The 55,193-nt window shown below is 38.2% G+C and carries 44 protein-coding genes and 2 pseudogenes; 15 read left to right on the forward strand and 31 right to left on the reverse strand.

Annotation, left to right across the window (positions count from 1 at the left end):
• Nucleotides 1–278: 278 nt before the first annotated feature.
• Both ADS77_RS01635 and ADS77_RS01640 read right to left on the reverse strand, forming a co-directional pair.
• Nucleotides 279–1,241, reverse strand: a complete 963-nt coding sequence (locus ADS77_RS01635) for a transcriptional regulator (RefSeq protein ID WP_054203908.1) — start codon at nt 1,239–1,241, stop codon at nt 279–281.
• 14 nt (nt 1,242–1,255) lie between these two features.
• The gene (locus ADS77_RS01640; RefSeq protein ID WP_054203907.1) at nt 1,256–2,494 is read right to left on the reverse strand and encodes an AAA family ATPase; all 1,239 of its coding nucleotides are present in this window, start codon (nt 2,492–2,494) and stop codon (nt 1,256–1,258) included.
• A gap of 774 nt (nt 2,495–3,268) precedes the next feature.
• On the opposite strand from ADS77_RS01640, the gene ADS77_RS01645 reads away from it, so the two are divergent.
• Complete coding sequence (locus tag ADS77_RS01645) at nt 3,269–4,483, forward strand: hypothetical protein (protein ID WP_054203906.1); 1,215 nt, start codon at nt 3,269–3,271, stop codon at nt 4,481–4,483.
• Nucleotides 4,484–4,541: 58 nt separating this feature from the next.
• On the opposite strand, the gene ADS77_RS01650 is transcribed toward ADS77_RS01645, so the two are convergent.
• Nucleotides 4,542–5,417: a DNA replication terminus site-binding protein gene (locus tag ADS77_RS01650; protein WP_054452628.1), complete on the reverse strand. Its 876-nt coding sequence runs from the start codon at nt 5,415–5,417 to the stop codon at nt 4,542–4,544.
• Between the two features lie 377 nt (nt 5,418–5,794).
• Between ADS77_RS01650 and tnpA the strand changes: the two are divergent.
• Together tnpA and ADS77_RS01655 are read left to right on the forward strand one after the other, a co-directional pair.
• Nucleotides 5,795–6,094, forward strand: a pseudogene (gene tnpA, locus ADS77_RS22940) (IS200/IS605 family transposase); the annotation flags it as partial.
• A 1,017-nt stretch (nt 6,095–7,111) separates the two neighbouring features.
• Nucleotides 7,112–8,461: a class II 3-deoxy-7-phosphoheptulonate synthase gene (locus ADS77_RS01655; protein ID WP_054203904.1), complete on the forward strand. Its 1,350-nt coding sequence runs from the start codon at nt 7,112–7,114 to the stop codon at nt 8,459–8,461.
• Between the two features lie 87 nt (nt 8,462–8,548).
• Here ADS77_RS01655 and ADS77_RS01660 read toward each other — a convergent pair whose 3' ends face one another.
• Nucleotides 8,549–9,358: a pyruvate, water dikinase regulatory protein gene (locus ADS77_RS01660; RefSeq protein WP_054203903.1), complete on the reverse strand. Its 810-nt coding sequence runs from the start codon at nt 9,356–9,358 to the stop codon at nt 8,549–8,551.
• Nucleotides 9,359–9,511: 153 nt separating this feature from the next.
• On the opposite strand from ADS77_RS01660, the gene ppsA reads away from it, so the two are divergent.
• Nucleotides 9,512–11,887 carry a phosphoenolpyruvate synthase gene (gene ppsA / locus ADS77_RS01665; RefSeq protein WP_054203902.1) on the forward strand — a complete coding sequence of 792 codons (2,376 nt, stop codon included), beginning with the start codon at nt 9,512–9,514 and terminating at the stop codon, nt 11,885–11,887.
• A 67-nt stretch (nt 11,888–11,954) separates the two neighbouring features.
• On the opposite strand, the gene ADS77_RS01670 is transcribed toward ppsA, so the two are convergent.
• Nucleotides 11,955–12,164, reverse strand: coding sequence for a PGPGW domain-containing protein (locus ADS77_RS01670; protein WP_054203901.1), 210 nt, complete (start codon nt 12,162–12,164; stop codon nt 11,955–11,957).
• Between the two features lie 150 nt (nt 12,165–12,314).
• On the opposite strand from ADS77_RS01670, the pseudogene ADS77_RS01675 reads away from it, so the two are divergent.
• A pseudogene (locus ADS77_RS01675) lies at nt 12,315–15,501 on the forward strand (FAD-binding and (Fe-S)-binding domain-containing protein).
• A gap of 95 nt (nt 15,502–15,596) precedes the next feature.
• Here ADS77_RS01675 and ADS77_RS01685 read toward each other — a convergent pair.
• Complete coding sequence (locus ADS77_RS01685) at nt 15,597–16,787, reverse strand: cation:proton antiporter (RefSeq protein ID WP_054452632.1); 1,191 nt, start codon at nt 16,785–16,787, stop codon at nt 15,597–15,599.
• Nucleotides 16,788–17,999 (reverse strand): tyrosine-type recombinase/integrase, encoded by a 1,212-nt coding sequence (locus tag ADS77_RS01690; RefSeq protein ID WP_054203688.1) that lies wholly within the window; start codon nt 17,997–17,999, stop codon nt 16,788–16,790.
• A 116-nt stretch (nt 18,000–18,115) separates the two neighbouring features.
• Here ADS77_RS01690 and ADS77_RS01695 point away from each other — a divergent pair, with 116 nt between their 5' ends.
• The gene (locus tag ADS77_RS01695; protein ID WP_054203689.1) at nt 18,116–18,679 is read left to right on the forward strand and encodes a YSC84-related protein; all 564 of its coding nucleotides are present in this window, start codon (nt 18,116–18,118) and stop codon (nt 18,677–18,679) included.
• Between the two features lie 288 nt (nt 18,680–18,967).
• On the forward strand, nt 18,968–19,375 hold the full coding sequence (locus ADS77_RS01700) for a hypothetical protein (RefSeq protein ID WP_152960575.1): 408 nt from the start codon (nt 18,968–18,970) through the stop codon (nt 19,373–19,375).
• 112 nt (nt 19,376–19,487) lie between these two features.
• On the opposite strand, the gene ADS77_RS01705 is transcribed toward ADS77_RS01700, so the two are convergent.
• The gene (locus tag ADS77_RS01705; protein ID WP_054452637.1) at nt 19,488–20,531 is read right to left on the reverse strand and encodes a patatin-like phospholipase family protein; all 1,044 of its coding nucleotides are present in this window, start codon (nt 20,529–20,531) and stop codon (nt 19,488–19,490) included.
• A gap of 74 nt (nt 20,532–20,605) precedes the next feature.
• Nucleotides 20,606–22,012, reverse strand: a complete 1,407-nt coding sequence (locus ADS77_RS01710; protein ID WP_054452639.1) for an alanine/glycine:cation symporter family protein — start codon at nt 22,010–22,012, stop codon at nt 20,606–20,608.
• Between the two features lie 427 nt (nt 22,013–22,439).
• On the opposite strand from ADS77_RS01710, the gene ADS77_RS01715 reads away from it, so the two are divergent.
• Both ADS77_RS01715 and ADS77_RS01720 read left to right on the forward strand, forming a co-directional pair.
• Nucleotides 22,440–22,853, forward strand: coding sequence for a LexA family protein (locus tag ADS77_RS01715; RefSeq protein WP_054203695.1), 414 nt, complete (start codon nt 22,440–22,442; stop codon nt 22,851–22,853).
• Nucleotides 22,841–24,103, forward strand: a complete 1,263-nt coding sequence (locus tag ADS77_RS01720) for a Y-family DNA polymerase (RefSeq protein ID WP_054452640.1) — start codon at nt 22,841–22,843, stop codon at nt 24,101–24,103. Before ADS77_RS01715 ends, ADS77_RS01720 begins: the two co-directional genes overlap by 13 nt.
• Before the next feature lie 114 nt (nt 24,104–24,217).
• On the opposite strand, the gene ADS77_RS01725 is transcribed toward ADS77_RS01720, so the two are convergent.
• From ADS77_RS01725 to ADS77_RS01750, 6 genes are all read right to left on the reverse strand, one after another.
• Nucleotides 24,218–24,682: a hypothetical protein gene (locus tag ADS77_RS01725; protein WP_054203697.1), complete on the reverse strand. Its 465-nt coding sequence runs from the start codon at nt 24,680–24,682 to the stop codon at nt 24,218–24,220.
• 104 nt (nt 24,683–24,786) lie between these two features.
• Nucleotides 24,787–25,305, reverse strand: a complete 519-nt coding sequence (locus tag ADS77_RS01730; protein WP_054452641.1) for a DUF4240 domain-containing protein — start codon at nt 25,303–25,305, stop codon at nt 24,787–24,789.
• Nucleotides 25,302–25,496 carry a YwbE family protein gene (locus tag ADS77_RS01735; protein WP_054452644.1) on the reverse strand — a complete coding sequence of 65 codons (195 nt, stop codon included), beginning with the start codon at nt 25,494–25,496 and terminating at the stop codon, nt 25,302–25,304. Before ADS77_RS01735 ends, ADS77_RS01730 begins: the two co-directional genes overlap by 4 nt.
• A gap of 57 nt (nt 25,497–25,553) precedes the next feature.
• Nucleotides 25,554–26,000, reverse strand: coding sequence for a hypothetical protein (locus tag ADS77_RS01740; RefSeq protein WP_054452647.1), 447 nt, complete (start codon nt 25,998–26,000; stop codon nt 25,554–25,556).
• A 7-nt stretch (nt 26,001–26,007) separates the two neighbouring features.
• Nucleotides 26,008–26,295: a hypothetical protein gene (locus ADS77_RS01745; protein ID WP_054203701.1), complete on the reverse strand. Its 288-nt coding sequence runs from the start codon at nt 26,293–26,295 to the stop codon at nt 26,008–26,010.
• Entirely contained in the window at nt 26,288–26,509 is a 222-nt protein-coding gene (locus ADS77_RS01750; protein ID WP_054203702.1) for a hypothetical protein, read from the reverse strand. The genes ADS77_RS01745 and ADS77_RS01750 overlap by 8 nt, the downstream gene beginning before the upstream one ends.
• A gap of 101 nt (nt 26,510–26,610) precedes the next feature.
• Between ADS77_RS01750 and ADS77_RS01755 the strand changes: the two genes are divergently transcribed.
• Together ADS77_RS01755 and ADS77_RS01760 are read left to right on the forward strand one after the other, a co-directional pair.
• The gene (locus tag ADS77_RS01755) at nt 26,611–27,420 is read left to right on the forward strand and encodes an ion transporter (RefSeq protein ID WP_170172978.1); all 810 of its coding nucleotides are present in this window, start codon (nt 26,611–26,613) and stop codon (nt 27,418–27,420) included.
• A gap of 160 nt (nt 27,421–27,580) precedes the next feature.
• The gene (locus ADS77_RS01760; protein ID WP_054452650.1) at nt 27,581–29,695 is read left to right on the forward strand and encodes a TonB-dependent receptor; all 2,115 of its coding nucleotides are present in this window, start codon (nt 27,581–27,583) and stop codon (nt 29,693–29,695) included.
• A 68-nt stretch (nt 29,696–29,763) separates the two neighbouring features.
• Here ADS77_RS01760 and asd read toward each other — a convergent pair whose 3' ends face one another.
• On the reverse strand, nt 29,764–30,909 hold the full coding sequence (gene asd / locus ADS77_RS01765; protein ID WP_054203705.1) for an aspartate-semialdehyde dehydrogenase: 1,146 nt from the start codon (nt 30,907–30,909) through the stop codon (nt 29,764–29,766).
• 533 nt (nt 30,910–31,442) lie between these two features.
• Here asd and ADS77_RS01770 point away from each other — a divergent pair.
• Nucleotides 31,443–31,850 (forward strand): hypothetical protein, encoded by a 408-nt coding sequence (locus ADS77_RS01770; RefSeq protein ID WP_054203706.1) that lies wholly within the window; start codon nt 31,443–31,445, stop codon nt 31,848–31,850.
• Between the two features lie 219 nt (nt 31,851–32,069).
• Here the strand turns inward: ADS77_RS01770 and ADS77_RS01775 are convergent, their stop codons facing one another.
• The 15 genes from ADS77_RS01775 to ADS77_RS01840 form a co-directional block, all read right to left on the reverse strand.
• Nucleotides 32,070–34,793 carry a TonB-dependent receptor domain-containing protein gene (locus tag ADS77_RS01775; protein ID WP_054203707.1) on the reverse strand — a complete coding sequence of 908 codons (2,724 nt, stop codon included), beginning with the start codon at nt 34,791–34,793 and terminating at the stop codon, nt 32,070–32,072.
• Nucleotides 34,794–34,865: 72 nt separating this feature from the next.
• Nucleotides 34,866–36,476 carry a hypothetical protein gene (locus tag ADS77_RS01780; RefSeq protein ID WP_054203708.1) on the reverse strand — a complete coding sequence of 537 codons (1,611 nt, stop codon included), beginning with the start codon at nt 36,474–36,476 and terminating at the stop codon, nt 34,866–34,868.
• A 320-nt stretch (nt 36,477–36,796) separates the two neighbouring features.
• Nucleotides 36,797–38,104: a tetratricopeptide repeat protein gene (locus ADS77_RS01785; RefSeq protein WP_054452652.1), complete on the reverse strand. Its 1,308-nt coding sequence runs from the start codon at nt 38,102–38,104 to the stop codon at nt 36,797–36,799.
• Between the two features lie 33 nt (nt 38,105–38,137).
• Nucleotides 38,138–38,743, reverse strand: a complete 606-nt coding sequence (locus tag ADS77_RS01790; protein WP_054203710.1) for an energy transducer TonB — start codon at nt 38,741–38,743, stop codon at nt 38,138–38,140.
• 9 nt (nt 38,744–38,752) lie between these two features.
• Nucleotides 38,753–39,163, reverse strand: a complete 411-nt coding sequence (locus ADS77_RS01795; RefSeq protein ID WP_054203711.1) for an ExbD/TolR family protein — start codon at nt 39,161–39,163, stop codon at nt 38,753–38,755.
• Between the two features lie 51 nt (nt 39,164–39,214).
• Nucleotides 39,215–39,742 carry a MotA/TolQ/ExbB proton channel family protein gene (locus tag ADS77_RS01800; protein WP_054203712.1) on the reverse strand — a complete coding sequence of 176 codons (528 nt, stop codon included), beginning with the start codon at nt 39,740–39,742 and terminating at the stop codon, nt 39,215–39,217.
• A 3-nt stretch (nt 39,743–39,745) separates the two neighbouring features.
• Entirely contained in the window at nt 39,746–41,113 is a 1,368-nt protein-coding gene (locus ADS77_RS01805) for a MotA/TolQ/ExbB proton channel family protein (protein ID WP_054203713.1), read from the reverse strand.
• A gap of 10 nt (nt 41,114–41,123) precedes the next feature.
• Nucleotides 41,124–41,876, reverse strand: a complete 753-nt coding sequence (locus ADS77_RS01810; protein ID WP_054203714.1) for a DUF3450 domain-containing protein — start codon at nt 41,874–41,876, stop codon at nt 41,124–41,126.
• Between the two features lie 220 nt (nt 41,877–42,096).
• Nucleotides 42,097–42,519, reverse strand: a complete 423-nt coding sequence (locus ADS77_RS01815; RefSeq protein ID WP_316244661.1) for a DsbA family protein — start codon at nt 42,517–42,519, stop codon at nt 42,097–42,099.
• Nucleotides 42,520–42,534: 15 nt separating this feature from the next.
• Nucleotides 42,535–42,681, reverse strand: a complete 147-nt coding sequence (locus ADS77_RS22915) for a hypothetical protein (RefSeq protein ID WP_316244659.1) — start codon at nt 42,679–42,681, stop codon at nt 42,535–42,537.
• A gap of 30 nt (nt 42,682–42,711) precedes the next feature.
• Complete coding sequence (locus ADS77_RS01820; RefSeq protein WP_054452655.1) at nt 42,712–43,803, reverse strand: GGDEF domain-containing protein; 1,092 nt, start codon at nt 43,801–43,803, stop codon at nt 42,712–42,714.
• Between the two features lie 32 nt (nt 43,804–43,835).
• Entirely contained in the window at nt 43,836–45,725 is a 1,890-nt protein-coding gene (locus tag ADS77_RS01825) for a methyl-accepting chemotaxis protein (RefSeq protein WP_054452659.1), read from the reverse strand.
• 240 nt (nt 45,726–45,965) lie between these two features.
• Nucleotides 45,966–46,733: a basic secretory family protein gene (locus ADS77_RS01830; RefSeq protein ID WP_235575685.1), complete on the reverse strand. Its 768-nt coding sequence runs from the start codon at nt 46,731–46,733 to the stop codon at nt 45,966–45,968.
• A gap of 3 nt (nt 46,734–46,736) precedes the next feature.
• Complete coding sequence (locus ADS77_RS01835; RefSeq protein WP_054452662.1) at nt 46,737–49,094, reverse strand: GH92 family glycosyl hydrolase; 2,358 nt, start codon at nt 49,092–49,094, stop codon at nt 46,737–46,739.
• Nucleotides 49,095–49,295: 201 nt separating this feature from the next.
• Entirely contained in the window at nt 49,296–50,567 is a 1,272-nt protein-coding gene (locus ADS77_RS01840) for a sugar MFS transporter (protein ID WP_054203718.1), read from the reverse strand.
• Between the two features lie 142 nt (nt 50,568–50,709).
• On the opposite strand from ADS77_RS01840, the gene ADS77_RS01845 reads away from it, so the two are divergent.
• From ADS77_RS01845 to ADS77_RS01855, 3 genes are all read left to right on the forward strand, one after another.
• Nucleotides 50,710–51,927, forward strand: coding sequence for an AGE family epimerase/isomerase (locus ADS77_RS01845; RefSeq protein WP_054452664.1), 1,218 nt, complete (start codon nt 50,710–50,712; stop codon nt 51,925–51,927).
• Nucleotides 51,924–52,883: a carbohydrate kinase family protein gene (locus ADS77_RS01850; RefSeq protein ID WP_054452667.1), complete on the forward strand. Its 960-nt coding sequence runs from the start codon at nt 51,924–51,926 to the stop codon at nt 52,881–52,883. Before ADS77_RS01845 ends, ADS77_RS01850 begins: the two co-directional genes overlap by 4 nt.
• 211 nt (nt 52,884–53,094) lie before the next feature.
• Nucleotides 53,095–54,825, forward strand: coding sequence for a hypothetical protein (locus ADS77_RS01855; RefSeq protein ID WP_054452669.1), 1,731 nt, complete (start codon nt 53,095–53,097; stop codon nt 54,823–54,825).
• The last annotated feature ends 368 nt before the right edge of the window (nt 54,826–55,193 follow it).

Genomic DNA, 55,193 nt, shown 5'->3' on the forward strand with positions numbered 1-55,193 from the left:
TCATCGGGGGTGGCGACAAAACAATTAACAAACAACTAAGGCACAAGTTATAAACAACTTAATAACAATGGAGGGGCTTTACAGATCAGATTTTTACTAAGCAATGGGTGATAAGCAAAGAAGGGAGAAAAACCCACCATTAAGTTAGTAAAATAATGATCTTTAATAGGTATTTAGCTTGATTTAGTGTAATTTGGATCGTTATTTAACTAACTTAGAGGTAGTCGAGATCACTATTTTACTAACAAAAGCGTGATCTCAGATCATTATTTTATCAACTAGTTAAAAGCATTTAAAAGCTTTGTTAACTGTTCTAAGCGTCTGTCAGTCATCACTTTATTATCAATCTTAATCGATAAATCACCACTTTTAACATTACGCTGAACACTAACATAGTCGCTTTCAAGTAAAGCTTCACGACGATGGGTGTTTACAGGCTCGGCAGTTAAAGATTTGGTAATCGCCATTGCGCGCTTATCGTCACCAATAATCTCATTGATACTTTGATCATTAGCGAGTAATTCAACTTGTTGATTAAATGTTGTTTCATTGCGTTCTTTTGCAGCTATTAATTTTTTTGCGACTTCTCGGCCAACATGATTAGCCGTTGGATACAACGCTAGAACGCTAGCAGGTAGCTTCTCGTAAGCTTTAATGGCATCAGCAATGGCTGTGTGAGAAACCCCTTCAATTGCCGCTATTTCACGATAGGAGCCCTTTTTACCATCATTAATTAATTCATCTTTTGTTTGTTGATACGCTTGGCCAAGCTCCCACAAACTTGGTGCGATGTATTGATCCGATGAAACAGCTAAAATTTTGGCATCAAGATCTGTAAAATCACTTGAACTAAGTACCATGTAATCAGCATTTCCTAATATACATGCCATACGACGACGTGAGCCTGCCAGTACAAGTGTTTCATCGCCTTTATCCCAGCACAGGGCTGGATGTTGGTTGCGCCCGTCTTCAGTGATTGCAGGAAGAATATCAGCTACTGATTTTTCATTTAAAAGTGATTGTACTCGTCGGTTTTTGCCATACACTTTAGTCATGAGTTCTATGTCATTATGCGGGATCATTTTACACACCAATGTGATCTGACGATTTGGATCGCTTGGAGCTGGCATTTTTATTACATCACCGGCATTGGCCTGTTCAAGTAGCTCATCAAGGCTGCTATTGCCGATAGACGTAGCAAAAGGATCTAAGCTGGTGTCATTTTTACGTTTTTTAGCCATTATTATTAACTACCTTACTTAGCTTTATTAAGTTGAGATTGCGTTGACTTCCAATTAGAACGAATCAACATTTCAAGTTCATCAACTACATCTTTGATATTTTCTTGTGCTCTGATCAATGATTCTCGACTAGCAAGGCTATCTGATGTTTTTTGATCAAAAATAGTATTAAATGATGATGAACTGGCTGTAATTGCTGAGCTGTGGTTTATTGGATAGCTCATGACTTGACGCCCAAACGCACTACGAACATCTTTCACTATGTCACGCTGAGAATGATTACCTTTAACGTAATTTGTTACTAGAAACTGCATGAAATCCCAACCTTCATGGCCTAAAGAAGCCACTGTATGGTAAATCTCACCAAGTCGTTTTAGGTATTTATTATTTGCATCAAAATCAACGGCTTCAGGGTGAACAGGTATTAACATTGCTGTAGATGCCATTAAAGCATTATAAAACATAAAGTTAAGTGAAGGTGCAGTATCAATCAATATAATATCAAACTGATCTTTTACAGGGTTAATCACTTTTTCAAGTAATTTATGATAATGACGTGTTTTATCGTAGCTTGAACTATCTTTCAATAACGTTGCGGTCTCATGTTCAAAATAAAAGTCGTCCATACCAGAAGGTAAAATACGAATATTTGGAATGTGCGTTGGTAAAAATGAATTTGATACAAGTTGTTCCCATGTTTCATTTTCATCAAGTTCAATGCAATTACGCATTAAGTCGCCGACTGTTATAGGTTCTGGTTCGCTCGGTGGGAAAAAACTAGAAGAAGAACCTTGAGGGTCTAAGTCAATAATACCAATACGATAACGTTTAATATTTGTAGTTGCCAATGCTGCTGCAATATTTACCATGCTAGTTGTTTTACCACAGCCACCTTTGAGTGAATTGATGACAATAACTTGTAATTTATCATCAATATTGCGGTGATCTGGTTGAATATCCATGATATCAGCCATTGAGAAAATATTTACCAGAGTGTAAGCATAATGACCGTTAGCACCACGTTTAATATTTAAATCATCGAAGTCGCCATTATCGTGACGTCTTTTTAAGGTTCGGTTGTTGCACCCTAATAAATCTGCCGCTGCTTTTTGGGTATATGTTCTAAGTTCTTTTTCTTCAGATTTTAGATGAGCGCGATAATGTTGAATACGTCCTTCTAATGACTTTTCTGCGACTTCAGCAGTTGCTTTTAAAAGACCATATGTTGCTAACGCATTACTATGAATTGACATGCTTTATTCCTCAAAGTTAGGTGATAAGTATAATGTCCATTCAATTAACTGTAAACAACTATTTATGGTGACATTACTTTTATTTAGAAGACATTCAAAACTTAATATTCAAACTTTAATATTGCTTAGTATAAATAAAGAAGGTTAAAGGTGGTTAGTATATAAGGTAATAAAGGTTAAGGGTCTTAAAAAGTCACTTAACTAATTGATTTTAATAAACAATAGTAAATAAGTTAGATCACGTTTATACTTGGTTAAGATCAGATCTTTTACTACTGATGGATCACTATTTTACTAAGCACAAATATAACAATAGAGTTACACACAAGTTAAACACATTGTTGTTCACAATAAGCAGTGTTTAGATCATTATTTTACTAAGTTAATTAATAAGTTATACACTAACGAGTGGTTAAATGAGTGGGTTTGATTAGTATAGATCTGATCTGTACTAGGTAGAGATCAGATCTATTCCAACTCATAGTTGTATTATCCACAGGCATGCTTTCTAAATGGACGATATGTCGTGTGTTTTTTAATAAAAACTAAAATGAAATGGACAAATTTGCTATTGAGTTAGTAAAAATTAGATTTGTAACTGCCTAGTTAGTAAAAAAGTGATCTGTAAATCATGATTACAACCTTGACTTAGTATAAAAGTGATCTGATGATATATTTTAAACTTGGATCAGTTTTATACTAACTTAAACATTTAACTTTTACAGTTTAATGTGTTGTTATTAGATGTCGCAACAAAATTTGGAAATAAGAACAATGAGCCGAAAGGTCAACATCTCGGTAGATAACTTACCCGATACATTACGGGGACAGATCCACGGGGTGGAAAGTGCAATCGATAACGAGAGTCTCGCTTTATTCACCGATAATAAAGATGTCCGTGTTTCAATCGAAAATGCTGCACATGGATTACGAGCATACTCAAACACATTTAATCATTATGATTTATGGGGACGTTTTGTTCGCTCTGGTCATAAAAAGCTCCCTTTAGAAGAAGCACCAAAAAAAACGATCATTACACGTAAAATATCAGAAAAAGTAGATGGTATTTTGTATGACGGTGAAATAAAAATAACACCAGCTGTTGTCAGTAGCCGTAAAGATGGTGAAGATATTGAATATTTAGTTTGGCCATCCGATCGTGAAGAAAAGGTTGAGCGCGCACTCATTCGTTTGGCCTCAAAAGGTAAAATCGTTAAAATAAATTTTAAGTCCGGTATTCAATATGCCGTTGTTTTTTCGATGAACGAGTTGGCTCAAGAACTTAAAGCTGTTGGGCAATCTATGCCTTATCCACAAATTAAAGAAGCTTTAGAAGCACTGCAAGGATCTAAGTTATCATTTAAGTATTCTGCGACGGATACAAAAAATACAGATATTGATGACTCTTTTTATGAGTCAAATATGAACTTTCTTTCATCGTTGCATTTTAGTGGTAAAAAAGGGCAGGGGGGCAATGTAAAATGTGTTGCATGCCTGAATGCGTTTGTTCATAACATGATCGATAACCTTGAATATAAAGGTTATTATTTCAACAGCGCGCAAGAGCTGAAGCGTGGTCTGTCTCGTTGGATGATGTTACGTTTGTATCACCTTTGGCGTTATGCTGCACCAGGAAAAACTTACCACTTTAGATTACTATCGATCATGGAAAAATATGGCTCTATTTATTCCACAGATAATATTACTGAAAATAAGTTGAAAGCGCTGCGTCGTGATATGACAACGACGATGAAAGACTTAATTGAGAAAGGCGCTATTTCAGAATACAGTATTACGAATGTAAAAGATGATAAAACGGGAAATATTATTGATTATACATATGAAATGCACCCGTCAGATCAATTTTGTGATGAAATACTTACTTTGAATAAACATAATAAGCGGATTGAAATTCAAGGCGGTAAGCGTGTAGTTGAAAATGTAGTTCACCTTGATGAAGATACTATTGAGGCGATAGTCCAAGATTAACCGCTTAGTTTAGTGTAGTTATTAAAAAGGCCGCTATTTAGTGGCCTTTTTAACATAATCAACTTTCTATTTGTTCCATATATAACCTATCAACAAGAAAATCATATTCTTTTTTTCTTGGGTGTCCATCTGGTTTTAGATAATCAGATAAAATACCCAGCTTTACATCCGGTTCAGGGTTAATCAAAATAAAGGGTAAGGCAGCACTGACATGATAACGATCTTGAGCTGTGTATCTAACATTAACTTGAGGGCTTACACGGGTTGGTCGTCTAATTCTGAGTTTATCTTTATCTCCCAAGCTTGCTATACGTAATTTTTCTTGAGCAACAAGTGATTGCCAACTTTGTTGGTCTATCATTCGAGGGTTAGAATAACCGGCTGATTTTTCTAGCATTTCGAGTGCCATTTTTTTTGTTAAAGTTTTTGTTGCGTGTTTATGCATCCAAGTAAAACGTACTGAGTAAGGTGAATTCACTTCAAAATGAATTTTACGGTAGGCCGCAAGCGTGATTAAATTTGGAATAGCATTATGAACAGCTTCAAAGCGCGCATCATTATTATCAATGGCTAAAATACACTCTTTAAATGCAGCTTTAGCTTTGTTTAATTGTTGAATTCGAGCAATAAGGTGTTGTTGATCCGCATTTTTAATTACTAATAAGCCAGGGTGTCGCTTTAAAACTCGGCTACTAAGACCTGATTTTTTATATATATCACCAAACGAATTTAAAATTGATTTATGTGCAGCATCCCCCGTGATTTTAGTAACATTAATAGAGTTAGGTACAATTTTTTCATCATTACAGCCTACGTCAGGTAATTGATAAAAATCGGCTTTTGAATAACCACATTCTTTTAAATCATCAATAAAAAGATTAGTTAAATCATTTAGTAAATCAAACTGACTTCTAATTTGTACTTTAGATACCATAAGAACACATCATACAAAGATTAAGATCAATATTTTATCATATAGAGAAGCAGGTTCGAAATATTAAAAACAGCCTTTCTCCTGACAACTAAATATTCAATTATACTGAGAGCTAAGTTATTACTATTAAAAAGTAAGTATGATGTGTTCTTTAGTTCACTTGATTTATTTTCCTCCCATTGTTTCATAGGTATATGAAACAATGGGGGTGAAGCAGAACGTAGCGAAAAACACGGAGGCTTGTCCCAATCTGTACTATTGAACACATGGAACTTCAAAGAAATACGCATCACGTTTTAGGATCTAGTGAATACCTAAGTATCTACATAAAGTGTTCTAATAGCCTTATAGAGCAGGGATAAAAGCAATTATTCAAAAGATTGGGCAATGATATAATTGAGTTAGAAATACCAGAAGATCATATTCATATGGAAGTTCGAATTGAACCGAAAATGTCACCGAGTAAAATAGTAAAGAGTATTTCGGCGAGATAACTTTTGCGACTTTATTCAGATGTAAAGAGACGATAATTTTGGGCTGGCAAGCTTTGGACTCAGAGTTATTTTGTTGAAACGATAGGAAATGCAAACGAAGATACGATCAGAGCGAATGTACAAAATCAGCAAACCAAATTAGACAATAAAGAAAAACACGGGGCTCAGTTAGGGCTCCTTTAAACTCGGTCGCTTGCAGCCTATGTTAATAACAAAAAAAGTTGCTTTAGTGCTAATCATTTAAAAATATGACGCAGAGCATATATATCGTATTTATAAAGATATTCTGGTTTAAGTGTAAAAAAGGTAATGCATAACCATATTAATGGGCTTCATACATAGGAAAGGCTTTCTAGCTATCCTGTATAGTAAATAATGATACGCGTTGAGCGAACTTGGAGCGGTTAAGTTTAGGGCTGTGTATATTTCGATACGGCAAAATAAGTAGGTGTTTTTGCTGTAGATATGTTTTCACCCTCTATTAGCGATAGTTTATTATATCTTTAAGAACCAGTTACCTAGCACACAGTTACAGGGCCTTGCTGGTAACACCTACGGGAATGAACTACTATCACAGTGGTTTATTTAAAACTAAGGCCAATGAACTAGGCAGCTCTTTAAATTGGTCAATTGAAATAGGAGGGTATTTAATTTATAAACTTACAGCTATTTTCTTCAGCTTCACAGTCATACCAAAATATTAAAATGTAATAGACATCTAGCCTTGGTAAAGCAATTCAGTTTTATATTAATTCGTGGTAATTCGATATCACTAAAGCGATATGACCGAGTTATTAGATGAAATAAAATCCAGATATTAAAACCCAAAGTAATTCTTCATAGCACGCATTATTAATTCTATCCACTGTCAGCCCTAAATTACTAAATAGACACTGTAATGTTAAGGTTACAATGCACTTAAATTTAAGTATGATGTGTTCTTTTGTTGGTGTTTAACTAATTATGTTCAAGTACATATATATTCCATCTCTTTAATTAACTATTTATTCATATTAATTAATAGCTTAATAGGTTTTTACAATAACTTAGTATCAGTAATTGTGCTTTTGAGCACCTCTGATTATCAATAATATTTATCTCATAACTAAATAATTGATAATTAGCGAATATAGTCCTTGAACAGCGCCACTGCATACGTTAATTTCACCTATCAGGTAAACGTAGGAATGAGGAAATAATATGCAGTCGTGGAACCCAAATAGCTGGAGAGAGCTCCCAATACTTCAGCAACCACAGTATCCAGATCAAGAAGCACTAAAGACTGTCGAAGGACAATTGAAAAGCGCACCCCCATTAGTATTCGCTGAAGAAACTCGTAGCTTGTTTAAACAACTTGAAGACGTATGTGAAGGTCGTGCCTTCTTGCTCCAAGGTGGTGATTGTGCAGAATCATTTAGTGACTTTAATGCCGCAAATATTCGAGACACATTTAAAACAATTTTACAGATGGCTGTAGTGTTAACTTATGGTGGAAAATGCCCTGTAGTTAAAATAGCCCGTATGGCAGGCCAATACGCAAAACCACGTTCAGCAGATTTAGAAACAATCGATGGTGTCTCATTACCATCTTACCGTGGTGATATAGTAAATAATTTTGATTTTACCGAAGAAGCGCGAATCCCAGACCCACAACGCTTAATGACCGCTTATCACCACAGTGCAGCAACACTTAATTTATTACGCGCGTTTGCCCAAGGCGGACTTGCTGATTTACATCAAGTAAATCGCTGGAACATGGGCTTTGTAGCCGCGAACCCGCTGAAAGAAAAATACCAACAACTTGCTGATAAAATTCAAGATGCACTTGAATTTATGGAAGTATGTGGCATAAATTCCACAATCGCACCTTGCTTAAAAGAGACTGATTTATATACGTCTCATGAAGCATTATTACTAGGTTATGAAGAAGCGCTTACTCGTCGAGATCACCTCTCTGGTGACTGGTATGATTGCTCAGCACACTTCGTTTGGATTGGTGAACGTACACGCCAATTAGATCATGCACACATTGAGTTTTTTAAAGGTATCAAAAACCCAATAGGCGTTAAAGTTGGTCCAGGAATGGACCCAGACGATCTAATCCGTTTAATTGATGCACTTAATCCAGATAACATACCAGGTCGTTTAACATTGATCACACGTATGGGTGCAGATGTTCTGCCTGAAAAGTTACCTGCATTAGTCCGTCGCGTTCAACAAGAAGGTCGCAAAGTAATTTGGAGCTCTGATCCAATGCACGGCAATACAGAAAAAGCCACATCAGGTTATAAAACACGTAGTTTTGATAATATACTTCGTGAAATTAGTCAGTTCTTTGCTGTTCACAAAGCGGAAGGTTCATACGCTGGGGGTGTTCATTTAGAGATGACAGGCCAGCATGTAACTGAATGTACCGGTGGCGCTTATGGATTGTCTGATGATGACCTTGCACAGCGTTATCGCACACAATGTGACCCACGTTTAAATGCTGATCAAGTATTAGAACTTGGTTTCTTAGTTGCTGACTTATTAAAAGACGCACGTAAGTAAGCTAAGAAAATAAAAGCCGCAAGTGCGGCTTTTTTAATGTCCGATATTATTTAGTTCACCAATCTAAGCATCTCAATAAAAACTAAGTTAGTACTTACGACGCTCAAGATTAGTATCAGATATGATTTTTGCAGATATTTCTTCGACAGAATGGTTAGTCGAATTCAAATATGAAATTTTATGTTTTTTATACAACATTTCTACTTCACGCACTTCAATTCTACATTGCTTTAACGACGCGTATTTTGAATTAGCCATTCGACGTTGGCGGATATCAGCTAATCTCACTGGATCAATTGTCAGACCAAACAGTTTTTGCTTATATGCTACTAAGCAAGCGGGTAGCTTACCAGTTTCAAGGTCTTCCTCTGTAATAGGGTAGTTTGCAGCTTTAATACCATATTGTAATGCTAAGTATAAACTCGTCGGTGTTTTACCACTGCGGCTAACTCCCACTAAAATAATATCCGCTTCTGCGTAATTATTTATATTTGCGCCATCATCATTAGTCAATGCATAGTTCACAGCATCAATTCTAAAATCATAACTTTTTTCATGCATTGAATGAGTACGGTGAATTTTTGGAACTGGTGCAACCTTTAACTCTTGTTCAATTTTATCACTAAATGTGGTTAAAAAATCGTACGTAATTGCTGAGGAAGAACGAATTATCTCGCTCAAATTATGATTTACAAAAGTGAAAAATACGAGCGGCTTTTCACCTTCTCTTTGCGCAGTTGCATTAATTAACGCTTTTACTTCGTTTGCTTTTTCTTCAGTTTCAACAAAAGGAATAGTTTTATGATTAAATTCAACGGGAAATAATGACAAAGTAGCATGGCCAAAAACCTCAGAAGTAATCGCTGTACCGTCAGAAATATAAAATGCAGTTCTCATATTAACCTTTTTCTTACGTTTAATAGTTAAAATAGGCACCCCACGGTTTACGTAAGGTCTGTTGCCAGTGTAGAATGAAGGCGACCTTTTTAGAAGGTTTTCTTTCTTAACTCTCACAGTTATTACTACAATTTGTTTTTTGGAGAAAGATCCGTGCAAGAATACGTTCTCTGGTATCAAGAGCTTGGTATGCAAGATGTTCCTCGTGTTGGCGGCAAAAATGCCTCACTCGGTGAAATGATTTCAAACCTAGCAAACGCTGGTGTACAAGTCCCAGGTGGTTTTGCTACAACCGCCGACGCATTTAATGAGTTTCTTGAGCAATCAGGACTAAATGCAAAGATCCACGACATTTTAGACACACTGGACGTGGAAGATGTAAATACACTCGTAAAAGTCGGTGCTGATATTCGTCAGTGGATTATCGACACACCATTTCAACCTAATTTAGACAAAGCTATCCGCGAAGCATACAGCCAACTACACGGCGATGCAGCAGACGATGTTTCATTTGCAGTTCGTTCATCAGCTACAGCTGAAGACATGCCAGATGCATCATTCGCAGGCCAACAAGAAACCTTCCTCAATGTGCGTGGCATAGACTCTGTAATGGTCGCCATCAAACATGTATTCGCATCGCTTTTCAATGACCGTGCGATTTCATACCGTGTACACCAAGGTTATGATCATCGTGGCGTAGCATTATCTGCGGGTATTCAACGTATGGTACGCTCTGATAAATCATCATCAGGCGTAATGTTCAGTATCGATACGGAATCAGGTTTCGAAGATGTTGTATTTATTACATCTAGTTATGGTCTAGGCGAAATGGTTGTACAGGGTGCAGTAAACCCTGATGAATTTTATGTTCATAAACCAACTCTTGCTAAAGGCAAACCATCCGTTGTGCGCCGTAACATCGGTTCAAAAGCGATTCAAATGATTTACTCTGCTGATCAAGCACATGGTAAACAAGTTGAAATCGTTGACGTAGATGCATCCCTTTCAAACCAATTTTCAATTACCGATGCTGAAGTTCAAGAGCTTGCAAAACAAGCCGTGATCATCGAAAAGCATTACGGCCGCGCGATGGATATCGAGTGGGCTAAAGACGGTAATGACGGCAAGCTTTACATCGTTCAAGCACGCCCTGAAACAGTACGTTCAAACGAAGACACGAATGTAATGGAACGCTTTCAACTAAATGGCAGCAGTAATGTTGTCGTTGAAGGACGTGCCATCGGTCATAAAATTGGCTCTGGTGTCGTGCGTGTTCTTGATTCAATTAAAGAAATGGACCAAGTACAAGTAGGTGACATCTTAGTTACTGACATGACAGATCCTGATTGGGAACCTATCATGAAACGCGCTGCAGCGATTGTAACTAATCGTGGTGGTCGTACATGCCATGCAGCAATCATCGCCCGTGAATTAGGTATTCCAGCAGTGGTTGGGTGTGGTAATGCCACAGACCTAATTAAAGCAGGCCAAGAAGTAACAGTATCATGTGCTGAAGGCGACACCGGCTTTATTTACGAAGGTATTTTGGATTTCGAAATCCTCACTTCACGCGTTGATAAAATGCCTGAACTACCAATGAAAATCATGATGAACGTCGGTAACCCTGATCGCGCATTTGATTTTGCACGCTTACCACACTCAGGTGTTGGTCTTGCCCGCGTTGAATTTATTATCAACCGCATGATTGGTGTTCATCCTAAAGCATTGCTTAATTTTGATGCACAAACCGATGCATTAAAAGCTGAAATCACCGACATGATTGCAGGTTATGAATCACCGGTTGAATTCTATATCTCTAAATTAGTTGAAGGTATTTCTACCTTAGGCTGTGCATTTGCACCAGAGCGCGTTATTGTTCGTATGTCTGATTTTAAATCAAACGAATATGCTAACTTAGTTGGCGGACAACAATACGAGCCAGAAGAAGAAAATCCGATGATCGGTTTCCGCGGCGCAGCACGCTATATCTCGGAAGATTTCCGTGATTGTTTTGCACTTGAGTGTGAAGCAATAAAACGTGTGCGTAACGACATGGATATGGCCAACATTGAAATCATGATCCCATTCGTACGCACCCTTGAAGAAGGTAAACGCGTTATCGAATTACTTGAAGAGCATGGCCTTAAACGTGGCGAAAATGGCTTAAAAGTAATCATGATGTGTGAACTTCCATCAAATGCACTGCTTGCAGATGAGTTCCTAGAACACTTTGATGGCTTTTCAATTGGTTCAAACGATTTAACCCAGCTAACGCTTGGCTTAGATCGTGACTCTGGTTTAATTGCACATTTATTTGATGAACGTGACCCTGCAATCAAAAAACTACTTTCAATGGCAATTAAAACGGCTAAAGCAAAAGGAAAGTATGTAGGTATTTGTGGTCAAGGTCCTTCTGATCATGAAGACTTTGCAGCTTGGTTAGTAGAGCAGGGCATTGATTCTGTTTCACTAAACCCAGATACAGTACTTGAAACATGGTTATACCTTGCTAAAAAATTAGCAAAATAACTCGTTTAGCATAATAAAAAATGCCAGCAACATTGCTGGCATTTTTTTATCAGGACGTTAATAGCTTTTATCGCGCTAATTTTTTATCTAAAAAAGCACATGATTTAGTGAGTGCTTTTTGACAGAGTGCCAAGTAATGGCGTGCTTTTGGATAATAAAACGAAAAACACATAAGCCCAACAATAAAAAAGATTAAAGATGGCCCAGGTACTACAGCAAAAAATAACCCAAGCAATATAAATAAACTGCCAACTAAAAGTAAAATACATTTTTTCATTTAAATTCCCTCGCAACTAAGCTTCTAATATCGAGTATAAGTAATCACAGCACTTTTACGATCAAAAGAGTGTTACAAACTGTAAAATCTTCAATTTCTATTGCTCTTGAGCATGATATAATCGAACAAATGCCTTAATTTATCACCGTCATGATAGCAACTATTAGCCAACAAGATGCCGCGACCAATTTAGTCGCAAGTTACCTAAAAACTATAACAAAACAAGGGTTTACTGGCGACACTGATGCAAGCTATGCCACCCGTATAACTGCATCAACCGATAACAGTATTTACCAACAGTTACCGCAAGGTGTTATTTTTCCTAAAACTGAAAAAGACATCCAAATTGCTTTGCAAACGGCTGCTCAAGACCCATATCTATCACTCACTTTTGGTCCTCGTGGCGGTGGAACTGGTACTAATGGTCAATCGTTAACTCCTGGCATCGTGGTTGATTTATCGCGTTATATGCGTGAAATCCTCGAAATTAACCCAGAAGAAGGCTGGGTTAGAGTGCAAACAGGTGTAATAAAAGATCAACTTAATGACTTTTTACGCCCTTATGGATTTTTCTTCGCACCCGATTTATCAACCAGTAACCGAGCAACAATTGGCGGAATGGTTAATACTGATGCTTCAGGGCAAGGTTCACTCGTTTATGGTAAAACCAGCGATCATGTTTTAGGACTTACAACCTATTTAGTTGACGGCACACAAATGTCTACCAATCCAATAGACATTAATAAAGCTAAATTAATTGCAGAGCAAGACACCACAATAGGTAAATTATACGCAACGGTACTCGATATTTGCTTGTCTGAGCGTGACGCTATTTTAGCCAAATTCCCTCGCTTAAATCGATTTTTAACCGGGTATGACTTAGAGCATGTGCTAAGTGATGACTTACAAACATTTGATATGAGCCGATTAATAACAGGCTCAGAAGGTTCACTTGGTATTGTTACAGAAGCTAAATTAAACATTACCCCAATTGCTGAATTTAAAACCTTAATAAATATTAAATACGATAGTTTTGATTCTGCACTTCGCCACTCACCATTTTTAGTAGATGCACGTGCAACGTCTGTTGAAACAGTCGACAGCAAAGTATTGAACCTTGCACGCCAAGATATAATCTGGCATTCAGTATCGGACTTAATAACCGATGTTGAAAATAAAGATATGCAAGGACTCAACATGGTTGAGTTTAATGCAGTATCAGCCGATGACATAAAAGACAAAGTTGAATCATTATGTGCTTTACTTGATGACTGTGCAGCGCAGCAAAAAAATGGTGTCATCGGGTATCAACTAACGAGTAATAAGGCTGATATTTTAAAAATTTACGCCATGCGTAAAAAATCAGTTGGTTTACTCGGTAATGTTAAAGGCTCACAAAAACCACTCGCATTTGCCGAAGATACCGCAGTTCCTCCAGAAAACCTCGCCGATTTTATCGTTGAATTTAGAGCGTTACTTGATAGTCATAATTTACAATACGGAATGTTTGGCCATGTTGATGCTGGGGTTTTACATGTACGACCCGCACTTGATATGTGCGACCCAGAACAAGAAAAATTACTTCGCGTGATCTCCGATCAGGTTGTAAAACTCACAGCCAAGTATGGCGGTTTAATGTGGGGAGAGCATGGTAAAGGTTATAGAAGTGAATACGGCCCTGAATTTTTTGGCGAGCATTTATTTACACAATTACGCCGTATAAAATCAGCTTTCGATCCAAACAATCGTATAAACCCAGGTAAAATATGCACCCCGATTGATAGTAAGGACTCACTTGTAAGCGTTGATGATCAGAAGCGTGCATGGTTCGATAGACAAATTTCGGTTGATGTTAAAACCAGCTTTAACAACGCAATGACCTGTAACGGTAATGGTATTTGCTTTAATTATGATGAAAACTCCCCAATGTGCCCATCATATAAAGTAACGGGTGATCGTCGTAATTCACCGAAAGGCCGCGCAAGTTTAATGCGCGAATGGCTGCGTTTACAAGAAGCAAAAAATATAGATTTAATTGAAGTTGAAAAAGAGCTCAATAAAGGTGAAGTCATCACCTGGTGGGAACGTTACCAACATAGTCGAGATAAAAGCAAAGGCGAGTACGATTTTTCTCATGAAGTTAAAGCCTCAATGGATGAATGTTTAGCGTGTAAAGCATGTACTACCGCCTGCCCAATTAAAGTAGATGTGCCCACTTTTAGATCACGCTTTTTAAATTATTATCACAGTTATTATGCTCGCCCTTTAAAAGATTATTTAGTTGGTAATATTGAAGCAAGCGCACCATTAATGGCAAAATTTTCAAACGTGATAAACCCAATAGTAAAAACTAAATTAGTTAGCTCGCTAATAAAAAAATCTGTTGGCTATGTTGATACACCCATATTAAGTTCACCACGTTTAGAAAAACGAATAAACAAAACACACAAATTTAATTTTGCACATTTATCAGCACTCAATCCAGAACAACAAAATGAGTATGTGTTCATTGTTCAAGATCCATTTACCAGTTTCTATGAAGCTGAACTAGTCGAAAGTTTTATAAAAATAATTTCAGCATTAGGGAAAAAACCAATCCTGTTACCATTTAAACCCAATGGTAAACCGCAGCATGTTAAAGGTTTTTTACATGAATTTAAAATCACAGCAAAAAATGCAGCCGCATTTTTAAATTCATTATCAGAAATAAACGCACCATTAGTTGGCTTAGATGCATCACTAGTTATGTGTTATCGCGATGAGTATAATTCGATTCTCGGTGATGAGCGCGGGGATTTTGAAGTGCAACTTGCTCATGAATGGTTAGCGACACAATCATTTAAACCATTAGCTGATAAAATAAAAAACAAAAGCAGCGAATGTATGGCAAACAATTTTTTCTGATTTAGGTTTAACTCTTAATACAACAGCCACCGGTTGTTGTGGTATGGCTGGTACTTATGGTCACGAAGCACAAAACCAAAATAACTCTCGCGCACTTTAATTATTAAGTCATTGTACTGAAACAACTGCGTTACCAAAAGCAGCGAATGTATGGCAAACAATTTTTTCTGATTTAGGTTTAACTCTTAATACAACAGCCACCGGTTGTTGTGGTATGGCTGGTACTTATGGTCACGAAGCACAAAACCAAAATAACTCTCGCGCACTTTATGAAATGAGTTGGCAAGGTGTAGTAAATAAAAATAAACCTGAGCAACTATTAGCAACTGGCTTTTCTTGTCGCAGTCAAGTAAAACGCTATGAGAAATTTAAACCCAAGCATCCAATAGAACTTATCGCAGAACAATTTATTAGCCCCGGTAGTATTAAATAAATAGTGATTTTATTTAATACTTGAATTCAAGAATGAATAAAAAATGCCACATTATTTTTTTAATAATAATGCGGCATTTTATTTTTATATATAAGTTATTTTAAATAACTATCAGCAATTGGCTTTGTACTCATGCCATGAATAAAAACGCTAAACAAAATAGTCGTCATAGTAATAGTGGCTATAATAAATTTATTTTCTATATCACTATCGATCACCATCAAAGTAAATACTATAGATGCTAACCCTCTAGGCCCAAACCAGGCAAAAGTACAACGCTCTTTTACTTTCAAGTGCGTAAATTGTAATGACAACATAACAGGAATAATTCTGATCAGTGTTGTACTTAACAAGGCGAATCCTACAATAGCCCATGATAATTCTGGTAAAACTAAATAACTACACACAAAACCAAATAAGCACCAGATCAGCAAACCACTAAAATCTGCAATGTGTTCACTGTCTTCAACCAGTTTGAGACGTAATGACGACTCTGTAAATCTATCAAAAATTAATCCTGCAACAAACACTGCAATAAAACCACTGCTATGTAAACTTTGCGCAAGAGAAAATACAGCCACAGCAATCCCAACAACTAAAAATGGGCTCGTATTATTTGAAAAATAATGGCGTTGCATCGAAAATTTAATTAATGGAATCACTATAGCCATTGCCGTAACAGCAACAAAAATTGCGACTCCAAGCTCACGAGCAAAAACCAGTGCAGTATCATAAAGCGAAAATGCAGAGGCGGGCTCTTTGGCTAACAACATAAGTATTAAAAATACTGGCACACATAAACCATCGTTTAATCCACTTTCAGTATTAATACCTTCACGAACTTTTTCAGGTACTGCACTGCTATTTAATAAGCCTTTACTAAGCGCGGCGTCTGTTGGCGTTAAAATAACAGCGACTAATGCTGCTTGGATAAGTGTTAATTGAGTAAACATTAAACTTGCAATAACAATTCCGATTATTAAAGTAAGTGGCAATGCTACAAAAAGTAACAGGCTAGGGTATTGAAAACTATGTTTTAAAACCGACAGTTTTGTTTTCGCCGCATCAGTAAATAAAAAGATACTCAAAGTCAGCTCAATCAAAGGTAACAAACGCTCAAGGTCACTTAATAAGAATACAGTTTTACCAGGGATTAAAATTGCAAGCATAGCTCCAATAATGACAAAAAACATTGGCCCAGTAATTTCTGCACGTTCGAGCTGGCGGATAGATAATGAGTAAATTAAAAATGCTAAACCTACAGCTGTTAATACACAATATTCCATTTAGATTTTCCTTTTAAGTCCTGATTTTGCGCGCTCTTTTATATTTGTTTGAATATAAATTTGGTCGGTCGTCGCAATTTTTGCATGGCCTAAATCTTCAGATAAATGTTTTAAAGGTCGTGTTTGTGCATCATGTGTTGCACCGGTATGCCTGAGCCAATGTGCAGTTGCGGATTCAAGTTGCTCTGCATCATCAGTAAAACCATCATCAAGCAGTGATTTTTTTGCTAAATCAAAACTTTGCTGAACTAAACGACGAATTTGACGAACCGTCATACCACCTTGACCACGAATTTTATGCACTAAAGGATCTGCTTCATCAACACGGGGCAGGGCCGTTAACCCGCGATATAATCTATAACGTTTTAAGTAAGTTACAAAATCTTCACTCAGGGTTACATCGCGTAATTTATTACCTTTACCCATAATCCTTAAAAACCAAAAGCCATCATTGTCTTGCCAAAAATGTGACATTACCGGTGACCATTGTGGTCGTTCCGATAACTCTGATATTCGTAAATAAAGGCCTTTTAAACAAGCTAAAGTAAATAAATTACGTTCTAGCTCGGGGTTTTGTTCGCATTTATCACGAGTTACACCAAATACATATTCCCACTGAATATCGCTTAACGTATCAGGAATTTTAATTTGTGATTGCACAACCAAGTATGGACTATTCTTTTTAACAACAGGAACAAAATTCGCAAACGTTTTTTCTTCTAAAATCGAAAATTTATAAAATACATTAAGCGCGGTAAACATTGCAGATAAAGTTTGTTGACTGGCTATCGACTCTTTAAGAATAAAAGGGCGCCAGTTTTCATTTAAACGCCTAAGTCCTTGTTCATTTTTATAACGTGATTGCACAGATGTTGATGCCCAGTTTTTATCTGGCTCAACCATAAAATCAACATATGCTTCAATATCTTCGCGTTTTAATTCAAATACTGATTTTTCAGCAACTAACCACGCCCATAAATAAAAGCGTTCTAGTTCATTACGAAAACGATTAAAAGTCGCTTCTGATTTTCGACCATAAACATATAAAAACTGATACAGAAATACTAACTCATGCTTTGATTCAGCGACAGTCAAGCCAACTTGCTGTATAAAGGAGGCAAGTTCTGGGTATTCAGATCGCAATGTATCATCTTCAAGATGAGCAATTTGATATCGTAATTGTTTTAATGTATCGACCAATGCAACAAGCATATTATAGTTATTTCTAATAAAATAAAGTACTTACAGTTTAACTTTAAAGTCCGATACTGTCTAGTATTGGACTTTATAATGCTATAATTTTGTTGTTCGTCGTTTAAGGTAAGCATATGAAAAAGTTTATGGTTTTAAGTTTAATCGTCTTCACGTTTGCATTGTCTGGTTGTGCTACAACGGGCAGTGCTTCTCCTGCTGAAAAACGTGATCTTGTGCAGAATATGAGAGCTGATACGCTAACCAAATTATACAAAGAAAAGCCAGATGTTAAAGAGCAAATTAAAAATGCGGCTGGTTATGCTGTTTTCGATAATGCCAATGTTAACGTTGTATTAGCCAGTTTTGGTGGTGGTTATGGGGTTGTTAAAAATAACCTAACGGGTAAATCTACTTATATGAATATGGGTGAAGCTGGTTTAGGCCTAGGTTTAGGTGTAAAAGATTTTAATGTTGTGATGGTTTTTCATAATCAAGCTGCATTAAATCGTTTTGTTGAACATGGTTGGGCCTTCGGTGGTAATGCCGATGCAGCCGCTAAATACCAAGATAAAGGCGGTGCTATTGTTGCCGAAGCAATTGTCGATCAAGTAACTGTTTATTCATTGACCGAAAGCGGCCTTGCATTACAAGCTGTATTAAAAGGGACTAAATTTTGGGTAGATTCTGAGCTAAATTAAGTATTCAAACCCCTCTAAAAGTGGGCTAGTTTGTGTAATTACGCCCGCTTTAATTTAATTCACACTATTTAACATAACGTAATTTATGGGTTGCATTGTTTAAGCCGTAAGCCGTAAGCCGTAAGCCGTAAGCCGTAAGCCGTAAGCCGTAAGCCGTAAGCCGTAAGCCGTAAGCCGTAAGCCGTAAGCCGTAAGCCGTAAGCCGTAAGCCGTAAGAAAAAATAACTCACATCCTTAAAGTGTCAATTAATTTAAATTCAAATTTTCTTATTGCTAGGCTAATATCAAATGCGTCAGCTAAACCAAACTCCAATAATTTATCGAGCCTATTTTCCTCCAACTGGCCCATGGGCAGATTGTAGAATTTCTTATCATGACCATACAATGACTACTCCTTGGGGTAAAGTTAAAGCATCCGATGTACAACTAATTTCTGACGTTACTTTTAGCAACTTTATTTGTTCATTTCATGCATCAAAAGTACTATTTCCAAAACCTTCAGGGGTCTATGCGTTTCTAGATGAAATACATAAATCAGCCGTATCTTTCAATAGTACTAAAACAGCAAGTGAAGATACTGATGAACCAACTGCCTTAGAAATGATTGATAAATACAGAATGGAAGCTTGCTCTAATTTAAATGGTTTTTTAGAAGAGCTAAATAAGTTAATGACGCCATATATAAAGATTAAATAGCAAGACAAACTGTCCCAACTGACAACAAGCTTAAATCATTAATAAAAAAGGGCTTTTCGCCCTTTCTTTAATATTACGTACCGTAAGCTGTACGTAAAAAACACTCACATTCTTAAATTGTCTTTACTTCAAACTTACCTATTGTTAGATTTTTGTCAAACGCGTCAGCTAACCTTTCAGTCTCGCTAAATACAGTATTCCAATATTTTATTCGGGTGTCGGTATCGAGTTTTGTAAAGTCTGTTCTGTCTGGTATTTTCCCGTAAGGTAAGCTGGCGATGAATTTTTTAGACGGGGTGATCATTACCACGTTATCGTAATTTTCTGTGGCGACTTTGCGTTTTAAATTTTTATCGAACCACCCTGCTTTGGGATCTGAATTAAAATGTGGGTATAAAATCAAACCTGGGTTGTTAATTTTTAAATCAAAATGATAGTCAACAATGCCGCCGTCGCGGTACATACCAGGCGGCGATCCAGCTATATTTTTTATACCTTGCATAACTAATGGGATTGAACCAGATGCTAACAAAGCATCTTTTAAATTTTCGCTCGTTAAATCTAATTGTGTAGTTTTAATTTTATAACTGTCTTCAATTGAAAAATCACTATTAGGTGCTTGATAAATAAAACGCTCGTATTGATTTATTAAAAATCGGCGATCAACTCGATTATACAAATAGCTTTTTGTTAAGCCTAATAACTGTAATGCTTTATGATCGCTGCCTACAAAGCCATTTGATTTAGCGACAATAAAGTGTGCTTTAAAAATAGGATTATTAATGATTTCGGCAACACCTGTTTGGGCAAAAACATCGTTTAATAACTGTTTTGCTTTTTCGGTTATTTCTGCTGGTGTTGGTTTAGCGGTTGAGTAACGTGTTTGGGAATACGATTTTGCTAAACGCTCAATCGCTGCAACAGGATCCTTTTGTGCAAAACACGCGGCACGAAATGCGCCGGCTGATGAGCCAACTAAGTTTAATTGCGTCGTTCTATTTTTAAAAAACTCACCAAAAATATACTTATCTAAACCAAATAAAGTAAACCATTTAGGCCCACCGGATGCACCTAAAAAGGTATTAAAAAGCGGTGCTTTAAAGCCTTGTTCGGCAATTATTTTTGCAGCAGTTTTACCTGCATATATCTCTATCATGGTAATTGCTTAATTATTTTAGCGCGATCACACTGAATATTTATTCAATTAAACATTCAGCATAAGCGAGCTATTTAATGCCAAATACCCTTTTCGGTCTTACCTTGAATAATGACATTTTTTGCATTAAATTTAGGTTCAATACCTTGGGCTCTTTGCTTATTATAATCATCTGTTACATTTAAAATAGTCGGGGTGAGTAATATAATGGCAATAACGTTAACCACGGTCATCAAACCCAGCGCAATATCGGCTAAATCCCACACCTCTTTTAATGTTGCAGACGCGCCCCACATCATCATTGATAAATATAATAGTGTATAAATGCCGCGCCCTATTTTGTTATCAAGCTTAAATAAGTGCAGGTTGCTTTCTGCATAGGCGTAGTTGGCCACTACAGAAGTAAACGCAAATAAAGTAATGGCTGCAGCCACAAAATATACGCCACCCTGTGCTAAATGTGCGGTCATAGCTGCTTGCGTTAAACGAATACCTTCCATCTCGCCGCTAATATCCACATTAGCAAGTAAGATGATCACCGCGGTGCAGCTACACAGTACAATAGTATCGAAGAATACACCCAGCATTTGAATATATCCTTGAGTTACAGGGTGGTTAGGTGTTGGTGAGGCGCTAGCTGATGCATGCGGCACACTGCCCGCGCCTGCTTCGTTTGAATATAAACCCCGTTGTATACCATTTTTTATTGCAGCTCCCATTGCCCCCGCACCGGCTTCTTGCAGGCCAAACGCAGATAGGAATATATCCTTTAACATAGCAGGTACTTGGCTAAAGTTGAGTAGTGTAATAATGACCGCAGCCAGCACAAATATAATCCCCATCACGGGCACTACTCGTTCAGCAAAGCGTGCAATGGCTTTGAAACCACCTAATATAATAGAGGCTGCGAGGATGGTTATAACAATACCAGAGTAGAATGTTGGAATTTCAAATGCGAAATTAAGTGCATCGGTTATGGTATTGGTTTGCATAGCGCTAAAGGTAAAGCCGTAACCTAAAAATAAGCACAATGCGAATGCAATAGCGAGACTGCGGCTATTTAAACCTTGTTTAATATAATAAGCAGGGCCGCCTCTAAATTCACCTTGGCTATCGCGTACTTTATATACTTGACCAAGCACGCTTTCAGCAAAGCCTGTGGCCATGCCTAATATAGCAATGACCCACATCCAAAATATTGCGCCACTGCCACCCAGTGATATAGCAACCGCTACACCGGCTAAATTCCCCGTGCCAACACGGGCACTTAAGCCTGTGCAAAGCGCTTGAAAAGAGCTTATATCGTCTTTATTACATTTACTGCTGCCTTTAAGCAGGCTAAACATATGTTTAAATTTTAGAATTTGCACAGCTTTTAGTCGCACTGAAAACCAAATACCGGTAAACAGCAGGATATAAATAAGGACTTGCCCTTCACCCCATAAAAGATTATTAATGCTGCCTACAACTGTGTTAAACATGTTTATCCCTTCTTGGATTCAAGTATTAAACCTAGCACCTTTATGAATAACAAATCACCAAATACGTATTTTTATTTAATATGCACTTTATCGTGATTTGTTAAATAATCAAGAAGCTATTAACGTTAAAGGGAATTTTTTATTTTTACTAGAAGAAATTACCTACAATAAACAAAGTAACCATCACTTAGCGCTTGAACTCAGCATCATTTGAGTAAGTACTTATGTCTGGCTGAATATTTCACTATAAATAATGGTTTCTCTATATTGATGAAAAGACACAGCTAGACTTTAGAAAGAAAAAAATAATAAACATAAAAATCATGTATTTAAGTTTTAGTAATTAATTTACTGTCACCCCCTGCTTGGCTTTTTAGCTAACTTTACATTATACTGTATAAACATACAGTATAATGTGTTTTTATCTATGCATGTCATTCCTATATATATCGAAGCGGGCGTATGCGGGTTTGAATCGCCAGCCGCCCAATATAAAGAACTTGGTTTATCTTTGGATCAATTATTAATTAAACATCCCGATGCGACATTTATCGGTGTGGCTTCTGGGGAGTCAATGCAAGGCGTTGGCATTTTTGATGGTGACTTATTGCTTGTGGATCGCGCTGAAGAAGCCAAAAATGGGGACGTTATTGTGGCTAATTTAAATGGCTTATTTGTATGTAAGCTATTAGACAAAACTAATGCCCGCTTACTCTCAGCCTCAGCTTTATATTCACCTGTGCAACTAAGTGATGCCGATGAATTTCAATTAGAAGGTGTTGTCACTCGCTCTATTCGATTACATCGTCCAAGTCCTGAGCTACACCAATGTACGCCTTAGTGGATGCTGTAGCATTTTATGCCAGTGCAGAAAAAGTATTTGATCCCGCAATTCGTTCAAAACCGGTGGTAGTACTTACTAATAATGATGGCTGCGTGTGCGCTATTTGCCCTATAGCACGGCGTTTAAATATTCCTAAATTCCAACCTTATTTTAAAGTTAAGCATTTATTGGCTAAGCATAAAGTAATCGTTCGTTCATCTAACTATGAGTTATACGCAGATTTAAGCGATAGAATGATGAATGTGATCAGTCGTTTTTGTGATAAACAATATATATATTCAATTGATGAGTCATTTTTACATTTTACCGGTTTTACTCCTTTAATTAATGATTGGCATCAGTACGGACACTTGATCCGCCGTACAGTATGGCGTGAAACTAAATTACCTGTGGGGGTCGGCTTTGGCTCAACGCCCACTTTGGCCAAAGCAGCAAATCATGCAGCTAAAAAGCTTAAGGGTTTTAACGGGGTTGCTGTCATTGATAACGAACAAGCGCGACTGCGTATTTTAGCTGCGATGGATGTCGCTGATATATGGGGAGTGGGCAAACGTTTAGCCAAAAAGTTAAAGCAACTTCATATTAACAGTGCACTTGATTTGGCAAAACAAGATCCACTGCAAATGAAACGCTTATTTAATGTAGTACTGGCTCGTACTGTGGATGAACTAAACGGCCGAACCTGTTTAGAGTGGGATGAAGTACGCCAAGATAAACGTGAGATTTTTTCGACTCGTAGCTTTGGTGAACGTTTAACAGATCCAACGGTATTAAAAACAGCCTTGATAAACCATTGTACTATTGTTGCTCGAAAATTGCGTCTGCAACGCTCTTTAACTAAACGCTTATTATTATTTGTGGCAAGCTCCCCACATGAACTAAACGCTTATAAAAAATCATTAGTGTATGAGCTGCCCACATCTAGCGCTGATAGCTGTGTATTTGCCAATGCAATTAGCGAGGTTTTTGCACAATTATACCAACAAAATGTTCGCTTTTATAAGTGTGGCGTGGGAGCATTAGAGCTTAGTTCACAGCAATTTCAGCAATCAGATCTTTTTACGCCGAATAAAAATAACATTAAACTAATGAAATGTTTGGATTCTGTAAATGCGCGTTATGGCAGCAATACGCTTGCTTTGGCAAGTCAGCAACAAAGCCAAGCGTGGCATATGAAACGTGAATTTTTATCTCCACAATACACTACTCGCTGGCTACATTTGCCAAAAATAAGCTGTAACTTATAAAAGGTTAGAACAAGGCAAAATTATGATATGTAGTTGTTCTATATAAGTAATTTTTAACGTAGTTAGTGAGTTACTTAATTTGCTAGAATGATCACGTTTTTAATAAAATTGGTATTATGGCTGGCGCTCAAACTCACAGCGTACATTGGTATTTTCAACACTGTATTGAATACGCGTAGGCGAGATGAAATGCAGCATTTGGCTCGTATCTAAATTATCAGCCTGATTTTCACAGCGAGTATGGCGCAGCGATAGCGTAACTCTTTGCGTTGTGTATTTGTATTTAGTCGTCACTAAACAAAAGTTTGCCGTTTTATTCGTTTGCGTTCCATGATGCAAGGCGGTAAAAACAATCCCTTCACCTAGTTTAAACCCTAGGCTTGGCGCGCTTTTATCAAACCATGATAATTGCCCATCAGTGCACACACTCGCGCTGCCTGAAACTAACTTATACGTACCTACTTTAGTGTTTAACAAACTAATAAACTGACTTTTATTGCTTGGTAGTTCAGTTTTAGCACTGATTGTAGTGCTAAAAAAAACAAACACGAAACACAGTAATATTTTACGATAGCCCATTAAATACCTGACTTAGAGTGGTTTGTATTTACAGCATAGCATGCAATGTCTATTAAAATTAAACAAACCTATAATGAATCGTTGTTTACTTTTTATAGTTAAAATTATTGCCAATATTTAGCAAATAATTGCGGATACGCGAGTTTTAAAAACTTAGCTTTGTCTTTAAAGCGTTTACCTTTAGGCTGTTCTTGCCCTGATGGAGCAAAAGGTAATTCATCTTCATTGCGCTCTTCGTACAGTAATCCTGCAATAAGATCATACTCATCTAAATAGGGGTAAGGTTGCTCGTTTAAATAGTATACAGGCGTGCAATCAGCCAATGAATCTGCATTGTCGAGGGCGGCGTTAAAAGCAGCTTCGCCACGAGATATTAACCAACAGCGAAACTCTGAAAAACCATACTCATCGTTACAGCCTGCCATTACAAACGCTGCGCCAAATAACTCCCACGTAAAACTTTGTCGCATACAGAGACTAAATTGCTTATCGAATTCAATTAACTGATCGTCGTCTAAATCTGTAAGTAAGTTTTTTAAGCGCTCGCTCACTGACTCTGGCTCAGCGGTTTTATCTTCTACGGTAACCAATTGCCAAAATTCAGCGGGGGTAAGTACACTCATGACAATATCTCTTTCACTCGTCCTACTTGTCCATCCTCTAAACGAACTTTAATACCATGAGGATGGTTAGGTGATTTAGTGAGTAGGCGCTCAACAACACCTTGGGTCAATGTGCCACTACGCTGATCTTCTTTTAAAACGATATTAACTTCGCTGCCAAGGGTAATTTGTGAACGAGTAGGAACAGTCATTATTGATCTCTATTACTATTTTGTAGAATTATAGCCTTATGTGATCGCAATACCAAATTAAACAAGAGTGATTTGAATAGTTTGCTGCTCATTAGCTGCTAAAATTGAGCACATATGTGTTTTGAGCTCGCACGCTTTACCCACTAATTGAAAATCAAAACCTTGACCATTGCCATCCAATATACAACTTAAGTAATTGTCACCAATTGTTATTTTGCTAATACGGGGGATATCAAGCCGAGATAGTTTATTTACCATACTTTGTTTAATGATTAACTCATTGCCTTCACGTGTAATAGCCGCTGTAACCATATTTTTTTCTAAAAACTGCTGACTATAACGTCGTGAAAACGCCCAGAACGCTATGGCCACTACAAAGCCATTGCTTAGCACATGATTTGCACCTACGGGTTGTTGAAGCTGATAAAGCCCAAATATAAAAAATAAACCTGCTAATATGAGCAGCCCACGCTGCTTTTGTTTATTCGTTAAATTAGAAAACATCATAATCCTAAATATTGTCAGCGCTAAATATAAATTTTTTGACTGTTAAATCAATGCTTGCAAGTTTTTTACTTATTATATTTTTAACTAATTGAGTATCTTGATTTTTCGTTGCTTGCTCAAGCGCTAATTGATCTTTAAAGTAACAGCTTAATTTAAGTGATGTAGTTGGTTTACTTAAATCTATCTCATGAGTTAGCCAACTAAATTCACTTAGTTCATCTTTAATTTCTTCACAAGCTCGCGTTAAATTGACACGCAGTACTTTATCGAATTGCTTTTGTGTTTTAGTCATTTTTAGTCGCTTGCTGCTCTGCTCGTTGCTTTTTAAACTCATCGTAGCCATCTTCTTGGCGCTTTATGCACTCATGATACTCTTTATCAGCCATATAATTACATTCACCTAACCGTGCAGATTGAATTTCATGGTAACGTGAATTTGAGCTACATGCGGTTAAAAAAACCACTAGCATCGCACTTATAGCGAGCTTTAGCATATTGAAAAGCATTAAAAATTCCTTACATTTAAAACCGGAAAAGTAATTCATCCATGACTATTTTGCTGTATATTGCACTCGTTTTTATTTATAACCGTTAAGGGATAATTATGATGTTGTCGCAGTTACACGAGCTGTTCCAGCGTATCGATAAAAGTAAAATATTTCAATCATTTGTTATTGTAGTTATTATAATTTCTGCATTAACAGTAGGCGCACATACTTACTCACTACATCCAACGGTTGAGTTTTTTTTACATTGGATGGATATTGGCATCACCGTCTTTTTCTTGATTGAGTTGATCATTCGTTATATCGCGAGTAAAGGCATCAAAGACTTTTTTTCCAAAGGGTGGAACATCTTTGATTTAATAGTAGTCGTAGGCAGTTTATACCCTGCTGCAGGCTCAAGTGTATTTATAGCACGGTTGCTACGTATTTTTCGCGTTCTACGCCTGGTATCAATGGTTCCTGAACTGCGTTTATTAGTTAATTCTCTGCTTAAAGCTATCCCACAAATGGGCTATATCGCCCTTCTAATGTTTGTTATTTTTTATATCTATGCAGCAACAGGAAGTATGTTATTTTCTGAAATAAACCCTGTTTTATGGGGGGATGTGTCTATTTCGATGCTTACTCTGTTCAGAGTGGCAACATTTGAAGACTGGACCGACGTCATGTATGAAACCATGGCCGTGTATAAGCTAAGCTGGATCTATTACCTTACATTTATATTTTTGACCGCTTTTGTGTTTTTGAACATGATGGTAGGCGCTATTTTAGAGGTAATGTCTGAGGAGCACCGCAATGCGCGTGAAGAGCAAACAAACATTAATGATATGCCAGCAACACAAGGGCAAATAAACGAATTAAAAACACAATTAAGTGAGTTAAAGACATTGCTTAGTGAAAGGAAAATGTAACTCTTCGTGTAATGACACTTCTTAAATGCAGTGTCATTACACTTTAAAACCATAAAATCATTTTAGAAGCGTGCACAACCTCAAAGAGGAGCTCAATTGCGAATCATTTCCAATTAGCTTATTATTACGTTCCATTTTTATATTGCGCATTTTTAAGAATATGATCAAAACCAACCTTAGCATCCTAGCACTTATAATTTCAGCTCAAGTAACCGCCAACGATGAACCACAAGACTTAGAACGTATTTTAGTTACCGGTAGCCGTATCGCTGAAAGTATTGATGAAATTCCATCATCGGTAACAATTATTGGCCAAAAAGAACTTGCAGCACAACTTAAAGTAACCACTGATCTGCAAAGTATATTAGCAATGTATGTACCCGGCATTGCCTCAAGCAGTGGAACATCAAGTAACTTTGCACAAACATTACGTGGCCGTGCAGCACTTGTTATGATTGACGGTGTCCCGCAATCAACACCACTTAGAAATGGGTCTTTAGGAATGCGTTCATTAGATCCTCATGTCATTGAACGAATTGAAGTTATTCAAGGTGCGACCTCTATTTATGGTAATGGTGCTGCGGGAGGTATCATTAACTACATCACTAAAAAGCCTGCAACAAACAGTAAGTTTAGTTTAAATACGACTGCATCTACACAATTTAGTGCGGTAAAACTTGATGACTCTGCCGGTTTAAAAGTAACGACAACCGCATCAGGTGAAATTGATGACTTTAGCTATATTGTCAGCTTAGGTATTGAAAATAATGGCGTATTAAGAGACGCTGAAGGTGATGCACTCGGTACACAATATGGATTATCTGAAGCAAAGTCGCGTAATTTCTTCACTAAACTAAGTTATGACTTTGATGCTGATAAATCACTGCAAATGACCTACAACTATTTTGAATCGCAACAAGATTCTGCATGGGTTGATGTTATTGGTGATATCAATAAAGGTGAAAAAACCTACGCAATAAAAGACGCTGTAAGCACACCATTTAATGCAGCGCCACAAGGGCCACGTGGTAATCATAATTTACAGATAAAATACACTGATGCAGAGATTTTTAGTAATACCGCATTCAATTTAGATGTGTATAAACAATCCATCGAAAATGTATTTTTTTACTCAACGGTTTTAGCAAACCCTGATTTAAACCTAGCAGGTGGACAGTCGTTAATTAAGTCAGAAAAACAGGGATTACGCTCAGTATTTAATACGTTAGCTGATTGGGATAATGTTGAAGCGACCTTTATTTACGGCGTTGATATCCTCAATGATACCACTTCTCAACCAATGGTTGATGGTCGACTTTGGGTACCAGAAATGGACATGGTTAATGTTGCTGGTTTCTTACAAAGCAAGTGGGTTATTCAAGATGACTTTATTGTCAAAGCTGGGCTTCGCTATGAAAATATGGATATTGAAGTAAATGATTACAATACATTAAAGCTATGTAGAAGCGCTGATCAATGCTCTGTTCCCAAAGCTGTAAAAGGCGGAACCATTGAGTTTACCGCAACAACGTTTAATGTTGGTTTTCGTTATAATGCAAACCAAGCGTTTACACCTTACGTAAGCTATTCGCAAGGTGCTAACATTCCTGATTTAGGTGCTTTATTACGCTCAGCAACAGTACAAGACATTGCACTTATCCAAACTGAAGCGGCGATAATAGATAACTATGAAGTCGGTTTTGTCAGCGAGTTCGAACAATTTAGATTTGAGTTATCCGCTTATAAAAGTTTTTCAGATTTAGGGTCACGCAGCGTACAGGATCCAAAAACAGGGATTTATATAACACAACGCGCACCACAAAAAATTTGGGGCTATGAAGGGGTACTTAACTACACGTTCAATGACCAATGGGATTTAGCTGCAACGTATGGTTACGTTGAAGGCAAGCACAGCAATACAGGCAATTATTTAGGAGCACGTGAAGTATCTGCGCCTAAAGGCACACTTGCATTAAATTGGCAGCCAACTACGCAGGCAAGAATGTCAGTTCATTATATTCATGTTAGCGACCGAGATCGTTTTGAAAAAAATGATAAAGGCGTTTACACCGGCGATGAGGGGCCTGTAAATGGCTATGGCATTGTTAACTTAAGCGGCAGTTACGATTTTGATCAATGGTCGGTGTTTGCAGGTGTTGAAAACTTACTTAATAAAGATTACTTCCCTGCCCGTTCACAAGCTTTAACGTTTAGAGCGTTTAATGTCAAAGGGATCGGTACTACCGTAAACTTAGGTGTTAACTACCGTTTTTAAATAAACTAAATTGGCAATAAAAAAGGGCGGTAATATCCGCCCTTTTAATATTAATAGATATTTAATGTCTACGCGTTATTACCTGCAACTATAATACGTAGCATACGGCGAAGCGGCTCTGCAGCGCCCCATAATAACTGGTCGCCCACTGTAAACGCGCTTATATATTCAGGGCCCATCGTTAGTTTGCGAATACGCCCAATTGGAATGCTAAGCGTGCCTGTCACTTTAACCGGTGTTAAATCAGTTGCTGTAATATCGCGTTCATTTGGGATCACTTTAACCCATTCATTATGTGATGCTAAAATCTGTTCAATTTTCTCTACACTGATATCTTCACGCAGCTTAATAGTCATCGCTTGAGAATGGCAACGCATCGCACCGATCCTCACACATAAACCATCAACGGGAACTGGTTGCTTAGATGAACCTAAAATTTTGTTCGCTTCAACCTGCGCTTTCCACTCTTCTTTGGATTGACCACTTGGCATAGGCACATCAATCCATGGAATTAAGCTGCCAGCAAGGGGGACTCCAAATTGCTCTTGCGGTAAATCGCTTGCAGCAATTTGCTCTGTCACTAGTTTATCTATTTCTAAAATAGCGGCTTGTGGATCAGCTAACTTATCAGCAACAGACGCATGAATAGAGCCCATTTGTGCTATTAGCTCTTTCATATTACGAGCACCTGCACCGGATGCTGCTTGATAAGTCATTGGGCTTACCCATTCAATCAAGTCTTGTTCAAACAAGCCGCCTAGCGCTAATAGCATCAACGATACGGTGCAGTTGCCACCAACAAAGGTTTTAACCCCCTGTTCTAACCCTTGCTCTATGACATCTTTGTTTACTGGATCAAGAACAATAATACTGTCATCGGCCATGCGAAGTGCGGACGCCGCGTCAATCCAAAAACCATCCCAACCGGTAGCACGTAATTGAGGATATACCTCTTTGGTATAATCTCCCCCCTGGCAGGTAATAATAATATCCATTTGGGCAAGGGCATCTACATCCGTTGCATCAAGTAGTGGTTTTGCATTGCCAGCGAGATCAGGACCTAATTGGCCTGTTTGCGAGGTGGTAAAAAAAGTGGTGTCGATCAGTGCAAAATCATTTTCTTGTTGCATACGCTCTAATAAAACAGAGCCAACCATGCCGCGCCAACCAACCAAGCCTACTTTTTTCATTGTTTGTTCCAGTGTTTGAGTCATAAGAGATACCTAATTCATTAAAAATTAAAATTCATTGCGTGAGATTTAATTTTTAGAACCGATAATCTAGCACTGTGATCAAAGCAAAACCAGCGTTACTCATAGAACATAAAATTTTTTCATATTCAATGTCGTTGTTACACCATTGTGTAACTTAATCTAAACACGCCCTAGGGCGTGTTGACCTTTCGTGATTGATTTTGCAGCCGTATGTTTGGTATTTAGGCAAGGCAGAGCCTGTGTAGTGTGGTTGCTCCCCATAAATAGGCGATAACGCAGTATAAATGCCAAACATGCGCTGCCCAAAGGGTTCTTCCTAGGGGCGATTAACTCTTTGTTGCTCGATTTTCACTTAGCCCACTAGGTTACAAACCTCGCGCCGCGATTAAATCGCCCCTAGATTGAACAAATTTCAATCCACAAAGGTCAACACGCCCTAGCTTCATACAAATGAAATACATAAAAATTATGATTATTGAGCACTTTGGAATTGGATGTATTGTGTATCAATTTATTAAAAAAGGACCTATCACATGAAAGCACTCTATCTAGGTAGTATAATTGCCAGCTTGTTCTCTTTGAGCGCATTTGCACAAACAAATGACAACATCGAAGAATCACTTACTTCCTTTGCAAGCTCAACTACGAGCATTGAACAAAAACTAGGGGCAACTCGCCGCTCATCAACCGTTATTTATAACAACCCAACAGTGAGAGTTAATAATAGTTATAGAAATATGTTTGTAGGCTCTCTTACTGGCAATCAGTTTTGTAAAGAGCGAGGCCATAAGCAAGAGGTAACAGGCAGTACAATAAAGTGTGGCGAAGATGAATCGGCCTATGCAAACTATGATTGGTATGATAGTCAGTGGGTATTAAAAAGCACAGGTAGCAAAAATCAGTGTTATCCGTTATACGCTAGCATTAAGTGCGGTAACTAAAAGCAATAAAGAACCCGGTAAAGACTGGGTTCTTACTCCATCGTAACCCCAAGCCAGCAGAACATTGATATCAACTTAAGCCCACCAGCATGAATTAACTTCCACTATTAAAATAACGCGTATAACTATTCATTTCATAAGTAACAAGTAATAAAAAGCCCTACACTTGGCAGGGCTCGGTAATAATAGCTTATTGTTACTGCCGTTTATTAGAGAGTGTTAAAACTCGTAACTAAAGCTCACACTTAACTCTCTAGGCGTTTCTTGAGAACGAATTAGTACATCATTTTGCTCTACTTCAAAACTTTGTCCCAACATATTTTTCGCTTTAAATGTCAGTGTGGTATTAAACGTTGGATAATAACTATAAACCATGTCTAACGAGTTTAAAGGTTGCTCGTAAGCATCATCAAAGTTATTTACTCCCGCAGCTAAAATACGATCACCAAATACATTGTAGATAACAGATGCTTGATGCATGCCATCATGCGAATCGTAATTCAATTGCAAATTAGCAACATATTTTGAGTGGCCAGTCATACGTCGTTTTAGGTTTGTCAGATCGCCGCGCTGCTCCTGTGCAATTTCAACTTCTGAATCACTGAGTGTTAAATTACCTGAAGTAAAGAAAGCACCGCCGAGTAAATCACTATGTAACTCTGTTAACCATTCAGCTTCAATACCGTAAACATAGGCGGTGTCTGCATTATCAAACTGCAAAGTAAAACGGCCGTCGCTTTCTGTTAATAGCGCTTCAATTGGCTTATCAATATCTTTATAGAATGCGCCAACTGAGTAGTTATCGCCATTATCCATATAAAATTCGATGCGCGCATCAAAGTTATCTAAATAACTAGATTCTAAGTAAGGGTTACCCAGTGTTCGATAACCCGTAAGCGGGTCTTGAAATTGAACTGGGCTTAACTCTCGTAAATCAGGACGAACAACAGTGCTGCCATAACCAAAACGAATTTGATACGAGTCTTGGCTATATGTCATAGATAACGATGTAAAAAACTCATCTTCCATCACACTTGCTTGCTCTATTGCTTGTGCACTTAACTTGTCAGCAAGTAAAGCAGGATCAAATGCTGAACGAGAAAAAGCGAGCGCAACTTGGCGGAAGTCTTCGTAACGTACACCACCACTTACACGCCAATCTTGAGCAAATGTTATGTCAAAAGAGCCATAATAAGCATCGATCATTTGTGCTGCTAAGTAATCATCGGCGGTTGGTTCTTGGAACAACAACTCGACACCAGTTGAGTCAATAACTGAATCATTAGCAAAATAACTGCCTATTGAAAGTGCTTCGTCTTCACTTTGTGCTAAATCGAGTGACTGAGTTTGGCTAAAACGATAATTGAAAAAGTCTGTACGGTAATCACGTGTTTTTTCAACAAAATAACCACCACCTGCAATCTCAACTTCTGCGTTATCAAAGTAGAAAACTTTGTTTACGTTAACGCCCCAGTTTTCGACATCATCTTCTAACTCAACAAATCGATACAGATAAGGGTTACCGCCTAAGCTACCATTGTAAAAAGTGCGTTGGTATTTACCATCTAAGTACTCATCACGAACCGTTACTGTAAGCTCTCCAGGAATACTCGTTGTCGCTGTTGAATCAGTATATTGCCAATCAACGCCAACACCTTCAAGCAAGCCCCAATCTAGGTTGTGCATACCGCGAAGTTGGAGTATCTCAAGTTCGCGCTCTTCGAAAGATGTTAAGTGGCTACGTTGTAATTGCCCAGCATCAATACTTAGTGATTTTGACGGTTCTTGATATAACGCAACAGAGGCTTCATCTTCAGTGTCTCGCAACATCATATAAGTAGCGGTTAAATCATGTCCCTTAATTTTATAACCTAAATTAACAGAGCTATTTAACTTTATATTATGCTTTGTCGATACTTCTTTTTCTGTTGCCGAATAACACGTAAAGTCATCTTTTGAACATGCGGACTCAGATGCGTCAACAGAAGACAGTACAGCGCTAAACTTCTCAGCATTAGACCATTCATTTTCATAGGCAACGGATGCTAGAAAACCAAAAGATCCGCCTAAGCCAAATAAATTATCAAAACGGTCGCCATAAACAGCTTTAATACCGGCATCAGGGTTTAAGCTTTCTTTTTCCAAGCCAAAATCTCTTGGTAATGCTTTTGCTAAACTTTTATTTAAATCTATCGCAGCGGCTTGACCAATATCAGTGCCTTGACGTTTTGACTCTACATCTCTTATGTTTCTATATGAGATATCAGACAGGCCATTAATATAGGTATTTAGCGCTGTTCTAATTGTACTAGGTAATGCTCGCGTGCCATCATCTTGACCTAGCCAATCATCACTGCCGCCATTATACGTATAGCCTTCGTCGTTTGTATCTTTGTAACTAGCGCCAATTTCAACTTTAAACAAAGTGTCACTTGGTATGCTCTTCGTTCTGATATTTACATCACCACCGCCAAAAGCTGCGGGCATATTAGGTGAATAAGCCTTTTGAACAGCCAAGGATTCAATAATACTTGATGGAAAGATATCAAGTGGAATTACATTTCGCGTTAGATCTGGGCTCGGCACTATTGCGCCATTTAAACGAACACTTGAGTAGCGCTCACCTAATCCACGTACATAAATAAACTTATCATTAACTAATGATAAGCCTGTAACACGACGAAGTGCCGAAGCGGCGTCACTGTCACCTGTTCGCGATATTTGCTCAGAACCCATTATATCAGCGACGAAAGCCTGATTTTTACGCTCATCTATTACCGCACTGGCACTGCCTTTGAGACGTGTGCCTGTTGCAACAACTTCTTCTATTGCTTCTTCATCTATTATTTCTTGTGCTTGATCAGCGAAAGAATGAAATGAAGAAAAAAGGGAGAGCAGAGATAAAGTTATTAGATTGGTTTTAAACTGCTTTTGATGTTTCATATTTATATCCTCTAAACCTAAAATTCCCTTAAAAAAGGCGCCGTAGCGCCTTGTAATTAGAGCCGGTCTAGATTAATTACTAGCGCGTTGTAAAGATGCGGCTACAAAATCAGCCCACTCGCTTGATTCACCGTCTTTAAGTGCACCAATGTAGCCTGCATTAGTAAAGAAAGAGTTAACTTCGCTCATGTCTTTAGCTGTTGTAGCAACAGCAGTACCCTGTGAATCAGTAATTGTTGCCGCTGTTGAAACACCATCAGCACCTAGTACATTTGTAAAATCAGCAAAACCAATCAACTGGTTGTTTTCGCCACCCGTAAACCAAGTATTTACATCAAAACTTGCTAGTGCCCCCGTTAAAGGCGTATTCACGTCTTCAAAGTTCTTACCACACGCAAATATTGAGCTCATAAATGCGATATCGCCATTATTTGCATTGGCATGAACACCTGCATCACCTGATTTGTCTTTTTCATTATATAAGTCAAAACAGCCTGCACCATCTACTGACGAAGAGTTAACAAATAACATGTTAGCTAATTGTGCTTTGCCCCACTCTTTCATTTCCATACCAGCACCAGTTCGACGCCCTTCTGCGCCTTGGTCACCCGTGGTTACAACAGTTGCATTAGCAATTGTTGGGTTAGAAACGCTCGTCACTAAATCTTGTGCATCTGCTGATAATGGGTCAACCTTTGCACCATCAGTTTCAAAGCCATGATTACCATATTCATTTGAACGTACAAGAATGAATTGTCCATACCCTTTCCAGCCTTCATCCCAGTCAATACCATCATCACCTGTATCAGTGATAACAATGTGCTTGAGGTTAACGCTACCACCAAATAGTTCAATACCATCATCAAAACCATTATGAACATGCACATAATCAATCGTTGTGCCTGAACCAACAGCATTAAGAGTTAAACCGTTAAGCTCATCACCTTCAACACCAAAACCTGCATATTTAATAACAATGTGCTTGAGGATACCGCTGCTATCTTGCGGATCGTTACCGCCATAGTACGATACAATGCCTTCTGCAGAGTGGTTACACATATCCTGTGCAGCAGCAGCGGCTGTACAACGAATAGAATGACCACGGCCATTTACCTGAACGCCACCCCAGTCACCTATTTGTGCTGTTGTTGAATCATCACCATCAACCTCTTTGATACTGGTGAAAATGATTGGCTTATCTACTTCACCAATTGCTTCAATATTTGCACCACGAGCAACACGAATAAAGCTCTCAGGCTTAGTAAAAGCAATTGTTGAACCTGCTTCAATTGATAATGTAGGACCATTGCCATCAATTGTAGCGCCAGTTGATGTGTCTACATCATCACCAATAAATAATGCACCTTCAAACACGTGTGCGCCGCCATTGCCTAAGGCAGAGATTACAAAAGAGCTGGTAATTTCTTTTGCGTTACTTGCAAATGCTTGACTGTAAATACAGTTAACACCTTCAGCTTCACCTGTAAATGTAGCTCCATCTAATGTGTATGTAGCGCAATTTAAGGTTTCACCACCGTTATTGCCACCACCTGAATTATCTACACTATTGTCTACACTGTTATCTACTGTTGTAGGTGTAACATTAATATCACCACCACCACAGCCAGCAAGAGTCATTGCAGCAGCCACTAGGCTGACTTTAAATAAACCAGATAATTTCATTGTTCACTCCGTTAAAGTATTTAATTATTTTGTTAGCGCATTAAGTAAAACTCAAGTCACTTTAAAGCACGAAAGCCATGCATTAAGGTCACTTGAGCCTTAGAACGAGCACTACAATACGGGAGGTGTATGACAGCGAGGTTACACTTTAATAAACATAAAATGACAATGTGCATTTTTGACTAAAAAACCAATTATCCTTATATAACAAATTGTTAAAAACGAAAAAAACCGCCCGAAGGCGGTTTTGGTGTTGCGATTATAAACTCAAGATATGATCAGCTCATAGCCCACTTTATGTCATTTAAATTACGACAATATTAAAGCAGTGCTGTGCGTAAGGTTTCAGCATGGAGCTTTTCACGCTTGACGTATTTGATCCATTGTTCAGCTAATCGCTGAGATTTTTTATGTTTTTCAGCTTGTTCAAACGCCAATATAGATGCATCAAAATTTTGTAAACTGTATTGCGCCATACCTAATGCTACATAAGCATTAGATTCAAAATCGAGTGATCCTTTCTCTAGCGCTTTACGAGCTGCATCGGCAGCGTCTTCATACTTTTCAAGGTTAACGTACACCTCTGCTAGACGTTGCTCGTACTTACCGTGATCTGACTGCTGTGCAGCTTTACTAAAATAAGGTATTGATTTTTCTTCTTCTTTTGCTTGTATCATGGCTTCTGCGATAAAAGCATAATTTTTTGCTGTCGCTTGGACTATCTCATTATCTATTGCAGTACTCATAACATTCGCCGCTTTATAAGCGAGGCCATTATATAGATACACTTGCGATAACTGCCGAAGGTCTGATTTTGACGTTAAAAAACCTTGCTGATAGGCAGCTTCAAGAATAGCTAACTGTTCTTTCTCCTTGCCAGTTTCACCATACATGCCGCCAAGCTGCACCCAATATTGGGGCTTATTATACAGTTTTACCATACGCTCTAATACTGTAACGACTTTATCTGTATTACCGAGCGAATAGTACATAGCGCGTTGCAAAACAAGCCAATTTTCTTTTGGCTCTTTCCCTTCACTATCGCTTAGTGCAATTGCATGCTCGATATTATTAATACCATTTTGATAATCTTTTAACTGATAATAAGCCTGTGATTTAAGCACATAGTACGCGTCTGTTTTAGGCTTGGTATTGATTGTGTCCCACTGCGCTAAAAAGTTTAAGGTTTTGTTGTAGTCGCTATTTGCCATTGCTAGTTGCGCTAAACTAAAGCTGGTACTTAAACGAAGAGATTCTGGGATCTCATCCTCAGCAATCACTTTTTCAAACGATGCTATCGCTTTGGTTAAATCATTCTCGTTGTAATAAATAAAACCATAAAAATTGTACATCATGGCCTTTTCATACGAGTTCATACTTGATGAACGCTCATTAATGTCGTCAAGTGCAGCAAGACCCGCTTGTGCATCACCATCATCTGCAAGCTTTTGTGCACGCGCCAATTGGCTATACACTTTTTCACGTAGCGCTGGTACACGCTTTGTTTTAATTTCATCTGCGTAGGCTGTCGCCACATTAATGCCTGGTAACATACACACTAAGCTTGGTAGTGTAATACTTGCACTCAATGCTAAAGAACAAAAGAATGCTGTTTTTAATAGTTTCATAATCGCCTCGTTTCTCTATCCAATTATTAAGTGCTAGCCGTTTATCTGGAAAGAAATTTTATTCTGTACACCCGCAACTTCAACCGCTTCACCGTCTACTACGCGTGGTTTATATTTAAATTTAAGAGCGGCATCCATCGCTGCCTGATCAAATAATGACTCTGGCTCAGCTTTTACTACTTTTGCATCACGTACTGTGCCTTGCCTGGTTACTGTAAATTCAACAATCACATACCCTTCAATACCACGCGATAAAGCGCGACGCGGATAAACGGGTGCCACTTTTACAATGGGTAGGTATTCACCATCACTTGAATCAAGCGCTAAGCCACCGCTTAAACTCACATCAGCGTCCACACTGGCACCAAAATCAAAATTAGCTGCACTGGCATTAGGATCACTATTTTGCATTTGTGGTGATTCCATTGGCGGCGGTGGCTCTTTTGGTGTGGGTGGTTTTTGAGGCTTGCGCTCTTTCTTTTGTACACTCTCTTCTTTTTTAAGACGCACAAAATCAAGTACATTGCCTTTGGCAGGCTCAGTCATCGCCCCCTCGCCACCGGTGATAAGTGCCTGCATGCCTAAAAACAGCATAAAAGTCACAACACCGGCAATAAATAATGCTACTAAATAACGCATTATGCTTCCTTAGGCCTCTTGTGCCGCAATAGATACGTCAAACACGCCTGCTGCACGCGCTGCATCCATCACCTTGATAAGTGTGTCAGTGGTTGATTTTTTATCAGCTTGAATAACCACACTGCCTTGTGGGTTTTCTGCTTTTAGGCGCTCAATATTCGCTTGCACTGCCCGCACATCAACTTGGCGTTTGTTGATCCAAATTTCGCCTTCGTCTGAAATAGCGACTAAGATATTTGCCCGTTCTTTTTTAACAGCTGTAGCCGCTTCAGGACGATTTACATCAATACCCGCTTCTTTAACAAACGAGGCGGTAACAATAAAGAAAATGAGCATGATGAAAACAACATCCAACATAGGTGTCATGTTAATTTCTTCTGCTTCATCTTCTTGAAAAAGACTTCCTAATGGGGCTCTCATTTTATTCTCCTGATGCATGCGGCTGTCGCCGCATGCTAAAAAATTATTGTTTTAATGGTCTAAAACCATGCTGTCTTCAAGTAGTGCAACTTCGCGCTTCGCTTTACGCTGTAAATACGTTGAAGCGAATACGCCGGATAACGCCCCCACCATGCCTGCCATTGTTGGGATAGTTGCTTTTGAGACACCGGATGCCATAGAACGTGCACTGCCTGTGCCTGTTATCGCCATAACATCAAACACTTCTATCATGCCAGTTACCGTACCGAGTAAACCTAACAACGGACATAACGCAACCATCACATTAATAAGCGCTAAATTAGCGTTTAATCTCATCCCTGCACGTGAAATAGTGGCTTGGCGTATTTGCTCTGCGTTCCAGCTATTACGCTCATTACGCCCTGTCCAACTTGTTTTAACAGTATGCTTGTAGTGCCTAAAACCATTAAAAAAGTATATAAATCGCTCGAGTATCAATAACCACATCGCGAAGATTAACACTCCGATGACCAATAGAACTTGGCCACCAGTGTCGAGAAAATCACGGATAGCATTGATTGAATCAATCAATAGCACCATGGGTTATGCTCCCTTTTCGCTACGCTCAGCGATAATACCCGCGCTTTGCTCTTGTAAGATAAGTAGCAAGTTTTTAGAGCGTGTATTCAATAAGGTGTATAAAAATACTGTTGGGATAGCCACAACCAAACCAAGTACCGTTGTGACGAGTGCTTGTGAGATACCACCTGCCATTAATTTAGGATCCCCCGTACCAAACAAAGTTATTGCTTGGAAGGTATTAATCATACCCGTTACTGTACCTAGTAAACCTAAAAGCGGTGCAACCACTGAGATAATTTTAATCAGTGTTAAGTTACGTGTAATTTTTGGCATTTCACGTAAAATAGCTTCGCTTAGTTTCAGCTCAAGGGTGTCGTATGCAACAGACGGGTATTGGTCTTTTACTTTCATTACACGACCAAGCGGGTTGTCATCACGTGGTACGTCATCTTTAAGTTGACGACGAATTCTGCCACCCATCAGCATTAACGAAATAAAGCGTTCAATGGCAATTAATAGTGCTAATAAACCAACACCTAGAATCACATAACCCACTGCACCGCCTTGATGTACTTGCTCAGTGGTATCTGGCGCTTGTACAAGTAAACCAAGGATAGAGCCACCTGTTGGGTCAAGTGCAAATTGCACAGTCCCTGATGACGCTTGTTGTAAGTCTGCTGCAGTTGACGTAAAACGTCCTACTGGCTGGCGAGTTAATTCACTTAGCGTATTTGTGCTGGCGTTATATTCTAAATATTTACCTTGTGAAATAAGATTAAATGCACCAACACGCATAACTTCTTGCTGTGCTTTATTGCCACCTTCAACAATGACATCCGTCGTAAAGCGAGACACTTTACCTTGCTCTGTCATTTCACGTTGCAGCTCGTACCATACTTGTTCAATGTCTTCGATTGATGCAAGCTTAGACGTTGATCCCATTTTTTGAGCCAGATCATCCATAAATTGACCGCGCCCTGGTAATTGGGCAGAAACAACAGAGGTTGCAAACTTATTGCTTGAGTCTCCAGCAACTTGCTGCAGTACACCAAATAACTCTTTCAACGAACCCATTCGTTTAGATAATGTATCCGTTTGATTGGCTAGCTTAATTTCATTTCCTTCAAACAGTGTTTCAAGACGCTCTGATTCAGAAAGCATATTGTTACGCTGTGCTTGAGTATTTTTGAGCATTTGCACTTGATCATTTTGTCGTGCGATAAACTCTTGCTCACGTTGCTTGTTCTCGACCGATTGCTGTGTTTTACCTTGCTCTAAGGTTTTAAGTAATGAATCTAAATCCATAGCATCTGCAGCAAATGTGCTGCCAGCAAAGCCAAGTGTTGCGCCAAATAAAGCGATTTTGGTCATTTTTGTAAAAAGTGTCATTTTTAACCTCTTAATCCGCAGCGTGAACTGGCAGTGTTAACATATCTGGGGCTAGTTGTTTACGTGCTATGCGTAAACCTTTATTAATTTGACTGATTGTTGAATCTGGTAGCGCGACAAAACCATTACTATCTTGATCCCACGAACCTGCTTTTTTACCGTCACGAGTCAGATAAATAAGCTCTAAACGACCGATGCGAAGAAAATCAACTTCACGCTCTTGCCCATCAACATCAAGCAAAGCCGTATACGCTTCAATTGTGCGGCCATAATCTACTTCAACCTGATAGGCTTCTAATACACGACGGAATTTTTCACTTGAGTTAATATCCGCTCTGTCCATCATGGTTTTTAAAGAGGCTAAACGTTTTTCGCGTTCATCAGTAAGAAACGGCACGTCAAGGGCAACAAATTGCTCTAAACCTGTGATCATACGTAGCATTAAAGGGGTAATTTGACGCTCTATAATAGAAACCTGATCCATTGAAAGGCTCAAAGCTTCCATTTCTGACATTTGATTGCTCAGTTGCTTACTTAACTGCGCGTTATAAACAGTTAAACCGTCTATTTCTTTATTAAGGGTTTTAAACTGTTGTAAACGCCCTTGCATTGAATCTGCAATCTTGTCTATTTTTGTTTGTGATTGCGCAGCTGATTTATTAATTTCACTGCTTTTATCGATAACCTTATTTAAATCATTTGCTTGGACTGTCGCACTCATGGCCACAATACCTGCTAAGATCAATGGTTTAACGCCTTTCATCGCATACACCTTTACTCGTTAATTAGCGGATTTGCTAGTTGCTTAATATCAATGCACGAGATTCTATAGGTGAAAAATGACAAGGGTGTTGCGCAAAAAAGTCTATTTCATGACAACCGTCATAATTACAACGTTTAAAGGTATTAATTCTAAGGATAAATAGTAAGAAGTGATTTTTTTAAGCAGCCGCAGAGAATATATGCTCAGATTAATTGAGGCGTTAAGATTGAGTCAATACGTCACGAATACGTGTAATAACGTCATCCGCATTCGTGTAGTTAATAGCAATTGCATAATATTGATTCTGATAATAAAGCACCAGTGATGGAAAACCATGAACCGGTAATTGCTGAACAAATTGAAGCTCTTGCTGAAATTCCTGATTCAGAAGGTCACAGCCAAATAATTGTAAGAACTCATTGGTATCTATTCCTACTTGTTGAGCAAATGAGAGCAAGTCATCGGCATTAGAGGGGTTTTTAGCTAATAAATAGTAACCTTTTTGAATCGCTTCAAGCATGGCGTGCTCTTTATTAAAGTACCGAGCAGTAATTACAGCACGACATGCCGGATAAGTACTGCGTCTAGGCTCACAATTACGCCAAAAATCAAAATTAAATTCAGCCCCTGTTTGATCTGAAATTCGTTGCCAAGTCTGCTACAAAAACTTTTGCATACTCATTGCCATGGGCTCATCAGAATCCGGAGCTAGACCGCCAACTTTATAGACAATATCAAGCTCTGTGGCTAAGCGAGCTTGGATCTCTTGCCACGTTTTACTAAAATCCCAACACAAACTACACATAGGCTCATAAACATAGGGTTGCGTTATTATTCATGCTAATTCACCTGACATAACACAATTACGACCTGCGTGCTTAGCGTCATATAAACACTCATCTGCGCGTTTGACGGCTTGATTAAACTCAGATATTTTATTTACCTGCACAACACCAATACTGCAAGTAATGGTGGTTTTTTGCGTTTGAGTAAACATGATTGTTTGCGTTGAAATATACTCTCTAAATTTATCTGCAACATAAAAAGCGGCATCGGAGTCAATTCTAGGTAATATAACCATGAACTCCTCACCACCATAGCGTACTTTTATATCTGAAGAGCGTAACTGGGATTCAAGAAACGTGCTAAATTCAATAAGAACGTGATCACCAAAATCATGACCAAAGCTATCATTTATATATTTAAAGTTATCAAGATCCATAAGTAAAACTGTAAATGGAAAGTATTGTTCTGGCCGCGATTTAGCAAGCGGTAAAAAATGACTCGTAATAAATCGGCGATTGGCTAAGCCCGTTAGTTGATCTGTGTGTGCATCCTGTTTTTGTAATAGCGTCATATGCGCTATTTCCATATGACTTTTATTCCGAAAATACTCGCCTATAAAGGTAAATAAAAAGACTAAAATAAAAGACGCACTAAAGCGCACTTTTTCCGCATAACCGTATTTAACTTGTCCTATATCAGGGCCATATAGTAAAAAACACGACACACATAGTAAAACCGATACACCGATTAAGCCAATTCTTAAACCCAGCGTTGAGAATGCAACCACTGGGTAGAACATTAACCAATATAATGCCGTATTTTCTTTACCGCCAGTGTAAACAAGCGCGACACATAACATGCAGATAATACCCAGCACAAGCGCAGCAACGGCATTTAAATGCCCAGTACGCATAAAGTAAATTGCACACACTAAAAAAGTAATGTCCGATATGACTAACATGACAGTCAGTGGCTTAGCGTAAATATGATAATTGAGCACAACCAGTGTAGTGACTAAAACCAAAGCAATAGAGATCATAGTAAAAAACGTAAAAGCACGGCGTTGTTTTTCTGCACTATAGACACTTTCTATATTAATCAATTTAAGCCAACTTGGTTGGCTCGTATTCTGTTCAGGCATTATATATCTTTCATTTTTAAATCAGTGAGTTATTAGACTTTAAAACGTAATACCATTTTCTCTAACTCATCAAATTGTAGTTTAAGGTGTGTACATTCAGCTAAAGTATTATTTAAATTAAGCTGTCCTTGCTGTGACAATTCACTGATTGTATGAATATCGCTATCTAATGACTGTATGACGACATTTTGCTCAGTCGTAGCATTAGCAACGCTATGATTAACCTCATCGATTGATTCAATCGTTTTGGTAACTCCCGCCATTTTTTCACCAGCACCATGTGCTTTTTGAACGCTATTTTCACTTTCAATTAAGCTTGCTTTCATTACCGCTACAGCGCTGGCTGACCCTTGCTGTAATTGACTTACGGTGTTTTCAATTTCCTGCGTTGATTGTTGTGTGCGATGCGCCAACTGACGAACTTCATCTGCAACAACAGCAAAACCTCGCCCTGCCTCACCCGCTCGAGCAGCTTCAATTGCAGCGTTAAGAGCCAGTAAGTTCGTTTGCTCACTGACCCCTTTTATAACTTCAAGCACTTGGCCAATGCTTGCTGAATGCTCCGCTAAGCTATTAATTGTGGCTTGTGCTTTTTCCATATTTTCAGATAACACATTAATCGCATTAATGTTATCAGTTAATGATTGCTGGCTTTGTACTGATTGCGAATTTGCTTCACTGGCTAGATTTGAGGCATTACTCGCACTGTTCGATATTTCAACGGCACTAGAAGAGAGTTGATTAATTGCAGTAGCCACATTATCTGTACGTTTGGTTTGATCGCCATACATATTAAGAGTTGACTGCGTTTGATCAACTAAACTCTCAACTGAACGTTCAAGTTCTATCGTTGTCGTTTTAACCTGCTCAATGGATGTGTGTATTTTATCAATAAAGGCATTAAAGTAACCTGAGAGTTCTCCAAATTCATCATTATTTTCAATAACTAAACGGCGAGTTAAATCACCTTCACCTTGTGCTATATCTTTTATTGCGTCATTTAAACGATGCATAGGCCGCATTAAATAACGCAAAGAAAACTGCATCATTAATACAATAGCAGTGATCCCAAGCAACATATAAATCGCGGCCATATTGCGAAAAGAATCAACAGAAGAAAATGCGATGCTTTTATCAATCACAACACCAAGATACCAGTCAACATTTTCAATGCCTTTAATTCGTGTAAATGACACAAGATGCTCTACACCATTAATATCTAATTCTACAAATTGAGGATCGAGAGTAAGTTTCTCACCTAATAAATCAACCATTGATTTATCATTATATTGGGTCTGAGGGTGACTTAAAATACGCCCATCGCTATCGAGTAAAAAACCATAACCGAATCCTAAAAAATCTATTTCGTTAACAATTTTAGTAATGGTTTTCATATCAATATCAGCACCGGCTACCCCAGTGAAGCGCCCTGCAATAGTAATAGGCGCAACAGCAGATATAGTTAGCTCATTGGTAGTAACATCAATATAAGGGGTCGTAAATGCGGTTGTTGTTTTGTTTTCAACTAATTTATACCATGGTCGAGTTGTTGCGTCATAATCTGCGGGAAGCTGAATCGTTTGATCATTTAAAACAAATGTACCATCCGGTTTGCCAATATATGTATTTTTAAACCCACCAGCCATTTCAGCAGTATTTAATTGCGATAACGTGAGTGATTTTGCGTCATTCTCTTGATGTGTTTTAGCAACAGCTAAAACAATAGCTAACTTATCATTAAGCCAATTAGCTATATTTTGTGAAACTGATTGTGAGCTTTCTTGTAAAACAAGGGATAATTGTTGTTGCGTTTGTGTACGCATTGAAATGAAGTTATTTATAGTAAATAAACCAAGAACTAACACCAGCACAATTGACGCTGCGATCGTGACTTTAGTTGTAAATTTGAGAGAGCTTTGCATGGCAAACCTATTTTAATTTATTATTTTTATTAACAAATGACTTTGTAACAAAAATAGACCTATTTGTCTTATATAATTGTATTTAGTAACGACAATACAGTTAAAAACAATAATAAAGGATGATTAAATAGCTAACTGTGTTATCAATCCAGGTATTTAATAAGTATAGAATTAAAATAGAAATATGAAATAAAGTAACAAAAAAGGGGCTAATTATAGCCCCTTTTAACATTCTGAAACTTAAAGTAATGTTTGGTAATTATTCCACTCGCGTACAAGATTGATATTTAAATTACTTTCAAAGTTCTGCCATTGCCACGTTTTACCATCATTAGGGTCTAACTGTGCATTTAACTTAATGAGTAAATCACGGTGCTTATTCTTTTCAAGCCAATGTATAAAAAAAGCAGTTGTTTTATAACCATCGTTATAATTACCGCCAATTTTTCGTTGTGACATATCAACGTAGCCTGCTTTTATACGAACAACATCTGCAATGCCTTCAATAAGTGGTCCTATGTTTTTATAGTTTGCATCATCAAGTTGATAGGCATGCGCAATTTCATGATACAAAACGCCAATCAATTCATCCGCCATAGCGCGTTTACCATGATCAGCTTGATACTTTTTCAGGTATTGCGCACTAATGTGAATTTTAGCACCACTAAAGTCACCTTCTTTGAACGCAACGCCATCCATATCTTCAAGACTAATTGCTAAAGTAGGTAACGCAGGTGCATTCGCTTGGTATTTATAAAGTAAGCGGGCAACATTATAGCTAACTTGTTGTACTAGCTCAGTGGTCAAATCACTCCACTGCGATAATTGCTCAGAACTTGTATTAGTAAGCGTAACCACTGGTAAATAAAACTGTTGCCATTGAATATCAGCGTTAAACTGCACGGGTTTTAATTGCTCGCTCACTGGTGTTTTAGCCATCACATTCGCACTCAACAGTAGAGTTATCAATGTTGACGCTGATAATGATTTTTTAGCAAAAGAAGTCACTTTCTATTCCTTATATTTACTAAGTGCAGGTGGGCGTGCTGAATGAGCTGTACCCCATGTTTTATTTGGTTTATCACCCATTTGGTAACGTAGTTCTCCACCATTGATTATTTCTGCATGCATTAAATAGTTACGTGTAAGTGGCTTACCATTGAGTGTTACTGATTGAATGTATAAATTTTCTTTGCTGATATCTTTAGCGAACGTTGTAAAACTTTTCCCTTTTGCGAGCTTTAAGGTCACTTTTTCTACTTGCGGAGCACCTATCGCGTAACTTAAATCACCCGGTGCCACTGGGTAAAAACCCATTGCCGAGAAAATATACCACGCTGACATTTGGCCAACATCATCATTACCTGCTAAACCGTCAGGCTTATCTGAGCTAAGTGTATCCATTATTTGGCGAATACGCTCTTGCGTGCGCCACGGTTTACCTGCGTAATTATATAAATAAGCAATATGATGACTTGGCTCATTACCATGGGCATAGTTGCCTATTAGCCCTGCAATATCTTCATGTTCTTTGATCATGTCAGCTGAAAGGTGAGTGTCAAAAAGTGCATCTAAACGGCCTTCAAACTTATCGTCGCCTCCCATTAAATCAATCAAACCTGCAACGTCATGCGGAACATAAAAGCTGTATTGATTTGAATTACCTTCTGTAAATGGCCCCATGTATTTTGCAGCTTCAGGATTAAAATCAGGATTCCAATTACCTTTACTATCTTTGCCACGCATGTAACCTGTTTGTTTATCAAATACATTTTTGTAGTTCATTGCACGAGCATAATATTCTTTTGCAAGCTGCTTTTTACCCATAGCGTTAAACATTTGTGCAATTGCAAAATCATCGTAAGCGTATTCTAATGTGATTGATACTGACTCAGGCAATATATCCATTGGCACATAGCCAAATTTTTTGTATTGAGGAATAGCATCATAAACCGGGTTATTGGCAGTATTAATTGTTGCTTCAACGGCTAAATCAATATCAAAGTCACGAATGCCTTTAAGGTACGCATCTGCAATAACGGACACTGCATGATAACCAATCATAGTCCATGTTTCGTGGCCGTGGAATGACCAAATTGGCAACATATTTTCATAACTTTGCTGATAATGAACCAGCATTGATTGCACCATTGATGATACGCGATCAGGGTCGATTATCGTAAGTAGTGGATGAAGTGCACGATAAGTATCCCATAAACTAAATAAGGTGTAATGCTCAAACCCTTTACCTTCATGGATTTCACCATCAACGCCACGATACTGACCATTTACATCCTGATAAATATTGGGTGCTTGAAGCGCATGATATAACGCGGTGTAAAACTGACGCTTTTGGCTTTTTGTGCCTTCGACATCGACTTTATCTAAATAGGTTGCCCATTGTGCTTTTGCGTCAGCTCTTGTTTTATCAAAATCCCAGTGTGGCAGCTCTGTTTTCAAGTTTTCAAGTGCATTGCTTCTGCTCACAGCAGATAAACCCACTTTTATATAAAGCGGCTCATCTTTTAAACCATCAAAACTGGCAACAAACTTAACGGCTTTACCCGCTGCAATTTTCACTGCTTTATTTTCAATTGTTGAATGTTTTTCTTTGCCTAAACAATCCATACAGCGGTAACGTTTATCATCTTCATTAATAAAGTTATAGTCACTGATTGGTTTTGAAAATTCGATAGCAAAATACATCTGGCGGTTATTTGCCCAGCCATTCGTTGCACGATAAGCAACCAGTGTATGATCATCAATTAATCGAATGTCACTCCAAATTACTTTGTTTTCAAAATTATATATTGCAGCGGTTAAATCAATTAAAACATGCCCTGCATCAGCGTCATTGAACGTATATTTATGCATACCAACGCGTTGCGAGGCGGTAACTTGAGCTGTAATGTTATAGTCTTGTAATTCAACGCCATAGTAGCCTGGCTCTGACCACTCTTTATCGTGCGAAAAACGAGAACGATAGCCTGCCTCAGGATTTTCAGCGCTACCGGGTGTGGTTTTAATCTCACCGGTCATGGGCATGATCAACAAATCCCCCAGATCAGAATGCCCAGTGCCTGAAAAATGCGTATGCGAAAAACCAACAATAGTGTGATCATCATAATGATAACCTGCACAACGTTTGTATATTTCAGGCTGCGGTGATACCCCGCGCATCGGATTATCTGTATCTGGACTCAATTGCACCATTCCAAATGGGACCACTGCACCTGGAAACAAATGACCATCTCCACCTGTCCCTATAAAAGTGTCTACCCATTGGGTATTTGAGTGCTGTGTTGCATACGTATTTAGACTCACTAAACTGCCACACAGCAACAGAGAAGTGTAGAAAGACGCTTTCATAGTCGTTCCTTTTTAATTAATTATTGATTTTTGGATCGTTCCAGTGAGTTTATAATAACGCGCTATTGAATACGTATTCAATAGAAAATAGGTAAATTTGTAAAATAATTGCGATTGATGAAAGGAAGTACTTTTTTCAGGTAATAAAAAATGCACTTACACAGCGTGTAAATGCATTTTTTTAAATCATTTTATACAATTTTAACTAATTTTTTGTTGCCATACATTACTTAATCTAACAACATTCATGCCATACCAAGCGATAAATACATAGCAGATTGCAGGAACCAAAAAGCTAATTTGTATGTTTACAACATCAGCAATAACACCTTGTAATAATGGGATAAGCGCACCACCAACAATCGCTAAACATAACCAGCCAGAGCCTTTGCTCGTTAGTGAGCCCAGCCCCTCGATAGCAACTGAAAATATTGTAGGGAACATAATTGAGTTAAATAAACCAATGGCAAGCACGGCATACAACGCAATATTACCCTCAGTGAATACCGTCACTAACAACAATGCGATTACTGCACACGCATTGAAAAGTAACGCTTTAGATGGCGCTATTTTTTGTAATAAAGCAGAACCAATAAAACGTCCCACCATCGCACCGCCCCAATAGTAGGCAATGAGTTTAGCTGCATCATGCTCTTCAAGCCCAGCTATGTGTGCTTCGCCAAAAAAGTTAACCAAAAAGCTACCAATCGCGACCTCTGCCCCGACATAACAAAAAATAGCCACGACACCCATAATCAAATGTGGCGCTTGTGTTAAAGAATGATCTTTTGCTTTGCAGTTAAAATCTTCTTTATGTGATTTAATTTCTGGTAATTTTAAAAAAGCAAAAACAACGGCAATTGTCATTAATGCCGCTGCAAGCATAAGGTAAGGGACTTTTACAGATTCAGCTGACGCTGCGTTGACGGTTAATGAGCCTGCTGCGCCAAAAAACAAAATCCCGCCAACCCATGGACCAATTGTGGTTCCAAGAGAGTTAAGCGCTTGGGCTAAGTTCAAACGCGATGATGCTGTTTTGTCAGGCCCTAAAGCTGCAACATAAGGGTTTGCTGATACCTGTAAAACAGTAATACCACCAGCAAGAACAAACAAGGCGGTTAAAAATAACCAATATTCATGAACAACAACCGCTGGGTAGAACAACATACAACCCGCAGAGGCAACTATCAGCCCCGTTAAGACTCCTTTTTTATAGCCAAATTTATTAACCAACATACCCGCAGGTAAAGACACAATAAAGTAAGCGCCAAAGAAACAAAATTGTACCAGCATCGCTTCAGTGTAACTTAAATCGAATACCCCTTTTAATCGTGGGATTAATACGTCATTAAGAACGGTAATAAAACCCCAAAGAAAAAATAGGGTTGTCATTGCCGTCAATGGCAGCAGGTAATTTTTATTTGACTGCGGTTCATTGGTGGCAAAGTTTTGATTTGTATTTATTTCACTCACGTGATTTTCACTCCATTAACAAGTTATCTCTGATTCTACACACTGCAACAAGAAGATCACAAACTTTTATTTGGATCGTTCCATATTTTTTATTTAATGGTATAGTTATTTAACTAATTTAATTAACTTGAAGTGGATATAGATGTTGGCTAATTTCCAAAGCTGTGATTTTTTACAAGAACATATCAAAACAACCTTAAATTTTTATCACCCACATTGTGTTGATAAACAAGATCAGGGTGGCTTTTACCACTTCTATAAAGACGATGGCACCATTTATGATAGACAGACACGTCATCTAGTCTCTAGTACGCGTTTTGTATTTAACTATGCAATGGCTTATTTAGAATTCGCCGACGAGCGTTATTTACCATTAATACAACATGGTCTAGATCACCTAGAAAATGCACATAAACAATCCTCTGGTGGCTATGCTTGGTTAATAAAAAGCGACGACAACAAAGATCTGCATATTGTTGATGATACAAACCATTGCTATGGGCTTGCGTTTGTACTATTGGCAAACGCAGTAGCATTAAAAGCAGGTTTTAGTGAGTGTAAACACACCATTGAGCGTGTATGGCAATTGCTCGAAAGCAAATACTATCAGCCTAAATATAATGCCTATTTAGATGAAATTAACGGTGACTTTTCTATTGTGGATGAGTACCGTGGGCAAAATGCTAACATGCATTTATGCGAAGCGCTGCTAATGTGTTACGAAGCAACGCAAGACAAACAATACTTAAACCGTGCAGAAACACTCGCCCTTACTTTTACAATAAAAAATGCCAGCAGAGAAAATGGACTCGTTTGGGAGCATTACAATAGCCAGTGGCAAATTGATTGGCAATACAATTTAGATGATCCTAAACACCTGTTTCGCCCGTGGGGATTTCAACCCGGTCATCAAACTGAATGGTCAAAGTTGCTATTAATTTTAAATCGACACAAACCACAGGCATGGCTTATAGAACGTGCCGAGCACCTTTTTAATACCGCAATGGAGCATGCATGGGATAACACCTATGGTGGTATATGCTATGGCTTTGCCCCAGATGGCAGTATTTGTGATGGTGATAAATACTTTTGGGTACAAGCTGAATCATTTGCAGCTGCCGCACTGCTCGCGCAGGCAACTGGTAATGAAAAATACTGGCACTGGTATGATAAAATTTGGCAATACAGTTGGCAGCACATGGTTGATCATACCCATGGAGCTTGGTATCGAATTTTAACCAACGACAATAAAGCATACAATGACGAAAAATCCCCAGCCGGTAAAACAGATTACCATACAATGGGAGCATGCTATGAAGTGTTACGTGCGTACAAATTAGTAAAAGGTGGTGAGGCATGAGCTTAGTGTGTTTTGGTGAAGCATTAATCGATTTTTTGTCTGATGGGAAAAGCCCTGAATCATTTACTAAATATGCAGGCGGAGCACCTGCAAATGTTGCGGTTGCCGCAGCTAAACTTGGTTTAAAAAGTAGCTTTTGTGGCATGCTAGGTCAAGATATGTTTGGTGAGTTTCTAGAGCAACAATTTACAAGCTTAGGTGTAAATACGCAGTATTGTAAATTTACTAACAAAGCCAAAACAGCGCTGGCTTTTGTATCTCTTGATGAGCACGCTGAACGTAGCTTTAGCTTTTATCGCCCACCAGCGGCTGATTTGTTATTTAAAGTAGACGACTTTAATTCTGCGATGTTTACAGAGCACGCGTTATTTCATGTGTGTAGTAATAGTCTAACTGAGCATAATATATATCAAACCACCATATATGGCTTAACACAGGCTAAAAAAGCGGGGGCTATTTGTAGTTTTGATATGAACTTACGGGAAAATTTATGGCCAAGCTTACGCTATACTGTTGAACGAATTTGGCATGTTATTTCTCTTTGCGACATTGTTAAATTATCAAAAGAAGAACTTGAATTTTTAAATAAAAATAGCCACAAAGATCATGATCTCGAACATACTATTTCTGCCGTACTTGAAGCAGGTGTAACCTGCCTGCTTATAACTGATGGCGGTGCACCAATTCACTATTGCCACAGCACATATCGCGGCCAGGTTATGCCACCTAAAACGAAAGTTGTCGACACCACAGCAGCTGGCGATGCATTCATTGGCGGGTTCCTATCGCAAATAGGCATTAAATGTGTAAATAAAAAAGCATTTAAACTACTTTGCGCTGAACAATCAAATATCACCAATGCCGTGAGCTTTGCTGCCAGTGCCGGCGCATTTGCAGTCAGTAAATATGGTGCATTTTCCTCATTACCAACCGCAGCCGATCTACCCCAACAATAACTAAAACCTTACAGCGTGTGTATCAACGCACACGCTTTTCAACACTAATTGAAGATACCCAACCCACTGTTCGTAAATTAAAATACGATTAAATGTAATCCTGAAACCAAACTCAAATAGTTTCGCCTAGCCTGCAAAGATACTTTTATGCTATCGTCTTGATAACAAACACCAAAAAACGTACTTTCGTAGTGCAAAAAGGAATTTATTAATGAATGCAAAATTACTTACGGGTTGTGCAATTGCTGTTGCGGCTGGGGTATTAATCTATACACAAACTGAAACTTCATCAGCCTCCATTGAACTTGCACAGCTTGATTACGTCCCTGCTGACACCCCTTTATTTTACGGTCAGTTAAAGCCTTTTCCATACAGTAAATACTTTGACTTACTCCCAGAGCAAATGAAAGGTGCAGACGATTTAACACCGTTAATCGAAAATTTAACAACGAACAATAATAAAAACGCACAGTTTTTAGCATCGCTTCTTACACAATACCAAGCATCTCTGAGCTCTTATGATGCTCTAAAAGCAGCTTGGGGATTCGCAGACGACTATAAAGGCTTGGCCTATACAATTGGCTTAATGCCCGTGTTGCGCTATCAATTAGACGATGAAACTGCATTATTTAATACAATAAATAGCTCCGCGGATAAAGCAGGGATTAACTTTACAACGAAAACCATCGAAGGAGTTAACTACACTACGTATCCTTTAGTATTTGAAGATGATATTACGATAAACCTAATTGTGTCAGTTAAAGACAAGTGGGCCACAATTACGTTTGATACAAAACTCAATACCTCTGACGATTTACGCCTTGCGTTAGCAATTGATAAACCAAGTAAATCGCTAACACAAACCAATAAGCTTAATAATTACATTGCTAAGTATTCATTCGATGGCCACTCAGTTGCTTATATAGATCATGTTGAAATTGCCAATGCTATTACCGCCAAAACACCATCACGTTTAGGTGACATGCTTGATGAACTGCTGCAACAATTAGGCAACCCTCAAGCTTTTGACATTGCAAGAACACCGCAGTGTCAAAATGACATTACCAACCTTGTTAGTTATTGGCCGGCATCAGTAACAGGTAGCACGTACATACAAGTAACAAACTCTGATGCTCACTTTAAAGCGGATGCTATTTTACAAAGCACAGCGACTGATATTATTAAGACACTAAAATCTGTTCGTGGTTTTGTGCCTGAACATACAACACAACTTGACGGCCAAATGCTAAGCTTTGCTTATGGCGCGGATATTTCAAAAATTCCACCGCTTATTAATATACTTTCAAGTGCATTTAAAAAAGCTGAATTCGAATGTGCCCCTCTTGTTGACTTACAACAACAAACGCAAGACACAAATTTAGCTGCACTATCAATGATGACCGCTATGGCCAATGGTATTCAAGGTGTGAGCTTAAGTGTTCAAGATCTTGTTTTAGAAGCTGATGCAAATCAGCAGCCACAACTAAAAGCTTTCGATGCACTAATCACACTTTCAGCAACAGATCCTGATAATTTACTTTTTACTGCTAAAGGGTTTTTACCTGCATTAGCAGATATTGAAATACCAGAGAACGGAGGTGCTGTTAGTATCAATACTGCAATTCCTTATCCTTTACCTGCTGGCCTTGATATTAAATTAGCTAAAAAAGGGAAACATCTTGTTTTATTCACTGGTGAAAAGTCAGCGACTATTGCAAATACATTATCAGAGCAAGCGCTTGAAAAAAATGGATTTTTAAATACCGCAGTTGATCTTAATTCATTAATGACGCCGGTCATCAACGTATTTAAAATGACAGGACAAGTGCTCCCTGAACAACTTGATCAGTTAAAAAATCAAACCATGTCTGTCTACTTTGCTACGGATATAAAAGATGAAGGGATTGTTGTTAATTCAGAGATCAAAATTACTAAAGAGTAATTTTAATTAAATAAAAAGGGGCATTGATTGCCCCTTTTATTTAATCTTCTATTAGGGCGTGTTGACCTTTGTGGATTGAAATTTGTTCAACCTAGGAGCGATTTAATCGCGGCGCGAGGTTTGTAATCGAGTGGACTAAGTAAAAATCGAGCAAAGCTTCCGCGTCCTGCTCACGCCCCTTACCTACATCCGTGTAGGTAACAAAGAGTTAATCGCTCCTAGGAAGAACCCTTTGGGCCGCGCATGTTTGGCATTTATACTGCGTTATCGCCTACTTATGGGGAACAACCACACTGCATAGGCGCTGCCTTGCCTAAATACCAAACAGACTGCTGCAAAATCAATCACGAAAGGTCAACACGCCCTAG

Source organism: Pseudoalteromonas porphyrae, from assembly GCF_001298125.1.
In the GTDB taxonomy this organism is placed as follows: Bacteria; Pseudomonadota; Gammaproteobacteria; order Enterobacterales; family Alteromonadaceae; genus Pseudoalteromonas; species Pseudoalteromonas neustonica.

Bases quoted from the DNA above. Each gene is read 5' to 3' on its own strand.
- ADS77_RS01800 (WP_054203712.1), bottom strand. From the start codon at position 39,742: ATGGTGCTATTGATTGATTCAATCAATGCTATCCGTGATTTTCTCGAC.
- asd (WP_054203705.1), bottom strand. From the start codon at position 30,909: ATGACTCAAACACTGGAACAAACAATGAAAAAAGTAGGCTTGGTTGGT.
- ADS77_RS01790 (WP_054203710.1), bottom strand. From the start codon at position 38,743: ATGCGTTATTTAGTAGCATTATTTATTGCCGGTGTTGTGACTTTTATG.
- ADS77_RS01655 (WP_054203904.1), top strand. From the start codon at position 7,112: ATGCAGTCGTGGAACCCAAATAGCTGGAGAGAGCTCCCAATACTTCAG.
- ADS77_RS01700 (WP_152960575.1), top strand. From the start codon at position 18,968: ATGCGTCAGCTAAACCAAACTCCAATAATTTATCGAGCCTATTTTCCT.
- ADS77_RS01685 (WP_054452632.1), bottom strand. From the start codon at position 16,787: ATGGAATATTGTGTATTAACAGCTGTAGGTTTAGCATTTTTAATTTAC.
- ADS77_RS01660 (WP_054203903.1), bottom strand. From the start codon at position 9,358: ATGAGAACTGCATTTTATATTTCTGACGGTACAGCGATTACTTCTGAG.
- ADS77_RS01645 (WP_054203906.1), top strand. From the start codon at position 3,269: ATGAGCCGAAAGGTCAACATCTCGGTAGATAACTTACCCGATACATTA.
- ADS77_RS01780 (WP_054203708.1), bottom strand. From the start codon at position 36,476: ATGAAATTATCTGGTTTATTTAAAGTCAGCCTAGTGGCTGCTGCAATG.
- ADS77_RS01695 (WP_054203689.1), top strand. From the start codon at position 18,116: ATGAAAAAGTTTATGGTTTTAAGTTTAATCGTCTTCACGTTTGCATTG.
- ADS77_RS01810 (WP_054203714.1), bottom strand. From the start codon at position 41,876: ATGAAAGGCGTTAAACCATTGATCTTAGCAGGTATTGTGGCCATGAGT.
- ADS77_RS01635 (WP_054203908.1), bottom strand. From the start codon at position 1,241: ATGGCTAAAAAACGTAAAAATGACACCAGCTTAGATCCTTTTGCTACG.
- ADS77_RS01835 (WP_054452662.1), bottom strand. From the start codon at position 49,094: ATGAAAGCGTCTTTCTACACTTCTCTGTTGCTGTGTGGCAGTTTAGTG.
- ADS77_RS01750 (WP_054203702.1), bottom strand. From the start codon at position 26,509: ATGCTTTTCAATATGCTAAAGCTCGCTATAAGTGCGATGCTAGTGGTT.
- ADS77_RS01640 (WP_054203907.1), bottom strand. From the start codon at position 2,494: ATGTCAATTCATAGTAATGCGTTAGCAACATATGGTCTTTTAAAAGCA.
- ADS77_RS01710 (WP_054452639.1), bottom strand. From the start codon at position 22,012: ATGTTTAACACAGTTGTAGGCAGCATTAATAATCTTTTATGGGGTGAA.
- ADS77_RS01650 (WP_054452628.1), bottom strand. From the start codon at position 5,417: ATGGTATCTAAAGTACAAATTAGAAGTCAGTTTGATTTACTAAATGAT.
- ADS77_RS01690 (WP_054203688.1), bottom strand. From the start codon at position 17,999: ATGCTTGTTGCATTGGTCGATACATTAAAACAATTACGATATCAAATT.
- ADS77_RS01855 (WP_054452669.1), top strand. From the start codon at position 53,095: ATGAATGCAAAATTACTTACGGGTTGTGCAATTGCTGTTGCGGCTGGG.
- ADS77_RS01725 (WP_054203697.1), bottom strand. From the start codon at position 24,682: ATGGGCTATCGTAAAATATTACTGTGTTTCGTGTTTGTTTTTTTTAGC.
- ADS77_RS01795 (WP_054203711.1), bottom strand. From the start codon at position 39,163: ATGAGAGCCCCATTAGGAAGTCTTTTTCAAGAAGATGAAGCAGAAGAA.
- ADS77_RS01720 (WP_054452640.1), top strand. From the start codon at position 22,841: ATGTACGCCTTAGTGGATGCTGTAGCATTTTATGCCAGTGCAGAAAAA.
- ADS77_RS01805 (WP_054203713.1), bottom strand. From the start codon at position 41,113: ATGACACTTTTTACAAAAATGACCAAAATCGCTTTATTTGGCGCAACA.
- ADS77_RS01775 (WP_054203707.1), bottom strand. From the start codon at position 34,793: ATGAAACATCAAAAGCAGTTTAAAACCAATCTAATAACTTTATCTCTG.
- ADS77_RS01670 (WP_054203901.1), bottom strand. From the start codon at position 12,164: ATGAAAAAATGTATTTTACTTTTAGTTGGCAGTTTATTTATATTGCTT.
- ADS77_RS01825 (WP_054452659.1), bottom strand. From the start codon at position 45,725: ATGCAAAGCTCTCTCAAATTTACAACTAAAGTCACGATCGCAGCGTCA.
- ADS77_RS01740 (WP_054452647.1), bottom strand. From the start codon at position 26,000: ATGTTTTCTAATTTAACGAATAAACAAAAGCAGCGTGGGCTGCTCATA.
- ADS77_RS01820 (WP_054452655.1), bottom strand. From the start codon at position 43,803: ATGCCTGAACAGAATACGAGCCAACCAAGTTGGCTTAAATTGATTAAT.
- ADS77_RS01745 (WP_054203701.1), bottom strand. From the start codon at position 26,295: ATGACTAAAACACAAAAGCAATTCGATAAAGTACTGCGTGTCAATTTA.
- ADS77_RS01705 (WP_054452637.1), bottom strand. From the start codon at position 20,531: ATGATAGAGATATATGCAGGTAAAACTGCTGCAAAAATAATTGCCGAA.
- ADS77_RS22915 (WP_316244659.1), bottom strand. From the start codon at position 42,681: ATGTGTAGTTTGTGTTGGGATTTTAGTAAAACGTGGCAAGAGATCCAA.
- ADS77_RS01735 (WP_054452644.1), bottom strand. From the start codon at position 25,496: ATGACTGTTCCTACTCGTTCACAAATTACCCTTGGCAGCGAAGTTAAT.
- ADS77_RS01715 (WP_054203695.1), top strand. From the start codon at position 22,440: ATGCATGTCATTCCTATATATATCGAAGCGGGCGTATGCGGGTTTGAA.
- ADS77_RS01730 (WP_054452641.1), bottom strand. From the start codon at position 25,305: ATGAGTGTACTTACCCCCGCTGAATTTTGGCAATTGGTTACCGTAGAA.
- ADS77_RS01755 (WP_170172978.1), top strand. From the start codon at position 26,611: ATGTTGTCGCAGTTACACGAGCTGTTCCAGCGTATCGATAAAAGTAAA.
- ADS77_RS01850 (WP_054452667.1), top strand. From the start codon at position 51,924: ATGAGCTTAGTGTGTTTTGGTGAAGCATTAATCGATTTTTTGTCTGAT.
- ADS77_RS01785 (WP_054452652.1), bottom strand. From the start codon at position 38,104: ATGAAACTATTAAAAACAGCATTCTTTTGTTCTTTAGCATTGAGTGCA.
- ADS77_RS01845 (WP_054452664.1), top strand. From the start codon at position 50,710: ATGTTGGCTAATTTCCAAAGCTGTGATTTTTTACAAGAACATATCAAA.
- ADS77_RS01760 (WP_054452650.1), top strand. From the start codon at position 27,581: ATGATCAAAACCAACCTTAGCATCCTAGCACTTATAATTTCAGCTCAA.
- ADS77_RS01770 (WP_054203706.1), top strand. From the start codon at position 31,443: ATGAAAGCACTCTATCTAGGTAGTATAATTGCCAGCTTGTTCTCTTTG.